General features: G+C 71.5%; 53 protein-coding genes and 2 pseudogenes (2 of these 55 only partly in view). 20 read left to right on the forward strand and 35 right to left on the reverse strand.

All coding sequences use genetic code 11. The features are described from left to right. The 8 genes from AC3CH1_RS32580 to AC3CH1_RS32615 all read right to left on the reverse strand — a co-directional run. A protein-coding gene (locus AC3CH1_RS32580) for a conjugal transfer protein (RefSeq protein WP_488466150.1) crosses the window boundary here: on the reverse strand, positions 1 to 1,047 show its 5' portion. 90 nt of this gene lie to the left of the window's left edge; the window shows 1,047 of its 1,137 coding nt (coding positions 1-1,047); its start codon is at positions 1,045 to 1,047; its stop codon lies off the left edge, out of view. Next, on the reverse strand, positions 1,044 to 1,382 hold the full coding sequence (locus AC3CH1_RS32585; RefSeq protein WP_488466151.1) for an HNH endonuclease: 339 nt from the start codon (positions 1,380 to 1,382) through the stop codon (positions 1,044 to 1,046). Before AC3CH1_RS32585 ends, AC3CH1_RS32580 begins: the two co-directional genes overlap by 4 nt. After that, positions 1,379 to 1,570, reverse strand: coding sequence for a hypothetical protein (locus tag AC3CH1_RS32590; RefSeq protein ID WP_402017879.1), 192 nt, complete (start codon positions 1,568 to 1,570; stop codon positions 1,379 to 1,381). The genes AC3CH1_RS32585 and AC3CH1_RS32590 overlap by 4 nt, the downstream gene beginning before the upstream one ends. Continuing rightward, the gene (locus tag AC3CH1_RS32595) at positions 1,567 to 1,983 is read right to left on the reverse strand and encodes a DUF6907 domain-containing protein (RefSeq protein ID WP_488466152.1); all 417 of its coding nucleotides are present in this window, start codon (positions 1,981 to 1,983) and stop codon (positions 1,567 to 1,569) included. Before AC3CH1_RS32595 ends, AC3CH1_RS32590 begins: the two co-directional genes overlap by 4 nt. Beyond that, positions 1,980 to 2,204, reverse strand: a complete 225-nt coding sequence (locus AC3CH1_RS32600; RefSeq protein WP_488466153.1) for a hypothetical protein — start codon at positions 2,202 to 2,204, stop codon at positions 1,980 to 1,982. Before AC3CH1_RS32600 ends, AC3CH1_RS32595 begins: the two co-directional genes overlap by 4 nt. Further along, positions 2,201 to 2,956 carry a DUF6907 domain-containing protein gene (locus AC3CH1_RS32605; RefSeq protein ID WP_488466154.1) on the reverse strand — a complete coding sequence of 252 codons (756 nt, stop codon included), beginning with the start codon at positions 2,954 to 2,956 and terminating at the stop codon, positions 2,201 to 2,203. Before AC3CH1_RS32605 ends, AC3CH1_RS32600 begins: the two co-directional genes overlap by 4 nt. Positions 2,957 to 3,063: 107 nt before the next feature. Then, positions 3,064 to 3,879 carry a sigma factor gene (locus AC3CH1_RS32610; RefSeq protein ID WP_488466155.1) on the reverse strand — a complete coding sequence of 272 codons (816 nt, stop codon included), beginning with the start codon at positions 3,877 to 3,879 and terminating at the stop codon, positions 3,064 to 3,066. Next, positions 3,876 to 4,361 carry a hypothetical protein gene (locus AC3CH1_RS32615; protein ID WP_488466156.1) on the reverse strand — a complete coding sequence of 162 codons (486 nt, stop codon included), beginning with the start codon at positions 4,359 to 4,361 and terminating at the stop codon, positions 3,876 to 3,878. Before AC3CH1_RS32615 ends, AC3CH1_RS32610 begins: the two co-directional genes overlap by 4 nt. A gap of 177 nt (positions 4,362 to 4,538) precedes the next feature. Between AC3CH1_RS32615 and AC3CH1_RS32620 the strand changes: the two genes are divergently transcribed. Then, the gene (locus AC3CH1_RS32620; RefSeq protein ID WP_488466157.1) at positions 4,539 to 4,778 is read left to right on the forward strand and encodes a hypothetical protein; all 240 of its coding nucleotides are present in this window, start codon (positions 4,539 to 4,541) and stop codon (positions 4,776 to 4,778) included. Positions 4,779 to 4,911: 133 nt separating this feature from the next. Beyond that, a complete protein-coding gene (locus AC3CH1_RS32625; RefSeq protein WP_488466158.1) occupies positions 4,912 to 5,193 on the forward strand; it encodes a type II toxin-antitoxin system Phd/YefM family antitoxin in 282 nt (93 codons plus the stop codon). An 83-nt stretch (positions 5,194 to 5,276) separates the two neighbouring features. Here the strand turns inward: AC3CH1_RS32625 and AC3CH1_RS32630 are convergent, their stop codons facing one another. Then, positions 5,277 to 6,260 carry an ABC transporter permease gene (locus AC3CH1_RS32630; RefSeq protein ID WP_488466159.1) on the reverse strand — a complete coding sequence of 328 codons (984 nt, stop codon included), beginning with the start codon at positions 6,258 to 6,260 and terminating at the stop codon, positions 5,277 to 5,279. A 142-nt stretch (positions 6,261 to 6,402) separates the two neighbouring features. On the opposite strand from AC3CH1_RS32630, the gene AC3CH1_RS32635 reads away from it, so the two are divergent. The 8 genes from AC3CH1_RS32635 (at position 6,403) to AC3CH1_RS32670 (ending at position 13,441) form a co-directional block, all read left to right on the forward strand. Continuing rightward, a complete protein-coding gene (locus AC3CH1_RS32635) occupies positions 6,403 to 7,023 on the forward strand; it encodes a TetR/AcrR family transcriptional regulator (protein ID WP_488466160.1) in 621 nt (206 codons plus the stop codon). Between the two features lie 138 nt (positions 7,024 to 7,161). Beyond that, entirely contained in the window at positions 7,162 to 7,464 is a 303-nt protein-coding gene (locus AC3CH1_RS32640; protein ID WP_488466161.1) for an urease subunit gamma, read from the forward strand. Between the two features lie 13 nt (positions 7,465 to 7,477). Next, positions 7,478 to 7,789, forward strand: a complete 312-nt coding sequence (locus AC3CH1_RS32645) for an urease subunit beta (RefSeq protein ID WP_488466790.1) — start codon at positions 7,478 to 7,480, stop codon at positions 7,787 to 7,789. After that, positions 7,782 to 9,503, forward strand: a complete 1,722-nt coding sequence (locus tag AC3CH1_RS32650; RefSeq protein ID WP_488466162.1) for an urease subunit alpha — start codon at positions 7,782 to 7,784, stop codon at positions 9,501 to 9,503. Before AC3CH1_RS32645 ends, AC3CH1_RS32650 begins: the two co-directional genes overlap by 8 nt. Positions 9,504 to 9,515: 12 nt before the next feature. Continuing rightward, positions 9,516 to 10,178, forward strand: a complete 663-nt coding sequence (locus AC3CH1_RS32655) for an urease accessory protein UreF (RefSeq protein WP_488466163.1) — start codon at positions 9,516 to 9,518, stop codon at positions 10,176 to 10,178. A gap of 21 nt (positions 10,179 to 10,199) precedes the next feature. Beyond that, positions 10,200 to 10,877, forward strand: a complete 678-nt coding sequence (ureG, locus tag AC3CH1_RS32660; protein ID WP_365545071.1) for an urease accessory protein UreG — start codon at positions 10,200 to 10,202, stop codon at positions 10,875 to 10,877. After that, the gene (locus tag AC3CH1_RS32665) at positions 10,874 to 11,662 is read left to right on the forward strand and encodes an urease accessory protein UreD (protein WP_488466164.1); all 789 of its coding nucleotides are present in this window, start codon (positions 10,874 to 10,876) and stop codon (positions 11,660 to 11,662) included. The genes ureG and AC3CH1_RS32665 overlap by 4 nt, the downstream gene beginning before the upstream one ends. 261 nt (positions 11,663 to 11,923) lie before the next feature. Next, positions 11,924 to 13,441 (forward strand): alpha/beta hydrolase, encoded by a 1,518-nt coding sequence (locus tag AC3CH1_RS32670; protein WP_488466791.1) that lies wholly within the window; start codon positions 11,924 to 11,926, stop codon positions 13,439 to 13,441. A gap of 24 nt (positions 13,442 to 13,465) precedes the next feature. Here AC3CH1_RS32670 and AC3CH1_RS32675 read toward each other — a convergent pair whose 3' ends face one another. The 7 genes from AC3CH1_RS32675 to AC3CH1_RS32705 all read right to left on the reverse strand — a co-directional run bounded on the left by AC3CH1_RS32675 (position 13,466) and on the right by AC3CH1_RS32705 (position 20,012). Then, positions 13,466 to 14,518: an NAD-dependent epimerase/dehydratase family protein gene (locus AC3CH1_RS32675; RefSeq protein ID WP_488466165.1), complete on the reverse strand. Its 1,053-nt coding sequence runs from the start codon at positions 14,516 to 14,518 to the stop codon at positions 13,466 to 13,468. A gap of 64 nt (positions 14,519 to 14,582) precedes the next feature. Further along, the gene (locus AC3CH1_RS32680; RefSeq protein WP_488466166.1) at positions 14,583 to 15,299 is read right to left on the reverse strand and encodes a lysophospholipid acyltransferase family protein; all 717 of its coding nucleotides are present in this window, start codon (positions 15,297 to 15,299) and stop codon (positions 14,583 to 14,585) included. Positions 15,300 to 15,504: 205 nt separating this feature from the next. Beyond that, the gene (locus AC3CH1_RS32685) at positions 15,505 to 15,663 is read right to left on the reverse strand and encodes a hypothetical protein (RefSeq protein WP_003970622.1); all 159 of its coding nucleotides are present in this window, start codon (positions 15,661 to 15,663) and stop codon (positions 15,505 to 15,507) included. A gap of 66 nt (positions 15,664 to 15,729) precedes the next feature. Then, a complete protein-coding gene (locus AC3CH1_RS32690) occupies positions 15,730 to 16,680 on the reverse strand; it encodes a cytochrome c oxidase assembly protein (protein ID WP_361880191.1) in 951 nt (316 codons plus the stop codon). A gap of 132 nt (positions 16,681 to 16,812) precedes the next feature. Then, positions 16,813 to 17,838 (reverse strand): 6-phosphofructokinase, encoded by a 1,026-nt coding sequence (locus AC3CH1_RS32695; RefSeq protein WP_488466167.1) that lies wholly within the window; start codon positions 17,836 to 17,838, stop codon positions 16,813 to 16,815. Between the two features lie 175 nt (positions 17,839 to 18,013). Further along, entirely contained in the window at positions 18,014 to 18,739 is a 726-nt protein-coding gene (locus AC3CH1_RS32700; protein ID WP_488466168.1) for a type 1 glutamine amidotransferase, read from the reverse strand. Positions 18,740 to 18,773: 34 nt separating this feature from the next. Then, entirely contained in the window at positions 18,774 to 20,012 is a 1,239-nt protein-coding gene (locus AC3CH1_RS32705; RefSeq protein WP_488466169.1) for a MurT ligase domain-containing protein, read from the reverse strand. Between the two features lie 114 nt (positions 20,013 to 20,126). Here AC3CH1_RS32705 and def point away from each other — a divergent pair, with 114 nt between their 5' ends. Next, positions 20,127 to 20,672: a peptide deformylase gene (gene def / locus AC3CH1_RS32710; RefSeq protein WP_488466170.1), complete on the forward strand. Its 546-nt coding sequence runs from the start codon at positions 20,127 to 20,129 to the stop codon at positions 20,670 to 20,672. A gap of 36 nt (positions 20,673 to 20,708) precedes the next feature. Here def and AC3CH1_RS32715 read toward each other — a convergent pair whose 3' ends face one another. After that, a complete protein-coding gene (locus AC3CH1_RS32715; RefSeq protein ID WP_488466171.1) occupies positions 20,709 to 21,371 on the reverse strand; it encodes a TetR/AcrR family transcriptional regulator in 663 nt (220 codons plus the stop codon). A gap of 187 nt (positions 21,372 to 21,558) precedes the next feature. On the opposite strand from AC3CH1_RS32715, the gene AC3CH1_RS32720 reads away from it, so the two are divergent. After that, positions 21,559 to 22,785 carry an acyl-CoA dehydrogenase family protein gene (locus tag AC3CH1_RS32720; RefSeq protein WP_488466172.1) on the forward strand — a complete coding sequence of 409 codons (1,227 nt, stop codon included), beginning with the start codon at positions 21,559 to 21,561 and terminating at the stop codon, positions 22,783 to 22,785. Positions 22,786 to 22,847: 62 nt separating this feature from the next. Here AC3CH1_RS32720 and AC3CH1_RS32725 read toward each other — a convergent pair whose 3' ends face one another. The 3 genes from AC3CH1_RS32725 to AC3CH1_RS32735 form a co-directional block, all read right to left on the reverse strand. Beyond that, positions 22,848 to 23,336, reverse strand: a complete 489-nt coding sequence (locus tag AC3CH1_RS32725) for a glutathione peroxidase (RefSeq protein ID WP_371622207.1) — start codon at positions 23,334 to 23,336, stop codon at positions 22,848 to 22,850. Between the two features lie 50 nt (positions 23,337 to 23,386). After that, positions 23,387 to 23,911 (reverse strand): GNAT family N-acetyltransferase, encoded by a 525-nt coding sequence (locus tag AC3CH1_RS32730; protein ID WP_488466173.1) that lies wholly within the window; start codon positions 23,909 to 23,911, stop codon positions 23,387 to 23,389. 188 nt (positions 23,912 to 24,099) lie between these two features. Next, complete coding sequence (locus AC3CH1_RS32735; protein ID WP_488466174.1) at positions 24,100 to 25,071, reverse strand: DUF389 domain-containing protein; 972 nt, start codon at positions 25,069 to 25,071, stop codon at positions 24,100 to 24,102. 313 nt (positions 25,072 to 25,384) lie between these two features. Between AC3CH1_RS32735 and AC3CH1_RS32740 the strand changes: the two genes are divergently transcribed. After that, a complete protein-coding gene (locus AC3CH1_RS32740; RefSeq protein WP_488466175.1) occupies positions 25,385 to 25,639 on the forward strand; it encodes a DUF6011 domain-containing protein in 255 nt (84 codons plus the stop codon). 79 nt (positions 25,640 to 25,718) lie between these two features. Here AC3CH1_RS32740 and AC3CH1_RS32745 read toward each other — a convergent pair whose 3' ends face one another. Both AC3CH1_RS32745 and AC3CH1_RS32750 read right to left on the reverse strand, forming a co-directional pair. Continuing rightward, positions 25,719 to 26,585, reverse strand: coding sequence for an acyl-CoA thioesterase (locus tag AC3CH1_RS32745; protein ID WP_488466176.1), 867 nt, complete (start codon positions 26,583 to 26,585; stop codon positions 25,719 to 25,721). 46 nt (positions 26,586 to 26,631) lie between these two features. Beyond that, positions 26,632 to 29,145, reverse strand: coding sequence for a DEAD/DEAH box helicase (locus AC3CH1_RS32750; protein WP_488466177.1), 2,514 nt, complete (start codon positions 29,143 to 29,145; stop codon positions 26,632 to 26,634). Positions 29,146 to 29,283: 138 nt separating this feature from the next. Here AC3CH1_RS32750 and AC3CH1_RS32755 point away from each other — a divergent pair, with 138 nt between their 5' ends. Both AC3CH1_RS32755 and AC3CH1_RS32760 read left to right on the forward strand, forming a co-directional pair. Further along, the gene (locus tag AC3CH1_RS32755) at positions 29,284 to 30,075 is read left to right on the forward strand and encodes a metal-dependent hydrolase (protein WP_488466178.1); all 792 of its coding nucleotides are present in this window, start codon (positions 29,284 to 29,286) and stop codon (positions 30,073 to 30,075) included. A gap of 56 nt (positions 30,076 to 30,131) precedes the next feature. After that, positions 30,132 to 31,667, forward strand: a complete 1,536-nt coding sequence (locus tag AC3CH1_RS32760; RefSeq protein WP_488466179.1) for an ATP-dependent DNA ligase — start codon at positions 30,132 to 30,134, stop codon at positions 31,665 to 31,667. 36 nt (positions 31,668 to 31,703) lie between these two features. Here the strand turns inward: AC3CH1_RS32760 and AC3CH1_RS32765 are convergent, their stop codons facing one another. After that, positions 31,704 to 33,065, reverse strand: coding sequence for an NAD(P)/FAD-dependent oxidoreductase (locus AC3CH1_RS32765; RefSeq protein ID WP_488466180.1), 1,362 nt, complete (start codon positions 33,063 to 33,065; stop codon positions 31,704 to 31,706). A gap of 558 nt (positions 33,066 to 33,623) precedes the next feature. On the opposite strand from AC3CH1_RS32765, the gene AC3CH1_RS32770 reads away from it, so the two are divergent. After that, positions 33,624 to 35,186 (forward strand): fused MFS/spermidine synthase, encoded by a 1,563-nt coding sequence (locus tag AC3CH1_RS32770; RefSeq protein WP_488466181.1) that lies wholly within the window; start codon positions 33,624 to 33,626, stop codon positions 35,184 to 35,186. A 24-nt stretch (positions 35,187 to 35,210) separates the two neighbouring features. Here AC3CH1_RS32770 and AC3CH1_RS32775 read toward each other — a convergent pair whose 3' ends face one another. From AC3CH1_RS32775 to AC3CH1_RS32795, 5 genes are all read right to left on the reverse strand, one after another. After that, positions 35,211 to 36,992 carry an ABC transporter ATP-binding protein gene (locus AC3CH1_RS32775; RefSeq protein ID WP_488466182.1) on the reverse strand — a complete coding sequence of 594 codons (1,782 nt, stop codon included), beginning with the start codon at positions 36,990 to 36,992 and terminating at the stop codon, positions 35,211 to 35,213. Further along, positions 36,989 to 38,830, reverse strand: coding sequence for an ABC transporter transmembrane domain-containing protein (locus AC3CH1_RS32780; protein WP_488466183.1), 1,842 nt, complete (start codon positions 38,828 to 38,830; stop codon positions 36,989 to 36,991). Before AC3CH1_RS32780 ends, AC3CH1_RS32775 begins: the two co-directional genes overlap by 4 nt. Positions 38,831 to 38,988: 158 nt before the next feature. Then, entirely contained in the window at positions 38,989 to 40,473 is a 1,485-nt protein-coding gene (locus AC3CH1_RS32785) for a Gfo/Idh/MocA family protein (protein ID WP_488466184.1), read from the reverse strand. Between the two features lie 262 nt (positions 40,474 to 40,735). Then, positions 40,736 to 43,681, reverse strand: coding sequence for an FAD-binding and (Fe-S)-binding domain-containing protein (locus AC3CH1_RS32790; RefSeq protein WP_488466185.1), 2,946 nt, complete (start codon positions 43,679 to 43,681; stop codon positions 40,736 to 40,738). A 34-nt stretch (positions 43,682 to 43,715) separates the two neighbouring features. Next, a complete protein-coding gene (locus tag AC3CH1_RS32795) occupies positions 43,716 to 44,222 on the reverse strand; it encodes a MarR family winged helix-turn-helix transcriptional regulator (protein ID WP_488466186.1) in 507 nt (168 codons plus the stop codon). 114 nt (positions 44,223 to 44,336) lie between these two features. Between AC3CH1_RS32795 and AC3CH1_RS32800 the strand changes: the two genes are divergently transcribed. Continuing rightward, on the forward strand, positions 44,337 to 46,166 hold the full coding sequence (locus AC3CH1_RS32800) for an ABC transporter ATP-binding protein (protein ID WP_488466187.1): 1,830 nt from the start codon (positions 44,337 to 44,339) through the stop codon (positions 46,164 to 46,166). Between the two features lie 574 nt (positions 46,167 to 46,740). Continuing rightward, entirely contained in the window at positions 46,741 to 47,601 is an 861-nt protein-coding gene (mltG, locus tag AC3CH1_RS32805) for an endolytic transglycosylase MltG (protein WP_488466188.1), read from the forward strand. 21 nt (positions 47,602 to 47,622) lie between these two features. On the opposite strand, the gene AC3CH1_RS32810 is transcribed toward mltG, so the two are convergent. From AC3CH1_RS32810 to AC3CH1_RS32835, 6 genes are all read right to left on the reverse strand, one after another. Then, positions 47,623 to 48,792, reverse strand: a complete 1,170-nt coding sequence (locus AC3CH1_RS32810; RefSeq protein WP_488466189.1) for an NAD(P)-binding domain-containing protein — start codon at positions 48,790 to 48,792, stop codon at positions 47,623 to 47,625. A gap of 64 nt (positions 48,793 to 48,856) precedes the next feature. Continuing rightward, the gene (locus tag AC3CH1_RS32815; protein WP_488466190.1) at positions 48,857 to 50,065 is read right to left on the reverse strand and encodes an LLM class flavin-dependent oxidoreductase; all 1,209 of its coding nucleotides are present in this window, start codon (positions 50,063 to 50,065) and stop codon (positions 48,857 to 48,859) included. Beyond that, positions 50,062 to 51,090: an ABC transporter substrate-binding protein gene (locus tag AC3CH1_RS32820; RefSeq protein WP_488466191.1), complete on the reverse strand. Its 1,029-nt coding sequence runs from the start codon at positions 51,088 to 51,090 to the stop codon at positions 50,062 to 50,064. The genes AC3CH1_RS32815 and AC3CH1_RS32820 overlap by 4 nt, the downstream gene beginning before the upstream one ends. Continuing rightward, positions 51,087 to 52,007 carry an ABC transporter ATP-binding protein gene (locus AC3CH1_RS32825; protein WP_488466192.1) on the reverse strand — a complete coding sequence of 307 codons (921 nt, stop codon included), beginning with the start codon at positions 52,005 to 52,007 and terminating at the stop codon, positions 51,087 to 51,089. The genes AC3CH1_RS32820 and AC3CH1_RS32825 overlap by 4 nt, the downstream gene beginning before the upstream one ends. Next, complete coding sequence (locus tag AC3CH1_RS32830; RefSeq protein WP_488466193.1) at positions 51,980 to 52,870, reverse strand: ABC transporter permease; 891 nt, start codon at positions 52,868 to 52,870, stop codon at positions 51,980 to 51,982. Before AC3CH1_RS32830 ends, AC3CH1_RS32825 begins: the two co-directional genes overlap by 28 nt. Positions 52,871 to 53,198: 328 nt before the next feature. Further along, complete coding sequence (locus tag AC3CH1_RS32835; protein WP_488466194.1) at positions 53,199 to 53,300, reverse strand: putative leader peptide; 102 nt, start codon at positions 53,298 to 53,300, stop codon at positions 53,199 to 53,201. A gap of 74 nt (positions 53,301 to 53,374) precedes the next feature. Between AC3CH1_RS32835 and AC3CH1_RS32840 the strand changes: the two genes are divergently transcribed. Next, a complete protein-coding gene (locus AC3CH1_RS32840) occupies positions 53,375 to 53,797 on the forward strand; it encodes a YjbQ family protein (RefSeq protein ID WP_488466195.1) in 423 nt (140 codons plus the stop codon). A gap of 146 nt (positions 53,798 to 53,943) precedes the next feature. After that, positions 53,944 to 54,794: pseudogene (locus tag AC3CH1_RS32845) on the forward strand (IS5 family transposase). A gap of 17 nt (positions 54,795 to 54,811) precedes the next feature. Here the strand turns inward: AC3CH1_RS32845 and AC3CH1_RS32850 are convergent. Continuing rightward, positions 54,812 to 55,678, reverse strand: a pseudogene (locus AC3CH1_RS32850) (IS5 family transposase) (it continues 46 nt past the right edge of the window).

Here is a 55,678-nt window from a genome sequence, read left to right on the forward strand (position 1 = left end):
CGTGATGCCGTTGATGCGCTTCACCCGGTCGGCCACATCCGAGGACGAGACGTCAGGGCCGAGCACGGCAGCGGCTTCGAGGATCGCCTTCGTCTTGTTCGCGTCGACACCACCCCCGACCTGCGGCGCATCATGATGCGCATCACCCGCATCGTCGTCCTGGTCGCGCTCGACGGTGACGTTCTGCGGGGCCCCGTACAGGACCAGGGCAACCTGCACGGCGTCGACGATGACCCCATAGGTGATGAGCATCGAGGCGAGCTCGGCGGGGGGCGCATCAGGGTGCGCATCATGGGCGACACGGATCGCGTCGGCCGGGTCCATCTCGGCGAAGCGGCGCCGCAGCACCTCGGTGGCCGAGTGCTTCACCGGGGCAGTCGTGACCGTCTCGGTCACGGTTGACGGCAGGGCGTACATGTCGGCGAGGGCTGCGCCGGCCCCGCGGGTCAGCTGCTCCCGCTGGACGTCGACGAGGCTGGAGCCGAGCTGGGCGTCACCGTGACCGACACGGCGGGCCAGACGCCACGACGCCCGCTCGGACCACCACTTGACCCGCTTGTCGGGGTGCTTCGCCGCACGGGCCTGGTGGTAGGCCAGGCGCTGCATCGTGGACGCGTTGCGGCGTTGGGCTTCCATGTCGGTGCCGGTGGTGTAGACGACGACCCGGCGGGCCAGGAAGCCGAGCCCTTCGGCGGCGGCGGACATGGCCAGGGGGGTCATGCCGTAGACGACGGCCTCGGTGAAGTCGTCGGCGACGACGACTCCGGTCAGCCCGGCTCCGATCGGTGCCACCCACAGGCCGAGGCGGACGGGGGTGGGGGAGGCCTGGCCGAGCATCGTGACACCGACCATGACCAGGGCGAGGACGAGGGTGACGCCTTCGCCGGCGGCGACGACACCGATGGCGGTGGCGGCCCGGTTGAACTCCTCGACGATGTTGCTGTAGGTGCCTGCCCCGCCGAAGGCGCCGACGGCGACCATCGGCAGGGCGGCGGCGGACAGGATGATCGCCTGCCCACGGGTGAGCTTGGTTCGGGTGGTGCTCATGACGGGCTTCCGTTCTGGTCGAATCCGGCGTAGTCGCCGGGCGGGTAGACGTAGGCGGTGAGGGCGGTCTTGGCCTCGACGAGGAGCAGGTGCGCCACCGTCCAGGGCAGGGCGTCGGCCTTCGCCGTGTTGCAGGGGGCGCAGGCCAGGACCAAGTTGCGGTGCCAGCCGGTGCGCCACAGGCAGTAGGGGATGTAGTGGTCGAAGGTGGGCGGGGTCTCGTCGGTGAACGGGGTGCGGCAGTAGAAGCACCACCAGCCGCACCCGGGACGGGCCGCCACCATCCGGAGGAGGAGGCGGCGCCGCTCGGGCGTCTTCGCGTTCGTGCGGGTCACCGGGTTGCCCCGGTCTGGCCGAGCGCGCGGGCGAGCATGTGGTTGAAGTGCCGGGCCCCGTACCGGTCCCCGGTGGCGTAGGCGGTGTGCAGGAGGTTCCTGACCTGGTCGGCGGGCGGGCACGGGCGGCGACTGTTCAGCAGGGCGGTGTTCTCGGTGGGCCGGCGAACCGGGCGGCTGCTGCTCACCGGCCTTCACCTGCCGGGAGGTGCATCAGCTGGTCGGCCATGGTGTCGATGTGGTCGGCGTGGGCGCGGAGGGCGGTGGCGACCTGGCGGGCCCCGGCCGGGCTGAGCTCCAGGAACCCGTCATCGGTCTGGATACCGAGGAACACGGCGTCGCGGTCGCTGTAGGGCCATTGGACGAGGGAGACCTCGACGAGGCTGGTCGGCCCGTGCTCGGGGGTGTCGGCCAGCGCCCAGACGGGTTCGCTGCGGTGGGTGATCTCCGCCTTCGCCGGCGGGACCCGGTAGCCGTGCTCGACGAAGCACCACGTGGGGCAGGCGAACCGCACGGTCCCGGCGTCCAGCGTCAGCACGCTGATCGTGCCGTCCGCGTTGCGGCGGGGCTCGGGGGCCACGGTGGGCCGGTCGGCGCTCATGCCTGGCCCTCCGCTTCGAGAGCGGCCAGCAGGGTCCGCAGCCGGATGTCGAGGGCGACGGCGGCCCGCAGCATCGCGGTCTCGTCGTAGATGTTCGCGGTGGCCTGCTGGGCGAGCAGGGTGCGCGCCATGCTCACCGCGCTGGCCACCGAGACCACGTACTCGTTGGCGTCCAACTCCGGGTCATGCAGCGCCCGGTACGCCGTCACGTTGGCGCTCATCGGGCGGCCTTCGCAGCCTGCGCCTCGACGACCGCGACCAGGGACTGACGGACCGCGGTCTCACGGTCGGTCTGCGTCAGCGACCGGTCCATGTAGAACGCCGGCTGGTCCCCGCCCCGGTCGAGCCACACGAGCGTGTTGTGGGGCATCCCGCCGACCTCGAACACCTTCAGCCCGAACGCCTTCAGCAGCACCGCCACCGGCAACGTGTTCACGTCGTCGACGGTCAGGTTCTCCGGGAGCAGGCCCTGGCGGCGGTGGTACTCGGCCCGCGCCTCGACGAGACGGGCGTTGAGCTCCCGCAGGGACTGCAGGTGGGCTTCCGTGCGGCGGATCTCCGCCTCGACGTCCTCCGGGGTGGAGTAGCCCAGCGACTCGCCCATGCTGGCCTCCGGACGGAGCGCCATGTACGGGACTTCGGAGCCGCTGCCGTCCGTGCTGAACGGCCACTGCATGATCTGGGCGGCAAGGATCGAGACGCGGCTGCCCTCGATCGTGGTGGTGCGCAGCTCGATCTCCTCGCCCTGGTGGACGAGGTCTTCGGCGTACAAGCCCTGGATGTCGTCGGCGTGGTCGAGGACGCACCAGGTGGGGCACGTCTCGACGAGGACGCCGCCGGTACGAAGGGCGTAGGTGATGGGCTGCGGCTCGACGACCGGGGCGACCGGGGTCGGCTCGGCGGCCGGCGGCGTCACGATGCCGCCGGACGGCTTGAACGTGGCAGGGATGCTCGTGCGGGCGGTGTTGCGCATGGCTGGTCTCCTCAAAGCGTGTGAGGGGCCCCGGCCGGACGGGCGACGACACGTCCGGCCGGGGCAGTCCCGAAACCGCGGGACACGGAGGGTGGCGCAGGGAGCTGTTAGACCGAGGCGAGCTGGCGGCCGGACCGGACGGAGTAGCAACCGCCCGCCACCTCGACCGGCTGGTTGGCGTACTGCCAGGCCGTGGGGTCGGTCGCCGCCTCGGCGGTGTTCCGCTTGACCCGGTAGTGGTCGATGACCGTGTGCCGGGCGATCGTCCGCAGCCACGCCCTCACCTGGGCGTCGGTGGTGGCCCGGCACTTCGGCCACGCCTTCCACGCCCGGATGAACGCCTCGGCCGTCAGATCCTCCGCCAGGGCGAAGTTCCGGTCGCGGACCTCGGCAAGGACCACCCCGGTCACAAAGCCCTGCTGCGCCGCGTACATGGCACCGAACGCCTGCTTACGCTGCTCGGCACGCTCGGCGCTCCGCAGCTTCGCGTCCCTGGCCCACGTGCGGCGGCATGTGCGGCATTGCCGGGCACCCGTCTTGCTGACCAGAGTGTTCGCCTCGTTGAACGGGTGGCCGTGCTTGCAGTGCGTTCGCCTCGCCAGCGTGCCGCCGTAGCTGCGCCCCGACTTGCTCGCCTCGGCGCTGGTCATCACGAACAGGTGGCCGGGGTTGATGCACCGGCGGTGCAGGCACGTCACCCCGCCCTTGCACGACAGGTCGACCTGGTGGCAGGTCCGGCCGACGGTGTACCCCTCGGGGATCGGGCCGACGAACTGCTCGTGGGCGATCCGCTGGGCGTTCACGGCGCGGCCGTTGATCACGAGCCGGGCGTAACCGTTGCTGTTCGTTTTCCCAGTCCAGATCACGCAACCGGCCGGGCCGGGGGTGGTCTTGGTCAGGAGCCGATCGGCGAGGGTCTTCACAGGGCCACCGCGAGACCGGCGGAGGCGCCGACCAGGACCGGGGCGGACGTGGGGACGGCGGCGGGAACCTCGGCGAGGCGCTCGACCTTGAGGGACGGGGCCGACGACTTCATCGGGACCGGGCCGAGCCCGTTCGCCTTGAAGATGGCCCGGATCTTGTCGAGGTCGGCGGTCTGCCGGTTCGACACGGTGCGGGACACCAGCCACGACCCGTACCGGCCGGCGGGGAGACGGTCCAGGATCTTCTTCGCGGCCCGCTTGCCACGGTCACCGGCGCGGGCCTGCTGGGCGGCCTTGTCGAAGGCGGCGGCAGCGGCCTCGATGTCGGCGACCGGGGGCACCTCGTCGGCCTCGTACAGGCCGGCCGGGTCCAGGGCGACGGGGGTGGGGGCCTCGGCCATGAGGGAGGCGGGGGAGACGACCGACCGGACCGCGTCCGAGACGATGGTGACCAGGCGGGAAGGGATGAGAGACTTCAACACAGCGGTACTCCTGTTCAGGCAGGTGTGTCCGTCAGGCCCTCGTTCGGTGTCCAACCACCGGCGGGGGCCGTTTGCGTTGGCGTTTCTGCCAACACCTGAACAGTAGGGAACATCGTGTTCCCTTGTCAACGTCTCCGACCTAGGAAGTAGCCCACCTGTCGAGTAACGTCATGTTCCATGACCCTTCTCGATGAAACACTGCACGTCATGGACAAGAGATCGCTTGGGCACCTGGCCGGCAGGTTCAGGGAGTCGGAGACCCGGACCGAGATCCTGCGGCAGGAGTTGGCCGAAGCCATCAGGCAGGCCGCCGCCGACGGGGTCCTTCAGAAGGACATCTGCGAGGTGACCGGGTACACCCGGCAGCAGGTTCGCCGCATCACGAATGCGGAAGAGAGCCCCGCCCAAGGACCCTGAAGGAGCGGGCGCCTCGTCTCACGGGCGTCTCACACTCTGTACGCACGAAGAAGCCCAGCCCCGTTCGGAGCTGGGCTTTTCCGCTGTCGCACGGACTCTATGGGCCATAAATACGCCCCGTAAGCTGGGGACTATGGCCTACGAGATTCCGGTGACGCAAGCACGGGCGGAGCTCGCCGAACTGATCAACCGCGTTGTCTACGGCGGTGAACGCGTGGTGGTGACGCGGCACGGCAAGCCGCTCATCGCTCTGGTTTCCGCCGCTGACCTGCAACGACTCGAAACCGATGAAGCGGCTGCCGAGGAGCAGGTGATCAGCTCGGTCTCCTCGATCGGCTCCGCGCCATCCGCTCAGGGCGAACGGCGCAGGTTCGGCATCGCCGCGGAGCACCGCCCCCACGACGGGGACGCCTGAGGCCGCGATTCCCCAGGACAGCACGGAGCCGGGCGCCCCTCCAGTGAAGAGGGGCGCCCGGCTCGGCGACGCGGATTGGGGGCTCAGCCGGTCAGGGCAGGCTCCCGGACGGGTGCGGCCGGCTCGGCCGTCGTGGGCGTCCGGCGGGCGAACAGCACCGCCGCCAGGCCGAACAGCGACCACAGTGAGAGTGTCAGCGCGGCGCCGCCGGCAGCGCTTCCTTCGAAGAAGGCGACCGAGCGGAGCAGCGAACCGCCCGCGCCCGGCGGAAGCCACTGGCCGATCACGCCGACCGGCTCGGGCAGCAGCTCCGGTGCGCTGGTGACGCCGGAGAAGGGGTTGCCCAGCAGGACCATCAGCAGCGCCCCGAGCCCGATGCCGCGCGGCCCGAACAGGGAGGCGAGTCCCGCCACGGCCGAACCGATGGCCAGCACGGTGAGCGCGACCGCTCCCGCCTCCGTCCACCAGTCGCCCGTGACCACGCCGAGCCAGCTGTGCGCCACGGCCGTGGCGGCGAGGCCCACCAGTGCGGCCGACCCGACCAGGGTCACCGCGGCCCGTGCCCCGCGCAGCCCCATCAGGGTGACGACGGCTCCGGCCGCCATGCCCGCCAGGGCCAGCGGCAGGACGCTCGCGCCGAGTGCGCTGCCGCGCGGGTCCCCGGGCGGCGCGGCGACCACATCGGTGACCCGGACCGGGGTGTCCTCGGGGACGGACGCCGTCACGGCCTCGCGCAGCAGCTGGGAGACGACGGGGCTCGCCGCCGAGGCGGTGAGCAGGTGCGGCCCCTGAGGGGCGACGACGACGGCTCCGTATACGGTCCGGTCCTCGATCGCGGTGCGGGCGGCGGCCTCGTCGTCGAAGCGGTGAACGTCGAACGCGCCGTCGCGCTGCTCGAAGCGCTGTTCCAGCTGCTGGGCCGCCGATGCCGGGCCCGCTATCCCGACCGGGAGGTCGCGCGGTGCGATCCGGGCGGCGGGCCAGGCGAAGGCCCAGAGGGCGAGCGTCACCACCAGGGGGATCAGCAGGATCACCGCCACCGCGCGGCGGTTGGGTGCGGTGGGCATGAGGGGCCTCGATTCGTGCGGCAGCGGAGTATCTGCATCTGCGTCTACATCTGAGAGAAGGATCGTTCGTTTTACGTCCTGTCACACTGTCGGCACACCCTGCGGGATTGTCAAGAAGGAACGTTCGTTTTAGCTTGGTCCCATGGCTCGCGTATCCCAGGAACACCTCGACGCCCGTCGCCGCCAAATCCTCGACGGCGCGGCGCGCTGCTTCGCCCGCAACGGATTCCACGGCACGTCCATGCAGGACGTCCTCAAGGAGGTGGGACTGTCCGCCGGGGCGGTCTACCGCTACTTCCCCGGCAAGGAGGACATCATCGCGGCCATCACGAAGGAGACCTTCGCCGCCATCCGCGGCGCCTTCGAGGAGGCCTCCCGTATGACCCCGCCGCCCACCCCGGACGTGCTGCTCGGCCGGGTGCTCGGCGGGGTGCTCGCGGGGGAGGTGTACCGGCTGGAGCGCCGGGCCTTCGCCGCGCTCGTCGTCCAGCTCTGGTCCGAGACCCTGCGCGACGAACGGCTCGCCGCACTCGTCGACGACGGCTACGCGACCATGCGCGTCGCCTGGGCGAAGCTCGTCGACGCCTACCGTTCCGCAGGGATCCTGGCGAGCGACGCGCTCGGCGACGATGTGGCGCGCACGATGATCGCGACGGCGCAGGGCTTCATCGTGCAGGAGGCGCTCTTCGGGGACGTACGCCCCCAGGTGCTGGAGAACGGGTTGCGCGGGCTGATGTCCATGAACCCGCAAAAGATCAGTTAACGCAATGGAAAAACTTCCGCCCTAACGTGCAATGCCTGGTCGCGAGACCACCGTTCCCCGTTCAACGAGATGTTGAACGGGGATAGGGTCCCGCTGCGTCCGGAGCCGGAGCCGGACGGAAGACGATGAGGTGGAAGCGTGCAACTGACCCCGCACGAGCAGGAACGTCTGCTCATCCATGTGGCCGCGGACGTGGCCGAGAAGCGCCGGGCACGCGGGCTGCTGCTCAATCACCCCGAGGCCGTCGCCCTGATCACCGCCCATCTGCTGGAAGGCGCCCGGGACGGCCGCACCGTCGCCGAACTCATGGCGTCCGGACGCAAGGTGCTCACCCGCGACGAGGTCATGGAAGGCATCCCCGAGATGCTCCACGACGTCCAGGTCGAGGCCACCTTCCCGGACGGCACGAAGCTCGTCACCGTCCATGACCCGATCGTCTGACGGGGCCGCGCCGATGATTCCCGGAGAGATCCTGTACGGGGACGGGGACATCCCCCTCAACGCGGGGCGTACGGTCACCCGCCTCACCGTCCTCAACGCCGCCGACCGTCCCGTCCAGGTCGGCTCCCACTACCACTTCGCCGAGGCCAACCCCGGACTGCGCTTCGACCGCGCCGCCGCCCACGGGCTGCGGCTGAACATCGCCGCCGGCACGGCGGTCCGCTTCGAACCCGGCATCCCCGCCGACGTCGAACTCGTCCCCCTCGCCGGCCGCCGCGTCGTCCCCGGCCTGCGCGGCGAAACCGGAGGTGCCCTCGATGCCTGACCTCAAGAGAACCGTGTACGCCGACCTGTTCGGGCCCACCACCGGCGACCGCATCCGGCTCGCCGACACCGACCTGCTCGTCGAGATCGAGGAGGACCGCTCGGGCGGCCCCGGACACGCGGGCGACGAGGCGGTGTTCGGCGGCGGCAAGGTGATCCGGGAGTCGATGGGCCAGGCCCGCACCACCCGCGCCGAGGGCGCGCCCGACACCGTCATCACCGGGGCCGTCGTCATCGACCACTGGGGCATCGTCAAGGCCGACATCGGCATCCGGGACGGCCGGATCACCGGCATCGGCAAGGCCGGGAACCCGGACACCATGGACGGCGTCCACCCCGACCTGGTGATCGGCCCGGAGACCGAGATCATCGCGGGCAACGGGAAGCTGCTCACGGCCGGAGCCGCCGACGCCCACGTCCACTTCATCTCGCCCACCCTCGTCGACCAGGCACTCTCCAGCGGCATCACCACCCTCGTCGGCGGCGGCACCGGCCCCGCCGAGGGCACCAAGGCCACCACCATCACCCCGGGACCCTGGCACCTGGCCCGGATGTTCGAGGCGCTGGAGACCTTCCCGGTCAACATCGGGCTGCTCGGCAAGGGCAACACGATGTCGCAGGAGGCCATGGACTCCCAACTGCGCGGCGGCGCACTGGGATTCAAGATCCACGAGGACTGGGGCGCGACGCCCGCCGTCATCGACGCCTGCCTCACGGTCTGCGAGCGGACGGGCGCGCAGCTCGCCATCCACACGGACACCCTCAACGAGGCCGGGTTCGTCGCCGACACCCTCGCCGCCATCGCCGGCCGGACGATCCACGCCTACCACACCGAGGGGGCCGGGGGCGGACACGCACCCGACATCATCAGCGTGGTCTCCGAGCCCTACGTCCTGCCCAGCTCGACCAACCCCACCCGGCCGCACACCGCCAACACGATCGAGGAACACCTCGACATGCTGATGGTCTGCCACCACCTGAACCCCGCCGTCCCCGAGGACCTGGCCTTCGCGGAGTCCCGGATCCGGCCCTCCACCATCGCGGCCGAGGACATCCTGCACGACCTCGGCGCCATCTCGATCATCTCCTCGGACTCCCAGGCCATGGGGCGGATCGGCGAGGTGATCCTGCGGACCTGGCAGACCGCCCACGTCATGAAGAAGCGGCGCGGAGCCCTGCCCGGTGACGGGCGGGCCGACAACCACCGGGTCCGTCGCTATGTCGCCAAATACACCATCAACCCGGCCGTCGCGCAGGGACTGGACCGGGAGATCGGCTCCGTGGAGACCGGCAAACTCGCCGACCTCGTCCTCTGGGACCCGGCCTTCTTCGGCGTGAAACCCCGGACCGTCATCAAGGGCGGTCAGATCGCGTACGCGCAGATGGGGGACGCCAACGCCTCCATCCCGACGCCGCAACCGGTGCTGCCCCGGCCGATGTTCGGCGCCCTGGGGCGAGCGGCCGCCCAGGGCTCGTTCAACTTCGTCTCCGCCGCCGCGATCGAGGACGGGCTGCCCGAACGCCTCGCCCTCCACAAGCGGTTCGTGCCGATCACCAGCACCCGGAGGGTCACCAAGGCGGACATGCGGGAGAACGACGCCCTGCCCCGGGTCCACGTCGACCCCGACAGCTTCGCCGTCACGATCGACGGTGACCCGGTCGAGCCCGCACCGGCGGCGGAACTGCCCATGGCCCAGCGCTACTTCCTCTTCTGATCGGGCCCGGCCATGTCACGCGCAGCGCTCCTCGTCCTCGCCGACGGCCGGTTCCCCGCCGGAGGACACGCCCACTCCGGTGGCGCCGAACCGGCCGTCGCCGAGGGCCGCGTCCACGACGCCGACTCCCTCGCCGACTTCTGCCGGGGCCGGCTGCACACCACGGGTCTCACCGCCGCCGCCCTCGCCGCGGCGGCGGCCCACGGCCTCGACCCGCTCACCCTGGACGAGGCCGCCGACGCCCGTACACCCTCGCCCGCCCTGCGGGCCACCGCGCGCAAACTGGGCCGGCAGATGATGCGGGCCGCCCGCGCCACCTGGCCGAGCCCCGAACTGGACGCGCTCGCGGCGGCCCGACCGCGCGGCGCCCACCAGCCGATCGTCCTCGGGCTCACCGCACGGTCGGCGGGTCTCGACCCCGTGGACGCCGCCCACTGTGTCGCGTACGAGACCGTCAGCGGCCCCGCCACCGCCGTCGTCCGGCTCCTCTCCCTCGACCCCTTCCACGCCACCGCCGTACTCGCCCGGCTCGCCCCCGAGCTGGACCGGGTCGCCGCACAGGCCGCCGAGGCCGCCCGGCAGGGCATCGACGCCCTGCCCGCCGCCTCGTCGCCGCTCCTCGACATCACCGCCGAGGCGCACGCCGCCTGGCCGGTCCGCCTCTTCGCCTCATAACCCGCACCCACAGGAGCACCCATGCACCTCGGCCACTCCCACGACGGCCCCGCCGCCGTCAGCGCCGACGCCACCCGTCCCGACGGCGCCCGGCGCGCCCTGCGCATCGGCCTCGGCGGCCCCGTCGGCTCCGGCAAGACGGCCACCGTCGCCGCCCTCTGCCGGGAACTGCGCGACCGGCTGTCCATCGCCGTCGTCACCAACGACATCTACACCCAGGAGGACGCCGCCTTCCTGCTGCGCAACGCGGTCCTGCCGCCCGAGCGGATCCAGGCCGTCGAGACCGGCGCCTGCCCGCACACCGCGATCCGCGACGACATCTCCGCCAACCTCGAAGCGGTCGAGGACCTGGAGGACGCGGTCGGCCCGCTCGACCTGATCCTCGTCGAGTCAGGCGGCGACAACCTCACCGCCACGTTCTCCAAGGGACTGGTCGACGCGCAGATCTTCGTCATCGACGTCGCGGGCGGCGACGACATCCCGCGCAAGGGCGGCCCCGGCGTCACCACCGCGGACCTGCTGGTCGTCAACAAGACCGACCTCGCCCCCTACGTCGGCTCCGACCTGGAGCAGATGGCCCTCGACGCCAAGAAGCAGCGCGGCGAACTCCCGGTCGTCTTCACCTCGCTGACCTCGGCCGAAGGCGTCGGGCCGGTCGCCGACTGGGTGCGGGCACAGCTCGCCGCCTGGGCCGCGTGAGCGTCCGCGCGACGGCCCGGCTCCGGGCCGAGCCCGACGGGCGGGGCGGGACCGCCCTGCCCGTCCTGGTCAGCGGCGGCCCGCTCGCCCTGCGCCGCACCCGCTCGCCGCAGGCCGCCTACGCCCGGGTCACCGTCGTCGGCGCGATGAGCGCCCCGCTCAACGGCGACCGGCTGGCGATCGAGGCGGACATCGCGGACGGGGCGCGCCTCACCGTGGACGCGGCGGCGGCCACCGTGGCCCTCCCGGGCCCACGGACGGACACTGGCCCGTCCACGTACGGGATGGACCTGACCGTGGGGGAGGGGGCCGTGCTGCACTGGCTCCCCGAACAACTCGTCTCCGCCCGCGGCAGCGACCTGCACCAGACCACCCGGGTCCGACTCGCCCCCACCGCCCGCCTGTTGCTGCGCGAGGAGCAGATCCTCGGCCGGCACGGCGAGCCCACCGGCGCGCTCATTACCCGGCTCACCGTCCACCGCGCGGGCCGCCCGCTCCTGGACCAGCAACTGGCCTACGGGCCCGGCGCCCCCGGCGGCTGGGACGGCCCGGCAGTACTCGGCGGCCACCGGGCCGTCGGCCAACTGCTCCTCGCCGACCCCGCCTTCGAGGACGCCCCGCTCCCCGCGCGCCTCCTCGGGCCCACCGCCGCCCTCACCCCGCTCGCCGGCCCCGCCGTCCTGGTGACCGCCGTGGCCGCCGACGCCCGCCTGCTGCGCGAGATCCTGGACGAGGTGATGCGCGAGCTGCTGGACGGCCTGAAGGCGGACCACGACACGATCTGAAGGGGGACCACGACACGGGCTGAAGGCCCCCGGCCGACGGAGTCCGCTCAGCGAACCTTCTTCACCGGTTATGGGTTCGGTAAAGAAACAGGTGTACGCCCTGGCCCCGGGTGCCCCACAGGCGAAAGGATCCCCGCGACGTACCGATGACCACGCCGCCTCCGGCGGCGGATCGGATGAAGGGGGAGGTTCCACGTGAGACGTACCAAGGTGCTCGGTTCTGCCGGGGCTCTCGTCGCGGGCACGCTCATAGCGGCGGCGATGGCCGCACCCGCCGCCAATGCCGACGGCAGCCGGCACGGCCGGGGCGACGCGGAGGCGCGCGGGGTCGCCGTCGCGGCGCACCGGGCGGCGAACGCCGGGATCGACTGGAAGGACTGCCCGGAGGACTGGGGTCTGACCGCCCCCATCCAGTGCGGCTGGGTGACCGTGCCGCTCGACTACGCCAGGCCGAACGGCAAGAAGATCAAGCTCGCCGTCGACCGGCACGTCAGCACCGGCACGAAGAGCGAACGCCAGGGCGCACTGCTCTACAACCCGGGCGGACCCGGCGGTTCGGGACTGCGCTTCCCCGCCCGGATCACCGCGAAGAACCCGCTCTGGACGAAGACGGCGAAGGCGTACGACTTCGTCGGCTTCGACCCGCGCGGCGTCGGCCACTCGGCCCCCATCTCCTGCGCCGACCCGCAGGAGTTCGTCAAGGCCCCCAAGGCCGACCCGGTCCCCGACAGCGAGGCCGACAAGCGCGCCCAGCGCAAGCTGGCCCGCGAGTACGCCGAAGGATGCGGCGAGCGCAACGGCGCGATGCTGCCGCACATGACGACGCCCAACACCGCACGCGACCTGGACGTCATCCGGGCCGCGCTCGGCGAGAAGAAGCTCAACTTCCTCGGCGTCTCCTACGGCACCTACCTGGGCGCCGTCTACGGCACGCTCTTCCCGACCCACGTCCGGCGCATGGTCGTCGACAGTGTGGTCGACCCGTCGCGGAAGAACATCTGGTACCGGGCGAACCTCAACCAGGACATCGCCTTCCAGACGCGCTGGGACGACTGGAAGGCCTGGGTCGCGAGGCACGACTCCGTCTACGGCATCGGCGACACCCCGCAGAAGGTCGAGAAGGCCTGGCTGAAGCTGCGGGCCGCCGCCAAGAAGGAGCCCATCGGGGGCGTCGTCGGGCCCGCCGAGCTCATCGGCTTCTTCCAGGGCGCGCCGTACTACGACTCCGCCTGGGCTCCCACCGCCAAGACCTGGAGTGCCTACCGGGCCGGTGACACCCAGGCCCTGGTCGACGCCGCCGCCCCCGACATGAGCGACCTCGCGGGCAACGCCGCCGCCGAGAACGGCAACGCGGTCTACAACGCCGTCGAATGCGCCGACGCCGAGTGGCCCACCGACTGGCGCACCTGGGACCGGGACAACACCCGGCTGCACGAGAAGTACCCGTTCATGACGTGGGCCAACGCCTGGATGAACCTGCCCTGCGCCACCTGGCCGGCCAAGCAGCAGACCCCGCTGGACGTGAGGACCGGCAAGGGGCTGCCGCCGGTCCTCATCGTGCAGTCCACCCGTGACGCCGCCACCCCCTACCAAGGCGCTGTCGAGCTGCACAAGCGGTTCAAGGGCTCACGGCTCATCACCGAGAAGGACGCCGGATCCCACGGCGTCACCGGACTGGTCAACCCCTGCGTCAACGAGCGGGTGGACACCTACCTGCTCACCGGGAAGACCGACCGGCGCGATGTGACGTGTGCCCCGCACGCCGCGCCGAAGCCGTAGAACAGGGCGTGGGACCGGGGCCGCTCAGCGGCGGCCCCGGTCGTGCGCCTCCAGCCAGGCGTCCTCCGCCGCGTAGTCGAAGAGCCATGCACCGTAGTTGGCGAGCATCTTCGGGAACGCCTCGCGCCAGTCGCGCTCCGCCAGCTGCCCGGCGAGCCACTCGACCGTCTCCGGCAGCGACTCCACGTACCCGGTCACCGGGCGGTAGCCGAGCTGTTCCTCGGCCGCCGTCATGTCGTAGACCACGGGGTGGGCGCCGCTCCACGGTGTCACCCCGACGTGCCCCTCCGGGGCAGGGCCGTCGATCAGCACCGTCTCCGTCTCCCGCCCGAGCACGTCGTCGATGGCCGACGCGATCTCCGCGACCGTGGGAGCCTCGGGGTCCCCGGCGTTCAGCACGCGCGATCCCGGCTGCCCGGCGGCCAGCCGGATCAGCTCCGCCGCGTTGGACACATGGACCGGATGGAAGCGGCTCTCCCCGCCGTGCACGAACACCCGGCGCCGGCGCCCGTCGAGCAGCCGCTTCACCACGTACAGCTCGCGCGGTGTGCGGCAGTACGGGCCGTGGACCGCGCCCGCGCGCAGCAGCGTCACCGGCAACTCCTCGCCCGCCGCCAGCGACTCCCGCTCCAGCAGGATCTTCCGCGTCGCGTACGAGGCGTCACCCGGTGCCACCGTGCGCCAGGTCTCCGGCAGCGGCACCGGGAAGCGGGGGAAACCGTCGACCGAAGCCTGCGTGTCGAAGCTGCGGCCCCGGTCGTCCTCGTACACCGCCCCGCTGGAGATCACCACGGCGGACCCGATCCGGCCGGCCAGCCCCGTCAGCTGCCGGGCGTGCGTGCCGTCGAACGCCACCATGTCGACCAGTACGTCGCAGCTCTCGCCCAGCGCCTTCTCCAGCGCCCCCTCCTCGTCACGGTCGAGCGCCACCGCCCGGACCCCGGCGTCCCATCCCTCGTCCCGGCCGCCACCCCGCGAGGCCGCGGTGACCTCCCAGCCGTCCCCGGTCAGCGCCCGCACCGCGGCCCGCCCGATCTGGCCCGTCGCTCCCAGCACCCATGCGTGTCCCTTGGTCATGGATCCGACGCTAGGGGAGCCGACCCGCCGGGGCGAGAGCGCTCTGCCGGTGGCGTATTCGCGCTCAGCGTCGCAGCTTGGGGAACTTCCTCGGCGGCGTGGCCTCCTGCTCGGCTGCCTTCACCTTGGCCGCGTACTCGTCCACGTACTCCTGGCCGGAGAGTACGAGGATCGCGTACATGATCTCGTCCGTCACGGCCCGGATCGCGGCCTTCTGGTTCTCCATGCCCGCGTAGCGGGAGAAGTCCAGCGGTTCGCCGAAGCGGATCGCGACCCGTTTGATCTTCGGCATGACCTGGCCGGGCGGCTGGATCTCGAAGGTGCCGACCATGGCGCAGGGAATCACCGGCACCTGCGCGGTGATCGCCATCACCGCCACCCCGACCTTGCCCTTGTAGAGCCGGCCGTCGTGCGAGCGGGTGCCCTCCGGGTAGATCCCCAGCAGCTCGCCCTTGCTCAGCACGCCGAGCCCCTCACGGATGGCAGCCTGCCCGGCGTCCTTGCCGGACCGGTCCACCGGGATCTGGCCCGCGCTGCGGAAGAAGGCCGCGGTGAGCCGGCCCTTGATGCCCGGGCCCGTGAAGTACTCGGCCTTCGCCAGGAAGGTGATGCGGCGCTTGATGATGGCCGGCATCAGGAAATGGTCGGAGAAGGAGAGGTGGTTGCCCGCGACGATCGCCGCGCCGTCCTCGGGAAGGTGCTCCAGACCCTCGATCCGGGGCCGGAACAGCAGCCGCAGTACGGGCCCCAGCACGACATATTTCAGGACGTAATAGAACACCTTGCGGGTGCACCTCGCTCTGCCGGGTCGGCGTCAGGGCTGTACTGCCGGGTTCAGGGCTGCGTACTACCAGGTCACGGTGGTGCCGTGACCAAAGCGTAGGCCCCGGCACCACCGTGCGACCGTAGCGAACCGGTCTCCCGGCTCGTACCCGCCTCGGGGCCCGTCAGGCATGCTCACCCGCTGCTGAGGCCGTCCCGCGGGCTCAGGTGTCCTGCGTGGCCAGCATGCCGAGGGTGCACAGACCCAGCACGACCCAGCCGAACCAGAGCCAGCCACTGCTGCCCAGCGCCACCGTGTACGCGGTCACCGCGATCAGGGCCCCGCCGGTCATGTATCCCATGGTCTTCGTCGATCCGGACATGCGCGCACGCTCCTCGTCGGCCGCGCGGCCGTTGTCCCCATGGTCACCCCGTATGCGCCCTCCGCGCTACTGTCCGCGCGCCTGCAAAGACGCGAGATAGGCGTTGTACGCCGCCAGCTCCTTGTCACCGTCGCGGTCCGCCGCCCGGTCGGTGCGCCGCGCGGTGCGCTGCTCGGAGCGGTACCACTGGAAGACCAGCGCGATCAGCACCAGCACGGAGGGGATCTCGCTGAACGCCCACGCGATGCCGCCCGCCCAGTTCTGGTCGCTCAGGGCGTCGATGCCGAGCGAGGCCGGCGGGTTCTCGTACGTCTTGACCATCGGCGTGGACGCCATCATCAGCGCGATCCCGAAGAACGCGTGGAACGGCATCCCGGCGAACAGCTCCAGCATCCGCATCAGATAGCCGGGCCGGTGCGGCCCCGGGTCCACGCCCATGATCGGCCAGAAGAAGACCAGGCCGACCGCGAGGAAGTGCACCATCATCCCGATGTGGCCCGGCTTCGAACTCATCAGGAAGTCGAAGATCGGCGTGAAGTACAGCGCGTAGAGGCTCGCGATGAACAGCGGGATCGTGAACACCGGATGCGAGATGATCTTCATGTACCGGCTGTGCAGCAGCTTCAGCAGCAGCTCGCGCGGCCCGGTCCGCCCCCGCCCGGCCGGCGGCAGCGCGCGCAGTGCCAGCGTCACCGGGGCGCCCAGCAGCAGCAGGATCGGCGACAGCATGCTGATCACCATGTGCTGCACCATGTGCACGCTGAACATGACCATGCCGTAGTCGTTGAGCTTGGTGCACATCACCAGCGCGATGCTCAGCACGCCCACGGTGAAGAACACGATACGGTTCACCGGCCAGCCGTCCCCGCGCCGACGCAGCCGCACCACGCCGTACCCGTACAGGGCGAGCGCCAGGACGCAGCCGGTCAGGAAGAACGGGTCGACGGAGAGCTCCAGCCCCCGCCCCAGCGTGAACGGCGGCAGATCCATGTTCATGCCGTGCCCGCTGTGATCCATCTGTTCACTCCCGATGGGGACACGTCCCCGTTTCGTGCCGGTTGTCCGGTCCAGAGTAGAACTGCCCCCGGTCGCGTTCGCGGCCGGGGGCAGTTCTGGGACGACGTGTCCTGACGTGGCGGACGAGGTGTTCTAGAGCACGCACTCCGCCTCGGCGTACCGCTCGGCGGGGACCGTCTTCAGCGTCTCGACGGCCTCGCCCAGCGGGACCATCACGATGTCGGTGCCGCGCAGCGCGGTCAGCATTCCGAACTCGTCCCGGTGCGCCGCCTCCACCGCGTGCCAGCCGAACCGGGTCGCCAGGACCCGGTCGTACGCGGTGGGCGTGCCGCCGCGCTGGACGTGGCCGAGGATGACCGGGCGGGCCTCCTTGCCGAGCCGCTGCTCCAGCTCCCCGGAGAGCTGGGTGGCCACCCCGGCGAACCGCTCGTGACCGTAGATGTCCTTGACGCCCTGCTCGAACTGCATGGAGCCCTCGCGGGGCTTGGCGCCCTCGGCGACCACCACGATGGCGAACTTCTTGCCCGCCGAGAAGCGCTTGCCGACCAGCTCGGTCAGCTCGTCGATGTCGAAGGGGCGCTCGGGCACCACGATGGCGTGGGCGCCGGCGGCCATGCCCGAGTGCAGGGCGATCCAGCCGGTGTGACGCCCCATGACCTCGACGATCAGCACCCGCTGGTGCGACTCGGCGGTGGTCTTCAGCCGGTCCAGGGCCTCGGTGGCGACGCCGACGGCGGTGTCGAAGCCGAAGGTGACGTCGGTGGAGGCGATGTCGTTGTCGATGGTCTTGGGGACGCCGACGATCGGGAGACCGGCCTCGGAGAGGAGGTTCGCGGCCTTGAGGGTGCCCTCGCCGCCGATCGGGATGATGGCGTCCAGGCCGAGGTCCGCGACATGGCCGCGGGCGCGCTCCACGCCGTCGCGCAGATGCGCGGGCTGGACCCGGGAGGAACCGAGGATCGTGCCGCCGCGGGCCAGGATGCCGCCCACCGCGTCAAGGTCGAGCTTGCGGTAGTCGCACTCCAGCAGGCCCTTCCAGCCGTCGTGGAAGCCGATGACCTCGTCGCCGTGGTCCACCACCGCGCGGTGCACGATGGAACGGATGACGGCGTTGAGGCCGGGGCAGTCGCCGCCGGAGGTGAGTACGCCAATGCGCATGGCCCGGAAACCTTTGCAACGTTAAGTCGACGACCGGACCACGTCGTCCGGTTGGATCCCCGCCACCCTACCGGCGCAGGGTGGCGGGATCGAACCGGCCGTCCGCCTGCTGGACTCCGCTCAACCGAGCGGAAAACACCTCAGGCGGACACCGCTCAGGCGAGCGGAAAACACCTCAGGCGGGCTGGGTCGCCGAGGCGATCCGCTCGGCGCGCAGCGCCTCGTACCAGCGGTCGTCGGTGGGCGGCAGCGCGTTCACGTCGAGGGCCAGCTTCAGCAGCAGATCGGCGATCAGCGGGTTGCGGGCCATCACGGGGCCGTGCATGTACGTCCCGAAGACCGTGTCGTTGTACGCGCCCTCCGTGCCGTCCCCGGTGCCGTTGCCCCGGCCGAACTGCACCCGGGCCAGCGGACGTGCCGTCGGGCCGAGATGGGTGACGCCCTGGTGGTTCTCGAACCCGGTCAGCGGCGGCAGTCCGAGGTGCGGGTCGATGTCCGCCAGCACGTCGCCGACGCACCGCGCGCCCTCGCCGCGCGTGGAGACCACGTCGAGCAGCCCGAGACCGGCCTCGCGCTCGCCGAGGTCGTTGACGAACTCGTGCCCGAGGATCTGGTAGCCCGCGCAGACCGAGAAGATGATCGCGCCGTTGGACGCGGCCCGGCTCAGCCCGCCGTCGCGGCGCAGCCGCTCGGCCGCCAGGCGCTGCGGGCGGTCCTCACCGCCGCCGATCAGATAGATGTCGCCGGACGTCGGCACCGGCTGGTCGCTGCGCACGTCGACGCGCTGCACGTCCAGACCGCGCTGCCGGGCCCGCCGCTCCACGACCAGGGCGTTGCCCTGGTCGCCGTAGGTGCTGAGCAGGTCGGGGTAGACCCAGACCAGACGCAGACCGTTGTTCATGCTTCGTCCTCTCCGGAGGTGGCCGGGGCCGGGGTCAGTTGCCGACACGACGGCGCAGATCCTGGAAGGCGGTGTAGTTGGCGATGACCTCGATGCGGCCGGGCGGTGCGTGACTCACGGCCTCGTCGAGCGTCTCGCAGACCCGGAAGTCGAGACCGGCCACTTCGAGGCGGACCGCGAGGTCCAGCTTCCGGTCGCCGAGCACGAAGATCGGGTGACCCGCCAGCTGCGTGTAGTCCACGTCCCACAGCCAGGAGGTGTCCGTGCCGTCCGCGCCGCGCGCGTTCACCGAGAGGATCACCGGCGTCGGCGGCGGGTCGATCAGCGAGAAGGTCTCCAGCCAGCCGGCCGGGTTCTTCGCCAGCAGCAGACGCAGCTCACGGTTCTGGAAGGTGACGACGTCATAGCGTCCGGCCACCGCCTGCACCTGGTACATCCGCTCCAGCGCGACCTGCGGCGGCACGCCGAAGACGGCGGCGACGGCGGCGGAACTGGTGGCGTTCGCCTTGTTCGCCCGGCCGGGCAGCTGGAGGTGGATCGGCCACGCCGAACCGTGCGGGTCCAGGACGTAGTCGCCGCTCAAAGCCCAGCTCGGGGCGGGGCGGCGGAAGCCGCACTGCCCGCAGAACCAGTCGTCGCCCGGGCGCTGCATCACACCGCCGCAGGACGGGCAGGACCACGCGTCGTCCTTCCACGCCTGGCCGGCCGCCACCCACACCACGTTGGCCGAGGAGGAGGCCGCCCAGACGACCAGCGGGTCGTCCGCGTTCGCGATGACCACGGCCTTCGAGCCGGAGAGGCCCTCGCGCCAGTGCTCGGCCATCATCCGGGTCTCCGCCGCGCGGTCCAGCTGGTCGCGCGAGAGGTTGAGCAGGGCGATCGCCTTGGGCGTGGTGTCGCGCGCGACACCCGCCAGATACTTCTCGTCGACCTCGATCACACCGAACTTCGCGTCCGAGCCGCCGGCCAGCGCCGACGTGATGCCAGCGGGCATGTTCGCGCCGAGCGCGTTCGACACGACGGGCCCAGCGGCCCGCAGCGCCTCGGCGATCAGCCGTGTGGTGGTCGTCTTGCCGTTCGTCGCCGACACGAGGATCACGTCCAGGTGCTGCGCCAGCCGCCCCAGCAGGTCGGGGTCGAGTTTGAGCGCCACCCGGCCGCCGATCACCGATCCGCTGCCCCGCCCCGCGGCGCGTGACACCGCCGCCGCGGCCTTGCCCGCCGTCACGGCCAGTTTGGCCCGCGGCGACAACGGCTCCGTGTTGCCTGCCATCGTCCTAGATCCTCCTTGCATCGGTCCGCGCCCAGCCTATCGATGTCCGGCGCGGCGACCGCACCGCGGCACCACGGGAACTCCCCGGCCCCGGCGGAACGTAACCTTGCCGCCATGCGAAACCGCCCGATCCCCGGCAGCTCCGGACTGGTCCGTGAGATGAGTCTGCTCGGCGACCCGTTGCTCCACCGCGCCTGCGAGGACGTCACGGACTTCGGCCCGTCGCTGGCGCGGCTGGTCGAGGACATGTTCGCGACGATGTACGCCGCGCAGGGTGTCGGGCTCGCCGCCAATCAGGTCGGCGTCCCGCTCAGGGTGTTCGTCTACGACTGCCCGGACGACGACGATGTCCGCCATCTGGGACACGTGGTCAATCCCGAACTGGTCGAGGCGGACGGACTCACCGTACGCGGACCGGAGGGCTGTCTGTCACTTCCCGGTCTGGAAGCGGGCACGGATCGCTTCGACCATGCGGTCGTCGAGGGCCTCACGATGACGGGCGAGCCGGTCCGGATCGCCGGGACGGGATGGTTCGCCCGGTGCCTCCAGCACGAGTGCGACCACCTGGAGGGCACGGTCTACACCGACCGGTTGACCGGGCTGCGGCGCACCCGGGCGCTGCGCGCGGCGCGCCGCGCACCCTGGGCGCGCGGGGTCTGAGCGCGCCGGGCTCCCGGGCCCGGCATCCAAAGCGGGTCAGAACCCCGGGCCGCCCTGGAGGTCGCCCGCCTCCGCGAGCCTGCCCCACAGCAGATCGGCGAGGCTGCTCACCAGCCGTTCGCGGGAGCAGGGGCGGTCGCCGAGCCACCAGTCGCCCGCCGCGTGCATCATGCCGACGATCCCGTGCCCCCAGATGCGGGCCATCTGCTCGCTGTCCGGGCCCAGGTCGACGCGCTCGGCGATCACCTGGCCCAGCTCCTCGCCGAGGCGGCGCAGCAGCGGGGCGGAGTGCCGGCCGACGTCGAAGCCCTGCTCGGGGGAGGGGGCGGGGTCGGCGGCGGCACCGTCGGCGGGATGCATCAGGAAGCGGTAGACCTGAGGGCGGGCCTCGATCGCGGCGAGATAGGTGTCGAGCGTCGCCTCCACCCGCTCACGCCGGTCGGCGGGCGCGTCCAGGGCAGCCCGCAGGGCGCTGAGCAGCGCGTCGGTGTGGCGCTTGGCGAGGGCGCGGTAGAGGCCGCCCTTGTCCCCGAAGTGGCGGTAGAGGATGGGTTTGGTGATCCCGGCCTCGGCGGCGATGGCGTTCATCGAGGCCTGCGGTCCGTCCCTGAGCACCACCCGGTCCGCCGCTTCCAGCAACTCGCGGCGACGGCGCTCGGCCGCGGTCCGCTGTCGCTCGGCGCTTCGTGCGGTCTCCATGTCGTCTCTTCTCCCACCCCTGGCCACGCGATGCCGTCGCATCGCCTCTGCACGCCCGCGCAACGTAACACTCCGCCGGGCGGGCGCCCGATCGGCTCCGTGGCGGTTGACAGTACCTACTTGCCGGTAACAGACTGTGGTTACCGGAAGTAACACATAGTTTTCGCCGCAGTGCCTGGAGGGGAACATGGCCGAGTTCACGCTCGATCTCAACGACGACCAGAAGCAGGTCAAGGAGTGGCTCCACGGCTTCGCGGCGGATGTCATCCGCCCCGCCGCCTCGGAGTGGGACGAGCGTGAGGAAACGCCCTGGCCCGTCATCCAGGAAGCGGCCAAGATCGGCATCTACTCCCTGGACTTCTACGCCCAGCAGTTCTTCGACCCTACGGGTCTGGGCATCCCCATGGCCATGGAAGAGCTCTTCTGGGGCGACGCGGGCATCGCCCTGTCGATCGTCGGTACGGGCCTGGCGGCCGTCGGCGTCCTCGCCAACGGCACCGAGGAGCAGATCGGCACCTGGATCCCGCAGATGTACGGCGACGCCGACGACGTGAAGGTCGCCGCCTTCTGCTCGTCCGAGCCCGACGCCGGATCGGACGTCGCCTCGATGCGCACCCGGGCCGTCTACGACGGGGCCAAGGACGAGTGGGTCCTCAACGGCACCAAGACCTGGGCGACCAACGGCGGCATAGCCAACGTGCATGTGGTCGTCGCCGTCGTCGACCCCGACATCGGCTCCAAGGGCCACGCCTCCTTCATCGTGCCGCCGAACACCCCCGGCCTCTCCCAGGGCCAGAAGTTCAAGAAGCACGGCATCCGCGCCTCGCACACCGCGGAGGTGGTCCTGGAGGACGTCCGCGTCCCCGGACACTGCCTGCTCGGCGGCAAGGAGAAGCTCGACGAGCGTCTCGCCCGCGCCCGGGAACGCGCCAAGTCCGGCGGCGAGCGTGTCAAGAACGCGGCGATGGCCACCTTCGAGGCGTCCCGCCCGGCCGTCGGCGCGATGGCCGTGGGCACCGCCCGCGCCGCCTACGAGGTCGCCCTCGACTACGCGAAGACCCGCAGCCAGTTCGGCCGCCCGATCATCGACAACCAGGGCATCGCCTTCCAGCTCGCCGACATGCGCACCCGGATCGACGCCGCCAGGCTGCTGGTCTGGCGCGCCTCCTGGATGGCCACCACCGGCAAGCCGTTCACCTCGGCCGAGGGCTCCATGTCCAAGCTGTACGCCAGCGAGACCGCCCGGGACGTCACCGCGCAGGCGATCCAGATCCTCGGCGGCAACGGCTTCACCCGCGAGTACCCGGTCGAGCGCATGCACCGCGACGCGGCCATCTACACCATCTTCGAGGGCACCAGCGAGATCCAGCGCCTGGTGATCGCCCGCACCCTGTCGGGCATGCCGATCCGCTGACGGCGACAGGAAGAGGGGGCGGTCCGGGACACGCGTACCGGACCGCCCCCCTTCCGGCGTACTCAGCCGGGCAGCTGCGCCTCGATCGCCGCCACGACCTCCGTGGCCTCGGGCTCGGAGCGCGGCCGGAGCCGGGCGACCGGCTCACCGGCCGGCGAGATGAGGAACTTCTCGAAGTTCCACTGGACGTCCCCGGCCTCTCCGTCCGCGTCCGCCAGCTTCGTCAGCTCCACGTACAGCGGGTGCCGGTCCGCGCCGTTGACGTCGATCTTCTCCAACAGCGGGAAGGTGACCCCGTACGTCGTCGAGCAGAAGCTCTGGATCTCCTCCGCGCTCCCCGGCTCCTGCCCGGCGAACTGGTTGCACGGGACACCGAGCACGGTCAGGCCCCGGTCCCCGTAGTTCTGCTGCAACCGCTCCAGGCCCTCGTACTGCGGGGTGAGCCCGCACTTGGAGGCCACGTTCACCAAGAGGACGGCCCGGCCGCTGTACGCGCCCAGCGTGGTCGGCTCGCCCGCGAGGGTGCGCAGCGGAATGTCGTGCAGCGTCATGAAACTCTCCCTGATCATTGCGTGGTGGTGCCCATGGTGCCGCCCACCGCTCACGGAGCGGCGAGCTCCTTGTAGTAGAAAGTGGTCGGCTTGAGGCTGCCCGCCGGATCCGCCGCGTATCCCGGTACGCTCCCGACCTTCGTCCAGCCCGCCTTGCAGTAGACCTGCTCGGCCAGGCTGCCGCTCTCGGTGTCCAGGACCAGCAGCGTGATGCCCTCGGTCGCCGCGTACGCCTCGACCGCGGCCAGCAGCGCCCCGCCGAGCCCCTGGCCGCGCGCGGAGGGCCGGACCATCAGCTTGGCGACCTCCGCGCGGTGCCGGGCGTTCGGCAGCGGAGCACGGACCAGGGCGATCGTCCCCGAGACCCGCCCGCCCTCGCGGGCGATCCAGGTGCCGATCCGCCCCGCCTCCACGTCGGCGGCCCGCTCACGCCACCAGGCGGCGGCCGTCTCCCGGTCCAACGGGGCGAGGAAGCCCACCGAGGACCCCTCGGCGACGGTCTCGGCCAGCAGGCCGGCCAGCTCGTCGGCGTACGTGACCAGCTCGGGGGCGGACACGTGGACGATCTCGGTCATGCGCGGGGGTCCTTTCAACAGGGCAGGGTCGCAAGGAACCGTACGGCCCGCGGCGGAGGCTCTTTCCTCCAGGGTGCACGGGTGCTCCACCCCGGCGGCGTCATTCCGCACGGTGCCGCCCATCCCCTACCCGGATGCGCCGCCCGACACCGGGCGCGCGTGCGGTGACCCGCCTCTCCACCAGTCCGTCAGGCCTCTTCGGCGAGCCGGCGGGCACGGTCACTGTCACGCCGGAGTCCGACCCGTCGCCAGATCGCCCGCTGGGCCTTGAGCGTGGCCGTGCCCACCACGATCAGCACCAGGATGTTCACCACGAGCTGGATGGCGGAGCCCCGCACGTCGGACCAGCTGGTGAACGCCGTGGAGACGGCGATGTCCGCCGCGGCCGGGATCGTCGTCACGGAGATGAACACGCCGAGCAGAGCGCTGGTCCTGGCCTCGGTGAGCGACACGATCCCGACGATCCCGGCCAGGGTCGCGACGGCGACCGAGAAGAAGTTCGGCGTGTTGATGAGATTGGAGACGGGGCGCAACCCCCGGTCGAAGGCCTCCGACTGCATCCCGAAACCGCGGATGAGGAGGGCGAAGAGGAACGTGACGACGATGGTGAGGAGGAAACCGGTCCCCATGGCGGTCAGCCCACCGCGCACCATGGCCCGACGGCCCCGGTCGATCCCCAGCGCCACGCTGACGATGGCGCCGTACTCCGGCCCGACGACCATCGCCGCCACGATCAGGATCTGCGAATTGGTGACGATGCCGACCGAACCGATCAGCCCGGCGACGACCAGATAGAGGAAGAAGCTCGGCGGGTACCGCCCCCCGGACCTGATGCGCGCCTCGACCTGCTCCCAGACCGGAGCCCGGCTCAGCGGCCCCAGCTCGCGCTGCCCCCCTTCGGTGGCGGCGCCGGAGAAGGCCATGTCGACGGGTTCGATGACGAGGGACCCACGCTGGTCCAGCCGGACGGCGCGCAAGCGGTGCAGCACGTCGTTCGCCGCCCCCGTCAGCACGTCGCAGGCGATGGAGTCGCCGTCGGGACGGCGTGCGGCGTCGCGCTGCACGATGAGATTGAGCACGCAGGGGTCACCCGAGAGCAGGCCGACGACCTCGTCCGTCAGGTCCGGCGGGCTCACCGCTCGGATGTGGATCATGTCCATCCCGGTACCTCCGCGGCTCCCGGCCCCCTCACACGGCGTGCCACCAGGCCGATCGCCCCGGGGCTCACTCCAGTAACGCGGCCCCGCCCCCGTTCGGCAAACGGGGCGCTGTCCCGGCCCCGGCGCCGGGACGTGTGCCGCACCCCGGGCGGCAGTGCCGGAGGCAGGTGCCGGGACCGGTACCCGCCGATCGCCGACCACGGGCGACCGATGACAACGCCGCAGGTGCGCGTGGACGACCCCGCGAGCCCGGCATGATCCACACCAGAGGCCCTCGCGGGCGGCCGCGACGCCGTACTGGCAGGATCGACGTGTGGAGATTCCCGACGCCCTTCCCGAACCGCTCCCCGGTGCCGCCGGAGCCGTCGCCGGGGACCCCGCCCCCGAAGGCGAGCAGCACCGGGGCCGCCGTCTCGTCCGCTGCCGCCTCTGCGGCCGGCCCCTCACCGGGACCGACTCGCGGCGGGCCGGCCTCGGACCGTCCTGCGACGCCAAGCTGCACCCGGCGCCGCCGGACATCCGCACCCGCCGCCACGAGGTCGACCAGGACCCGCTGCCCGGCATCTGACACGGGCCCTGCTAGACCCTGTCGTCAAACTCCCGTCTGCCCCGCCCTCCGGGCGACGACGGGAGTCCGACGACATCACCTAGAGCCGCCTGAACAACCCCTCCTGCACCACCGACACCAGCAGCTGACCCGAACGGTCGTAGATCCGGCCCCGCGCCAGCCCCCGGCCGCCCGTGGCGATCGGCGACTCCTGGTCGTACAGGAACCACTCGTCCGCCCGGAACGGCCGGTGGAACCACATCGCGTGGTCCAGCGAGGCCATGTCGAAGCCGCGCGGACCCCACAGCGGTTCCACCGGGATGCGGACCGCGTCCAGCAACGTCATGTCGCTCGCGTACGTCAGCGCGCAGGTGTGCACCAGCGGGTCGTCGCCCAACGGGCCCACCGCCCGCATCCACACCGCGCTCCGCGGATCCGCGTCCTCGACCTCGTCCCTCGTCCAGCGCAGCCGGTCGACGTAGCGGATGTCGAAGGGCTGCCGCCGGGCCATCCGCTCCAGCGCCTCCGGCAGCACGCCCAGGTGCTCGCGCACCTCCTCGGCCACCGTCGGCAGCTCCTCCGGGTCCGGGACGATCCGGGCCGGCGGCAGCTGGTGCTCGAAGCCCGCCTCCTCGGGGCGGTGGAACGACGCCGTCAGGTTGAAGATCGTCCGGCCCTCCTGGACCGCCGTCACCCGCCGGGTGGTGAACGACCGGCCGTCCCGCACCCGCTCCACCTGGTACACGATCGGCACTCCGGGACGGCCCGGCCGCAGGAAATAGGCGTGCAGCGAGTGCACCGGCCGCTCCCCGTCGGTGGTACGGCCCGCCGCCACCAGCGCCTGGCCCGCGACCTGCCCGCCGAAGACCCGTTGCAGGGACTCCTCGGGGCTCCGGCCCCGGAAGATGTTGACCTCGATCCGCTCCAGGTCGAGAAGATCGACCAGGCGCTCGGCCGGGTTCGTCATGCCGTACCTCTCCACTTCGGTGTCCGCCGGGTCGACCGGGGGCTCATCACAGCTGGCCGACCTCGGTGACCCGGACGACCGCCCGGCCCTCCTCGTCGGACGCCGCGAGATCCACCTCGGCCTTGATGCCCCAGTCGTGATCGCCCGCCGGGTCGGCGAACGCCTGCCAGACCCGCCACAGCCCGTGCGCCGGGTCCTCCTCGATCTTCAGCAGCTTCGGACCGCGCGCGTCAGGACCGGTCCCGATCTCCTCGTGCGCGTTCCAGTACGCGTCCATCGCCTCGCCCCAGGCGTCCTCGTCCCACCCGGCGTCGCCGTCCAGCTCGCCCAGGTCCCGGACCCGGTCCAGCGCGGCCAGCTCCACTCGGCGGAACATCGCGTTGCGCACCAGCACCCGGAAGGCGCGGGGGTTGGCCGTGACCGGCTTGACCTCGTCCGCCTTCTCCTGGGCCTGCTCGGCGGTCTCCACCTCGGGGTTGGCCAGCTGCTCCCACTCGTCCAGCAGACTGGAGTCCACCTGACGCACCATCTCGCCGAGCCAGGAGATCAGGTCCTGGAGGTCCTCCGACTTCACGTCGTCCGGGATCGTGTGCTCCAGCGCCTTGTACGCGCTCGCCAGATACCGCAGCACGATGCCCTCGGTCCGGGCCAGCTCGTAGTGCGAGGTGAACTCCGTGAAGGTCATGGCGCGCTCGTACATGTCCCGGATCACCGACTTCGGCGACACCGGATGGTCGTTCACCCACGGGTGGCTCGTGCGGTACACGTCGTAGGCGTGCCACAGCAGCTCGCTCAGCGGCTTCGGGTACGTGACGTCCTGGAGCCGCTCCATCCGCTCCTCGTACTCGACCCCGTCCGCCTTCATCTGCCCCACGGCCTCGCCGCGCGCCTTGTTCTGCTGGGCGGCCAGGATCTGGCGCGGATCGTCCAGCGTCGACTCGACGACCGAGACCATGTCCAGGGCGTACGAAGGGGATTCGGCGTCCAGCAGGTCGAACGCGGCCAGCGCGAACGTCGAGAGCGGCTGGTTCAGCGCGAAGTCCTGCTGGAGATCGACCGTCAGCCGGACGATCCGGCCCTCGGCGTCCGGCGTCTCCAACCGCTCCACCACCCCGCCGTCCAGCAGCGAGCGGTAGATGGCGATGGCCCGCCGGATGTGCCGCAGCTGCGCCCGGCGCGGCTCGTGGTTGTCCTCCAGCAGATGCCGCATCGCCGCGAAGGCGTTGCCCGGGCGCGCGATCACCGCGAGCAGCATCGTGTGGGTCACCCGGAAGCGGGAGCTCAGCGGCTCGGGGTCGGAGGTGATCAGCTTGTCGAAGGTGGTCTCCGACCAGGCGACGAAGCCCTCCGGGGCCTTCTTGCGCACCACCTTGCGCTTCTTCTTCGGGTCGTCGCCCGCCTTCTTGACGGCCTTCTCGTTCTCGATGACGTGCTCGGGGGCCTGTGCCACGACGAAACCGGCCGTGTCGAACCCGGCCCGACCGGCCCGTCCCGCGATCTGGTGGAACTCCCGCGCGCGCAGGGTCCGCACCCGGGTGCCGTCGTACTTGGTGAGGGCCGTGAACAGCACCGTGCGGATGGGCACGTTGACGCCGACGCCGAGCGTGTCCGTCCCGCAGATCACCTTCAGCAGACCCGCCTGGGCCAGCTTCTCCACCAGGCGGCGGTACTTCGGCAGCATCCCCGCGTGGTGCACCCCGATGCCATGGCGTACGTAACGAGAGAGGTTCTGGCCGAACTTGGTGGTGAAGCGGAAGCCGCCGATCATGTCGGCGATCTTCTCCTTCTCCTCCTTCGTGCACATGTTGATGCTCATCAGCGACTGTGCCCGCTCGACGGCCGCCGCCTGCGTGAAGTGCACGATGTAGACCGGCGACTGCCGGGTGTCCAGCAGCTCGGTCAGCGTCTCGGTGATCGGCGTGAAGCGGTACTCGTAGCTGAGCGGCACCGGACGGGTCGCGGAACGCACCACGGAGGTGGGCCGGCCGGTACGCCGGGTCAGGTCCTTCTCGAACATCGCGACGTCGCCGAGCGTCGCCGACATCAGCACGAACTGGGCCTGCGGAAGCTCCAGCAGCGGGATCTGCCACGCCCAGCCCCGGTCCGGCTCCGCGTAGAAGTGGAACTCGTCCATCACGACCTGGCCGATGTCGGCGTACTTGCCGTCGCGCAGCGCGATGGAGGCCAGCACCTCGGCCGTACAGCAGATCACCGGGGCGTCCGCGTTGACCGAGGCGTCGCCGGTGAGCATGCCGACGTTCTCGGTGCCGAAGAGCTTGCACAGGTCGAAGAACTTCTCCGACACCAGCGCCTTGATCGGCGCCGTGTAGAAGGTGACCTTGTCCTGCGCCAGGGCCGTGAAGTGCGCGGCCGCCGCCACCAGGCTCTTGCCCGAGCCGGTCGGGGTGGAAAGGATCACGTTCGCCCCGGAGACCACCTCGATCAGCGCCTCCTCCTGAGCCGGATAAAGGGTGATGCCCTGGGTCTCGGTCCATGACGAGAAGGCCTCGAAGAGGGCGTCCGGGTCGGGTGTCTTGGGCAGCTGGTCGATGAGGGTCACGCCCCCATCTTGCCTGTCTTCGGCCCGGATGAGGGAACCGGCGGACGGCTCGAAGATCACTGACGATACGCTGCGGTCTCAACCTGCCTGCGCCCTAACGGTGATGGGCGTACGAAGCACTGGGGGCGGGAAAAGACCATGATGGGACCGGCACACTCCCTGTCAGGGGCAGCGGCCTGGCTCGGGGTGGGCGCGGCGGCCGCCGCCGCGGGCCACACGATGCCCTGGCCCGTCCTCGTCGTCGGGGCGCTGATCTGCGCGGGAGCCGCGCTCGCCCCCGACCTCGACCACAAGTCCGCGACCATCTCGCGCGCCTTCGGCCCGCTCTCCAAGGGACTCTGCGAGATAGCCGACAAGCTCTCGTACGCCGTCTACAAGGCCACCAAGAGCAAGGCCGACCCCCGTCGCACCGGCGGGCACCGCACCCTCACCCACACCTGGTTCTTCGCCGTCCTGATGGGCGGCGGCTGCTCCTTCGCCGCGATCAGCGGCGGCCGCTGGGCGGTCCTCGCGATCCTCTTCGTCCACCTGGTGCTCGCTGTCGAGGGCCTGCTCTGGCGGGCCGCCCGGGTCTCCAGCGACGTCCTCGTCTGGCTGCTCGGCGCCACCAGCGCCTGGATCCTCGCCGGAGTGCTGGACCAGCCGGGCAACGGGGCCGGCTGGCTCTTCGACGCCCCCGGCCAGGAGTACATGTGGCTCGGCCTGCCCATCGTGCTCGGCGCCCTGGTCCACGACGTCGGGGACGCGCTGACCGTCTCGGGGTGCCCGATCCTGTGGCCTCTCCCGATCGCCGGGAAGCGCTGGTACCCGCTCGGCCCTCCGAAGTTCATGCGGTTCCGGGCCGGCAGCTGGGTGGAGATCAAGGTACTGATGCCGGCCTTCATGGTCCTCGGGGGAGTGGGCGGGGCCGCCGCCCTCAACTTCATATGACCGATCGCCGCGCGCGCGGGCGGGCGACGCGCTCCGCCCCGTAGCACCATGGCCTCATGCTGCTCGCCGAACTCGCCCAGGTCTCCCTGGAGGTCGCCGCCACCTCCGCCCGGTCCCGCAAGACGGCGCTCCTCGCCGGCCTCTTCCGGGACGCCGCACCCGAGGACGTCCCCGTCGTCATCCCGTACCTCGCCGGACGGCTGCCCCAGGGCCGCATCGGCGTCGGTTGGCGGAGCCTCGGGGACCCGGTGGAACCGGCCACCGAGCCGACCCTGACCGTCACCGGCGTCGACGCCGAGCTGACCGCCCTCGCCGCCACCTCCGGCCCCGGCTCCCAGGCCCTGCGCCAAGGGCGCCTGCGCGCCCTGTTCGCCGCCGCCACCGCCGACGAGCAGCGCTTCCTGCGGGCCCTGCTCACCGGCGAGGTACGCCAGGGAGCCCTGGACGCCGTCGCCGCCGACGCCCTGGCCCACGCGGCCGGAGCACCGCCCGCCGACGTCCGGCGGGCCGTGATGCTCGCCGGGTCCCTCCAGGAGGTCGCCAAGGTCCTCCTCGCCGACGGACCCGGAGCGCTCGCCGGCTTCCGCCTCACCGTCGGGCGGCCCGTCCAGCCGATGCTCGCCCGGAGCGCCGCCTCGGTGGGCGAGGCCCTCGACAAGCTGGGCCCGTGCGCGGTCGAGGAGAAGCTCGACGGGATCCGCGTGCAGGTCCACCGGGACGGCGACCGGATCCGCGCGTACACCCGGACCCTCGACGACATCACCGACCGGCTGCCCGAACTGGTCACCGCCGTCGCCGCGCTCGACGCGCGCCGCTTCGTCCTCGACGGCGAGCTGATCGCCCTGGGGGAGGACGGCAGGCCCCGGCCGTTCCAGGAGACCGCCTCCCGGGTGGGCTCACGGCGGGACGTGGCCGGGGCCGCGGCGCACGTGCCCATCGTTCCCGTCTTCTTCGACGCCCTCCTCGTCGACGACGAGGACCTGCTCGACCGGCCCTTCGCCGACCGCCACGCGGCCCTGGCCCGGCTGCTCCCCGAGAGCCTGCGGGTCCGGCGTACCCTCGTCGCCGATGCGGACGACCCCGAGGCCCGCGCGGCGGCCGACGCGTTCCTGGCGGACACCCTGGAGCGCGGTCACGAGGGCGTCGTCGTCAAGGACCTGGCCGCCGTCTACAGCGCGGGCCGCCGGGGCGCGTCCTGGCTGAAGGTGAAGCCCGTGCACACCCTGGACCTGGTGGTCCTGGCCGTGGAGTGGGGCAGCGGCCGACGCACCGGCAAGCTCTCCAACCTGCACCTGGGCGCCCGCCGGCCCGACGGCACATTCGCGATGCTCGGCAAGACCTTCAAGGGCCTCACGGACGCACTGCTGGAGTGGCAGACCGAGCGGCTGGGGGAACTGGCGACCGACGACGACGGCCATGTCGTCACCGTGCGCCCGGAACTCGTCGTGGAGATCGCCTACGACGGACTCCAGCGCTCCACCCGCTACCCCGCCGGGGTCGCCCTCCGGTTCGCCCGCGTCCTGCGCTACCGGGAGGACAAGAGCGCAGAGGAGGCGGACACCGTTGAGACGGTCCTGTCCCGGCAGCCGTGAGCGCGCCCGTGCGAACCGGGCGCGCTCGTCGGCCGCTCAGTGCTTGATGACCGTCGCCGCCGTGTGCTCCTTGATCTGCTCCGGCGTCAGGTAGACGTCCGTGTACTCGAAGTCCCGCAGCGTCGCCGGCTTGCGGGACTGGAACCCGGTCCGTACGAAGTCGTCACCGGCGACCGCGTTCAGCATCCAGTTCGTCATCACCCGGGTCTTGGCGACGTTCGTCCGCAGCGCCGACCAGTGGTAGCCGCGCGCCACCGCCTGCGCGGGCAGCCCGCGCAGCTCGATGCCCAGCGGCTTGGACACGGCGTCCTTGCCGCCGAGGTCCACGACGAGCCCCAGGTCCTTGTGCACGTAGTCCCGGAGCGGCTGATGACGCAGCGAGGCGATCAGGTTGTCCGCCAGGACCCTGCCCTGCCGCATCGCGTGCTGCGCGGTGGGCGGGCAGACCGCCCCGTCGCCCTTCGCGAGGTCGGGCACCGCGGCCGCGTCGCCGAGCGAGAACACCCCGTCCACGCCCGGCAGGTTCAGCTGCGGGGTCACCGCGAGCCGGCCGCGTACGGTCTCCGCGCCCAGCGTGGCGATCAGCGGGCTGGCGGCCACTCCGGCGGTCCAGATCAGGGTCCGGCAGGGCAGCACCCGGCCGTCGGTGAACGTGACCTCCTCCGGCCCCGCCTTCGCGATCGAGACCCCCAGCGACACCTCGATGTTCCGCTTGCGGAGCACCTCCAGGGCGGCCTGCCCCAGCTTGTCGCCCAGCTCCGGCATCAGCTTGGGCGCGATGTCGATCAGATGCCACTTGATCAGCCGCGGGTCCAGCCGCGGGTAGTGCCGGACCGCGCTGGTGGTCAGGCGTTGGAGGCAGGCGGCCGTCTCGGTGCCCGCGTAGCCGCCGCCGACCACCACGAACTGGAGCCGGGAAGCCCGCTCGGCCTCGTCGTGACTGGCGTCCGCCAGATCCAGCTGGGCGATGACGTGGTCCCGGACGTACGCGGCCTCGGCCAGCGTCTTCATCCCCCGGGCGTTGTCCAGCAGCCCGGGGATGTCGAAGGTCCGGGTGACGCTGCCCGCCGCCAGCACGATGTAGTCGTACGGCTCGTTGACGATCTCGTCCGTGATCTTCCGGATCACGCAGACCTTCGCCTGCGTGTCCACGCCGATCGCCCCGCCCGGCACGATCCGGGTCCGGTGCCGGCGGCTGCGGCGCAGCGACACCGCGACGGACTGGGGTGTGAGCACCCCGGAGGCCACCTGGGGGAGCAGTGGCAGATACAGCTGGTAGGAGAACGGTGTGACGAGCGTGATCTGGGCGTCTTCCGGAGCGAGCCTGCGCTCCAGGCGGCGTACGCACTCGACGCCTGCGAAGCCGGCGCCGACGACGAGAATCCTGGGTGGTGCCACGGTCTGCGTCCCTTCTCGGGCTTGCGTGGTTCTGCGCTCGCCTGCCCCGTTTACCGGGTGATTCACCTCTCATCCTTAACCGGATGCCCCCGCGTCCGCCTCCTGACAGGGGTGAACGGGGCCCGCTCACAGGGGCGGGGCGACCGCCGGCTCCCACAGCCAGTGGGCGGCCTCGGCACCCCCCGGCACGGTCGGCCCCTTGCGGTACGGGGGGCATCCGCCCCCAGGAGGCGGCCCGGCCGAGCGGCGCCGGCCGTTGGGGCAACGCGCTGGTCGGGCATCCGTTCTCCAGCCTGCGGGTGCCCGCCCTCGCGGCCCGTGAGCTGCGGTCCCGAGGTGCTGCCCCGGCTCCGGGACGCCTATCTGGAGCCGTGGACCGGCGGAGGCGTCACGACGGCCGGGCTGCGGCGTCCGGTGCGCCTGGCATGGCGGTCCCGGTGCGTGCGCACCGCGATTTTCCGGGAACGCCCGTTCCCGTCCCGCACGACCGGTGGCCCGCTCTTTCCGCCCCCTGGAGCAGGGGGAGTTCGGCAGCCGCACCCGTGCGAGGATGCTGCGGTGACCACCTCGCCCCCCTCGCCCGTGGCCGACGACTCCCCTTCGGTGGACGCCCCGCCCCACGATCACGGGCTGGGCCCCCGCGCCGCCGCGGTCCTCGTGTTCGGATCATCCGCCGCGGTGCTGGTGGTCGAGATCGTCGCCCTGCGGCTGCTGGCCCCGTACCTCGGCCTCACCCTGGAAACCAGCACGATGGTGATCGGCATCGCCCTCACCGCCATCGCGCTGGGCTCCTGGCTGGGCGGGCGCGTCGCGGACCAGGTCGACCCGCTCCGGCTCATCGCCCCGGCGCTCGGGGTGTCGGGCGTGGTCGTCGCGTTCACCCCGCTCCTGCTGCGCACCACGGCCCAGTGGTCGCCGGCGCTGCTCCTGCTGGTCGCATCGGCGACCCTCCTGGTGCCCGGCGCACTGCTCTCCGCGGTGACCCCGTTCGTGACGAAGCTGCGGCTCACCAGCCTCGCCGAGACCGGGACGGTCGTCGGGCGGCTGTCGGGCGTGGGCACCTTCGGCGCCATCGTCGGCACCGTCCTCACCGGGTTCGTCCTGGTCTCGCGGCTGCCCGTCAGCTCCATCCTGATCGGCCTCGGCACCCTGCTGGTGCTCGGCGCCGCACTGGTCGGATGGCGGGCCCGCCGTTGGCGGCGCGCCTCGGCCGTCGCGCTCGCCACCGTCGTCGTGGGCTCCCTCGCCACCGCGTTCGCCCCCGGCGGCTGTGACGCGGAGACCCGCTACCACTGCGCACAGGTCGTCATGGACCCCGACCGGGCCGGCGGCCGCACCCTCGTCCTCGACGGCCTGAGCCACTCCTACGTCGACGTCGAGGACCCGACGTACCTGAAGTTCGCCTACGTGCGCGCCATCGCGTCGGTGGTCGACACCGCCTTCCCCGCGGGGGAGCCGCTGACCGCCCACCACATCGGGGGCGGCGGCCTCACCTTCCCCCGCTACCTCGCGGCATCACGCCCCGGGACCCGCAGCACCGTCTCCGAGATCGACGGCGGAGTCGTGCGCATCGACCGTGACCGGTTCGGCCTGGGGTCGTCGACCGCCACCGGCATCGACGTGACCGTGGAGGACGGCCGACTGGGCCTGCGCAGGCTGGACGCGGGCAGCCACGACCTGGTGGTGGGCGACGCCTTCGGGGGCGTCAGCGTGCCGTGGCACCTCACGACGTCACAGGCGCTGGGAGACGTCCGCCGGGCGCTCGACGAGGACGGCCTGTACGTCGCCAACCTCATCGACCACGGCGAGCTGGCCTTCGCCCGCGCCGAGGCCGCCACCCTCGCCGCGACCTTCGAGCACGTCGCGCTCCTCGGGAAGCCCGCGGACATCGGGCTGGACCCGACCGCGTCCACCGTGGGCGGCAATCTGCTGGTGGTCGCCTCCGGCCGGCCGGTCGACGCCCCCACGATCCAGGAAGCCCTGGACGCCAGGGACGTCGGCTGGAAGATCACCACCGGCGACGACCTCGCCGCCTGGACCGGGGACGCCCGGGTCCTCACCGACGACCACGCGCCCGTCGACCAGCTCCTCCAGCCCGACCGCACGCGGACGGCCCGGTGACCCCCGGGCCGTCCGCCGGGCGGCTCACCCGTGCCAGGACCGCCACAGGGACGCGTACGCGCCGTCCGCCGCCACCAGCTCGTCGTGGCTGCCCAGCTCGCTGATCCGGCCGTCCTCCACGACCGCGATCACATCCGCGTCGTGCGCGGTGTGCAGCCGGTGCGCGATCGCCACCACCGTGCGGCCCTCCAGCACCCGGGCCAGCGAACGCTCCAGATGGCGGGCGGCCCGCGGGTCCAGCAGCGAGGTCGCCTCGTCCAGCACCAGCGTGTGCGGATCGGCCAGCACGAGCCGGGCCAGCGCGATCTGCTGGGCCTGCGCCGGGGTCAGCCCGAACCCGCCCGAGCCGACCTCGGTGTCCAGCCCCTTCTCCAGGGCCTTCGCCCAGCCGTCCGCGTCGACCGCGGCCAGCGACGCCCACAGCTCCGCGTCCTTCGCCCCGTCGCGGGCCAGCAGGAGGTTGTCCCGGAGCGAGCCGACGAAGACGTGGTGCTCCTGGTTGACCAGGGCCACATGCTCGCGGACCCGCTCCGCCGTCATGCGCGACAGCTCCGCCCCGCCGAGCGTCACCTCCCCGGTGCGCGGCGCGTAGATCCCCGCCAGCAGCCGGCCCAGTGTGGACTTGCCCGCGCCGGAGGGGCCGACCAGGGCGAGCCGGGTGCCCGGAGCCACGTCGAGCGACACCTTGTGCAGGACGTCGACGCCCTCCCGGTACCCGAAGCGGACGTCGTCCGCCCGCACGTCCCGGCCGTCCGGACCGACCCCGGCGTCGCCCGCGTCGGGCTCGATCTCCCGGACGCCGACCAGCCGGGCCAGCGACACCTGCGCCACCTGGAGCTCGTCGTACCAGCGCAGGATCAGACCGATCGGGTCGACCATCATCTGGGCCAGCAGCGCTCCCGTCGTCAGCTGCCCGACCGTGATCCAGCCCTCCAGCACGAACCAGCCGCCGAGCAGCAGGACCGCGCCGAGGATCGTCACGTACGTCGCGTTGATGACGGGGAACAGCACCGAACGAAGGAACAGCGTGTACCGCTCCCAGGCCGTCCACTCAGTGATCCGCCGGTCCGACAGCGCCACCCGGCGGTCGCCGAGGCGGTGCGCCTCCACGGTCCGCCCGGCGTCGACGGTCTCCGCGAGCATCGCGGCGACGGCGGCGTAACCGGCGGCCTCCGAGCGGTACGCCGAGGGGGCGCGACGGAAGTACCAGCGGCAGCCCACGATCAGCACCGGCAGCGCGACCAGCACGGCCAGCGCCAGCGGGGGAGCGGTCACCGCCATCGCACCGATCAGCAGACCGGCCCAGACGACGCCGATCGCCAACTGCGGCACGGCCTCACGCATCGCGTTGGCCAGCCGGTCGATGTCCGTGGTGATCCGGGACAGCAGATCGCCCGTCCCGGCCCGCTCCAGCACCCCGGGCGGCAGCCGGACGGACCGTACGAGGAAGTCCTCGCGCAGATCGGCGAGCATCTCCTCGCCCAGCATCGCCCCGCGCAGCCGCATGCTGCGCGTGAACAGGACCTGGATGACCAGCGCGACCGCGAAGATCGCGGCGGTGCGCTCCAGGTGCAGGTCGGTGACGCCGCTGGACAGGTCCTCCACCAGCCCGCCCAGCAGATACGGTCCGGTGATCGACGCGATCACCGCCACCGCGTTGACCGTGATCAGGACGGCGAACGCCCTGCGGTGCCGGCGCAGCAGACTCCGTACGTAACTCCGTACGGTCGTCGGCGTGCCCACGGGCAGCGTCGTCGCCGACTCCGGGGCCGCGGGGTCGTACGCCGGGGGTGCGACGCCGATCATGCCCTCTCCTCGATTTCCTGGATGCTCTTCATGGCGGGGACTTCGCCGACGCCGTTCGGCGCGCTCGCGGCGGCCGCCTCGTCGTCGGTCTCCCGGGTGACGACCGCCCGGTAGCGGGGTTCGGTGCGCAGCAGGTCGCGGTGGGTTCCCACGGCGACCACCGTGCCCTCGTGGACGAGCACCACCCGGTCGGCGGCGTCGAGCAGCAGCGGGGACGAGGCGAACGCCACCGTCGTGCGGCCCCGGCGCAGCTTCGCGATCCCGGCGGCGACCCGCGCCTCGGTGTGCGAGTCGACCGCGGAGGTCGGCTCGTCCAGCACCAGCGCCTCCGGGTCGGTGACCAGCGACCGGGCCAGCGCGAGGCGCTGACGCTGACCGCCGGACAGGGACCGGCCGCGCTCGGTGATCCGGGTCCGCATCGGGTCCCCGTCGTTGTCGGGGGAGGCCTGTGCCAGGGCGCTCAGCACATCACCGCACTGTGCAGCCTCCAACGCCGCCTGGGCGGTGACCAGGCCCGATGCGGGAAGGTCCAGCAGCTCCTGGAGCGTGCCGGACAGCAGCACCGGGTCCTTGTCCTGCACCAGCACCGCGGCCCGTGCGGCGTCCAGCGGGATCTCGTCCAGGGCGACCGCGCCGAGCAGGACCGACGGAGTCCTCGCCGAGGCCTCCCCGTCCTCCTCACCGGTCTCCGCGTGCCCGCCGAGCCGTTCGGCCAGCCGGCCCGCCTCGTCCGGGTCGCCGCAGACGACGGCGGTGAACTGCCCCCGGGGGGCCATCAGGCCGGTCGACGGGTCGTACAGGTCACCGGAGGGCGTCACACCCTCGACGGTGGCCTCCCGCGCGCTGCGGCGCAGCGACAGCACGCGCACCGCACGCTGTGCGGACGGCCGTGAGAAGGAGTACGCCATCGCGATCTCCTCGAAGTGGCGCAGCGGGAACAGCATCAGGGTGGCGGCGCTGTAGACGGTGACGAGCTGGCCGACGTCGATGCGGCCGTCCCGGGCCAGCGTCGCCCCGTACCAGACCAGGGAGATCAGCAGGATCCCCGGCAGCAGCACCTGCACCGCCGAGATCAGCGCCCACATCCGGGCCGAGCGCACCGCGGCCCGGCGGACCTCCTGGGAGGCGCGGCGGTAGCGGCCCAGGAACAGCTCCTCGCCGCCGATGCCGCGCAGCACGCGCAGGCCGGCGACCGTGTCCGAGGCCAGCTCGGTGGCCTTGCCGGCCTTCTCGCGCTGCTCGTCGGCGCGCCGGGTGGCGCGCGGCAGCAACGGCAGCACGGCCAGGGCGAGCACCGGCATCGCGAGCGCCACCATCAGACCGAGGGACGGGAGGTAGAACGCCAGCCCCACACAGATCACCACGAGGGCGGTGGCGGCGGCCGCGAAGCGGGAGAGCGCCTCGACGAACCAGCCGATCTTCTCCACGTCGCCGGTCGAGACGGCGACGACCTCACCGGCCGCGACGCGCCGTGTCAGCGCCGAGCCCAGCTCGGCGGTCTTGCGGGCGAGCAGTTGCTGGACCCGGGCGGCGGCGGTGATCCAGTTGGTCACGGCGGTCCGGTGGAGCATGGTGTCGCCGACGGCGATCAGGACGCCGAGGGCGATGATGAGACCGCCGGCCAGGGCGAGCCGCCCCCCTGAGCGGTCGATGACGGCCTGGACGGCGAGTCCCACGGTGACCGGGAGACCGGCGATGCCCAACTGGTGCAGCAGCCCCCAGGAGAGGGCCTTCAGCTGCCCAGCGAGCTGGTTGCGCCCGAGCCAGTAGAGGAATCGAGGGCCTGAACGGACATCGGGGTCGCCGGGATCCGAATACGGAAGGTCGCGAATCTGCATGACGTCCCAGGGCTTGTGAAACGGAGATCCGGACGGACCTCGAAGAACGGGGTGACGTGCAAGGTTCCCTGTTCGTCCCGGTCCGGGGCAACCGGTTTTCCGGCCCTCTCCGCAGCCCTGCGGGGTCCCGGCCGACTTGGCCCGGGACCCCGGGGGCGTCACTCCGCGGGCTTCTCGGAGTCCATGCCGGACCGGGCCTTCTTCCACTCGCCCCGGGTGAAGTCCGGGATCGGCAGCGGCGCGCCCTTGGCCTTGATGGAGAGATGGCTCAGCGGCACGGGGGCCGTCCAGACCGCGGCGTCGTACACGTCGAAGTCGGGGACCAGGCCGAGCCGCATGCACTGCATCAGCCGGAAGACCATCATGTAGTCCATGCCGCCGTGCCCGCCCGGCGGGTTCGCGTGCTCCTTCCAGAGCCAGTGGTCCCACTCGGCGTACTTCTTGAAGTCGTCCCACTGGTGGTTCGTGTTCGTGGGCTCCAGGTAGACGCGCTCCGGGTAGTCCTCGAAAACGCCCCGCGTACCGCCGAGGCTGTTGATCCGGGAGTACGGGTGGGGGCTCGACACGTCGTGCTCCAGCCGGATCACCCGGCCCTTGGCCGTCTGCACGAGGCTGATCGTCCGGTCGGCCCCGATGTACGACTCCTTCCAGCTGGGGTCGCCGGCCGGCATGTGCTCCTTCCGGTACTCGGCGAGCGACAGGGCCGGGGTGCCGATGCTCGTGATGCTCACGGCCCGGTCGCCCCGGTTGACGTCCATGTAGTTGGCGACCGGACCGAACCCGTGGTTGGGGTAGAGGTCACCGCGCAGCCGGGTGTGCCACAGCCGGCGCCAGGGGCCCTCGTAGTAGTCGGGGTCGAACATCAGCTCGCGCAGATCGTGGTTGTAGGCGCCCGCCCCGTGCAGCAGATCGCCGAAGAGACCCGCGTGCGCCATGCGCAGCACCCGCATCTCGTTCTTGCCGTAGCAGCAGTTCTCCAGCTGCATGCAGTGGCGCCGGGTGCGCTCGGAGAGGTCCACCAGCTGCCAGAGCTCTTCCAGCCGCATGGCGATCGGGCACTCCACGCCGACGTGCTTGCCGTTCAACATCGCCGCCTTCGCCATCGGGAAGTGGAGTTCCCAGGGCGTCGCCACATAGACGAAGTCGAGGTCCCCGCGCTTGCAGAGGTTCTCGTAGTCGTCCTCGCCCTTGGCGTAGACGGTGGGCGCGGGCTGACCGGCGGCGGTCACCTTGGCCGCGGCCCTCTCCGCCTTGTCACGGACCGGGTCGCAGACCGCCTTCACCTGGACGCCCGGTACGGCGAGGAACAGGTCGATCATGCTGCCGCCCCGGTTGCCGAGACCCACGATGCCGACCCGGATCGTGGAGCGCCCCTCGAAGCGGACGCCCGCCATGGTGCGGCCCTGCCGGGCGGGAGCGGCGGCGGCCGCTTCCGCGGCGGACAGGGCTTGCGGGGCGGTCGCCTCGGTGGCCGACGCGCTCCCCGTGCCCAGTGCGCCGAGGCCGAGTCCGGCGCCGGCCACACCCGCCGTGGTCCACAGCACCGAACGGCGGCTGGGATCCTGCCGCGCCGCCTCGTCGGCCGCGCCGCCGTGCGGGGGCATGTCCTGCGGTTCCGGTGCGGGCCGGGCGTCGTCGTTCATCGAGCCTCCAGGTGGGGTTGGGGGTTCAGACGGTGCGCGAGCGCGACCGGTCCCCGTACGGATGACGAGCGCGGGGACCGGGTCTCGGTAAGGACCCTGGAGGGTGAGGCTGATGGTGCGCAAGAGAAGTATGTGGACTCTCGTCCTCAAACCATGGACTTTCTTCACGGCACGCCGAAGCCCCGACTGGTGCAACCAATCGGGGCCCGGAAACGCTCACATGTGCACGTCGGGAGGGGTGTTGGGGCCCGACGTCGGATGCTCAGCGGAGAGTCGGCCGGGTGGCGTGCTCCAGCTCGATCAGTGCCGACCGGTAGGGCTTTCCGGTGGCCCGTTCCATGCCGATCTCGCACATCCTGTTCGCCGACAGATAGGTGTCGTAGGCGCGGAGGCCGACCTCGGCCGCCTCCTTGGCCGTCGCCGAGTCGGTCAACTCCTTGTGCAGCATCCCCCGGTCGCCCGCGAACGCGCAGCACCCCACGTCGTCCGGCACCACGACCTCGTCCGCGCAGGCCTCGGCCAGTGCGCGCAACTGGCCCACGTCACCCAGGTGTTCCATGGAACAGGTCGGATGTACGACAGCCGACCCGACGGTGCGGAACACCGTCAGCTCCGGCAGCAGTTCCTCGGCCGCCCACACCAGCGAGTCCACGACGGTCAGTTCACGGTGCAGCGCCCGGTTGTCCTCGCTGAGGTAGGGCACCACCTCCTCGGCGATGCCGAGCGTGCACGAGGACGCGTCCACGACCAGCGGCAGCTTTCCGCCCGCCGTCCAGCCCCAGGCGGCCTCCACGATGCGGTTCGCCATGATCCTGTTGCCCGCGTCGTACCCCTTGGAGTGCCAGATCGTCGCGCAGCACGTCCCCGCGACGTCCTCGGGGATCCACACCGGCTTCCCGGCCCGCCCCGACACGGCGACCACCGCCTCGGCCAGGGAGAGGCCCGGGCGGCCGTCCGGGCCGGCGAAGATGCGGTTGACGCAGGCCGGGTAGTAGACCGCGCTCGCCCCGACCCGGTCCGTACGCGGCAGCCGTCGGGCCGCCGCCCCGGGGATCTGGGGCAGCCACTCCGGTACGAGATCGGGGTGGACGGCCTTGCGGGCGAGCCGCGTCACGGCCCCGAGCGGACCGTCGCCCACCCGGTCGCCGACCGCGTCGGCCACCGCCACGGCCAGCCGCGCCGAGGCCTCCACCACGCGGAAGTTCTTCGCGGTCAGCGCGGCGATCCGCTCCTCGCGCGGCGTGTGCCTGCGGTGCCGGAAGCCCTTCATCATCGCCCCGGTGTCGATGCCGACCGGACAGGCGAGCTTGCAGGTGGAGTCCCCGGCGCAGGTGTCCACGGCGTCGTACCCATAGGCGTCCAGGAGACCGGCCTCGACCGGCGAGCCATCGGTCTGACGCATCATCTCCCGGCGCAGCACGATTCGTTGGCGCGGAGTGGTCGTCAGATCCTCGCTGGGGCAGGTCGGTTCGCAGAAGCCGCACTCGATGCACGGATCGGCGACCGCCTCCACCTTCGGAATGGTCTTCAGACCCCGCAGATGGGCCCGCGGATCCCGGTCCAGGACGATGCGGGGAGCGAGCACCCCGGCGGGATCGATGACCCGCTTCGTCCGCCACATCAATTCCGTGGCGCGCGGCCCCCACTCCCGCTCCAGGAAGGGCGCGATATTGCGTCCGGTGGCGTGCTCCGCCTTGAGCGACCCGTCGAAACGGTCCACCATCAGCGCGCAGAACTCCTGCATGAAAGCGTCGTACCGCTCGACGTCGGCGGGCTTCGCCGCGTCGAACGCGAGGAGGAAGTGCAGATTGCCGTGCGCGGCGTGACCGGCCACGGCGGCGTCGAAGCCGTGGCGCGACTGGAGCTCCAGCAGCGCCTCGCAGGCATCGGCCAGCCGCGCGGGAGGCACCGCGAAGTCCTCCGTGATCAGGGTGGTGCCCGAGGGCCGGGACCCGCCGACCGCCGTGACGAATGCCTTGCGCGCCTTCCAGTACCCGGCGATCGTCCCGGCGTCCCGGGTGAAGGCGTTCGTCACCGACACCGCCGGGACGACCAGGTCCAGGTCGGCGACGACGGCGTCGGCCGCCCGCTCGAACGCCTCCTGGCCCGCCTCGTCGGCCGCCCGGAACTCCACCAGCAGCGCGGTCGTGGTCCGGGGCAGGGCGGCCCAGTCCGCCGGAACGCCCGGCACGCTGACGGAGGCGCGCAGGGTGTTGCCGTCCATCAGCTCCACCGCGATGGCCCCCGCCTCGTTGAACCGGGGCACGGCGGCCGCGGCGGCGGTGAGGGAGGGGAAGAACAGCAGGGCGCTGGAGATCCGCCGGTCGAGCGGCAGGGTGTCGAAGACGACCTCGGAGATGAAGCCGAACGTGCCCTCGGAGCCGACCATCAGTCCGCGCAGGATCTCCACCGGCGTGGCCCCGTCGAGGAAGGCGTCCAGGCGATAGCCGTTGGTGTTCTTGATCGTGTACTTGGCGCGGATGCGGGCGGTCAGCTCCTCGTCCGCCTCGATCTCCGCCTTCAGCTCCATCAGCCCCGCGCACAGCTCCGGTTCGGCGTGGGCCAGCTCCTCGTCGGCGGCCGGGTCGGCGGTGTCGACGACGGTGCCGCTCGGCAGGACGAACGTGAGCGAGGCGAGCGTCCGGTAGGAGTTGCGGGTGGTGCCCGCGGTCATGCCCGAGGCGTTGTTGGCGACGACCCCGCCGACGGTGCAGGCGATGGCGCTGGCCGGGTCGGGGCCCAGCAGCCTGCCGTGCCGGGCGAGGGCGATGTTGGCCCGCATCACGGTCGTCCCCGGCCCGATCCGGGCCCGCGCCCCGTCGTCCAGCACCTCGACGCCGGTCCAGTGGCGGCGTACGTCGACGAGGATGTCCTCGCCCTGCGCCTGGCCGTTGAGGCTGGTGCCCGCGGCCCGGAAAACCACGTTCCGGTCCTTGCCGTGGGCGTACGAAAGGATCGCGGAGACGTCGTCGAGGTCCTCGGGGACCAGCACGACCCGAGGGAGGAAGCGGTAGGGGCTGGCGTCGGAGGCGTACCGCACGAGGTCGGAGATCTTCCATAGCACCTTGTCGGCGCCTAGCAGGGCCGTCAGTTCGCCGCGCAGCGGCTCCGGGGTGCCGCCCGCACTGCGGTCGGTGACCCGGTCGGGGGCGGGTTCCCGTGCGGTTCCGGGGCGCAGGGCTTCCGGGTCGGGCTCCAGCAGCGGCATGTCGGCTATCTCCTCAGCGGTTGGGGCGCGGTGTTCAGCAGTGGCGTTCCGGCATGCCGTCGACCAGGGCGGACAGCAGACCGCCGAGGACCTCGCGCTGATCGGCGGTCAGTGGGGCCAGGATCTCCTCCGCGGCGGCCCGGCGCGCGCTGCGCAGGGACCGCAGCGTGGCGCGCCCCTCGTCCGTGATCTCGACGCGGACCACCCGGCGGCTGTCGGGATCCGGTGCGCGGCGCACGCGGCCGCTCGCCTCCAGGGCGTCGACCAGCGTCGTCACGGCGCGCGGAACGACGTCCAGGCGCCGGGCGAGATCCGCCATCCGGGGGGCCGCCTCGTAGCCCGCGACCGTCCGCAGCAACCGGAACTGGGCCGGAGTGATGTCGATCGGCTCCAGCTGGCGGCTCTGGATGCGGTGCAGCCGGCGGGTCAGCCGCAGCAACTGCTCGGCGAGCATGCCGTCGGTGTCGGGAGAGCCAGTGGAGCCGGTTGAGCGGGAGGAGCGGGAGGAGCCGGGCGGACCGGGGGAATCGGGGGCGTCCATACGGGAACAATATCAGGACCTCGTTCATTGTGAGTATAGGTAACAATGAGCTAAGCTCTCCATGTGCGAGGGCCGGGTTCGCCCGGTCATGCCTCACGCCCGACGAAGGAGCCCATGAAGCCCGACGAGCCCACGTGGGCGCCCCCACCCGATGCCCACACCGCCCCCGCTGCCACCACCGATCGGCCGCCCGCCGAGGTGCGGCGCATCCTCCGCCTCTTCCACCCCTACCGCGGCCGGCTGGCCGTCGTCGGCCTGCTGGTCGGCGCGTCCTCCCTGGTGTCGGTCGCCTCCCCGTTCCTGCTGCGCGAGATCCTGGACACCGCGATCCCGCAGGGGCGCACGGGCCTGTTGACCCTGCTGGCGCTCGGCATGATCCTCACCGCCGTGATGACCGGCGTCTTCGGCGTCCTCCAGACCCTGATCTCGACCACCGTCGGTCAGCGCGTCATGCATGACCTGCGCACCGCCGTCTACACCCAGCTCCAGCGGATGCCGCTCGCCTTCTTCACCCGCACCCGGACGGGCGAGGTTCAGTCCCGCATCGCCAACGACATCGGCGGTATGCAGGCGACGGTCACCTCCACCGCGACCTCGCTGGTCTCCAACCTCACGGCCGTCATCGCGACCGTCGTCGCCATGCTCGCCCTCGACTGGCGGCTCACCGTCGTCTCGCTGCTCCTGCTGCCGGTCTTCGTCGCGATCAGCCGGCGTGTCGGCCGGGAGCGGAAGAGGATCACCAGCCAGCGCCAGAAACAGATGGCCGCGATGGCCGCCACGGTCACCGAGTCCCTCTCGGTCAGCGGCATCCTCCTCGGCCGCACGATGGGCCGCTCCGACTCGCTCACCCGGGGCTTCGCCGAGGAGTCCGAGCGCCTGGTCGACCTCGAAGTGCGCTCCAGCATGGCCGGCCGCTGGCGGATGTCGACGATCGGCATCGTGATGGCCGCCATGCCCGCCGTCATCTACTGGGCGGCAGGTCTCACCTTCGCGTCCGGAGCCGCCGCCGTCTCCATCGGCACGCTGGTCGCCTTCGTCACGCTCCAGCAGGGGCTGTTCCGCCCGGCGGTCAGCCTGCTCTCGACCGGTGTGCAGATGCAGACCTCCCTCGCCCTCTTCCAGCGCATCTTCGAGTACCTCGACCTCACGGTGGACATCACCGAACCGGAGCAGCCGGTCCGCCTGGAGAAGATCTGCGGCGAGATCGCCTTCGAGGACGTCGACTTCAGCTACGACGAGAAGAACGGCCCGACGCTGACCGGCATCGACGTCACCGTCCCCGCCGGCGGCAGTCTCGCGGTCGTCGGATCCACCGGTTCCGGCAAGTCCACTCTGAGCTACCTCGTGCCCCGGCTGTACGACGTCACCGGCGGCCGGGTCACGATCGACGGGGTCGACGTCCGCGATCTGGACTTCGACACCCTCGCCCGAGCGGTCGGCGTCGTCTCCCAGGAGACCTACCTCTTCCACGCCTCGGTCGCCGACAACCTCCGCTTCGCCAAGCCGGACGCCACCGAGGCGGAGATCGAGGCCGCGGCCCGTGCGGCGCAGATCCACGACCACATCGCCTCCCTGCCCGACGGTTATGACACCCTGGTCGGTGAGCGCGGCTACCGCTTCTCGGGCGGTGAGAAGCAGCGCCTCGCCATCGCCCGCACGATCCTGCGCGACCCGCCGGTGCTGATCCTCGACGAGGCGACCAGCGCGCTCGACACCCGTACGGAACAGGCTGTGCAGCAAGCGATCGACGCCCTCTCCGCCGGACGGACCACGCTCACCATCGCGCACCGCCTCTCCACCGTCCGCGACGCGGACCAGATCGTCGTCCTGGAGAACGGCCGGGTCGCCGAGCGAGGTACGCACGAGGAACTGCTCGACCGCGACGGCCGCTACGCCGCCCTGATCCGCCGAGACACCCAGCCGGCCCCGGTTCCGGTTTCCTGACCGCCCGGACCACGCCCAAGGGGACGCGGATTCCCGGACCACCCGCTCACCCGGGTCCGCCGGGCGCTCGACACCCTCGAACGACGGCGGTGACCGTGGATCCCGGGTTCACCGCACTGCCGCCCTTCACCGGGCCGGCGGCGGCGAACGGTTGAGTCGGACGGCGCCGCACACACGGCGGCGCCGCCGCTCCCGTGGGACGGGGAGCGGCGGCGCCGGGCGGAGCAATGGTCAGACGAGCCAACCCACGAAGTGGACGACGCCGGCAAGCAGGTTGGTCAGGAAGTTCATCTGGTCTTTCTCCTTGTACGTGGTGCATCTGTGGGACTGCGCAGTAGCGGCCTGCAGCCCGTTGACTGCGCTCTGCAATCATCACGCCCCGGACGGGTGAACGGCAACGAATCCTCTGACGATCACACGTTCCAGCGAACACCCGATCCCCTGTTCGTGTGTTCTGTATGTCGTGCGTTCTGTTCGCCGTGTTCAGGTCGCCCGGTACGGCGTTCGTGTCGCCGGAGCCGACGCCGTGGCCGAGCTACCGGCCGTGGCTCGTGCCCCGGGTTAACGTGCCCGCATGGTGAACGAGTCCCCGGACGCCCGGCCCCGTCGCAGACTCCGCCCGACCCGCCGCGGAAAGGTCGTCCTGGCCGCCGTCGCCGTGCTCGTCGCGTCGGCCGCCGTCCTGATCCCGCTGTCCCTGACCGGACCGGGCGAGGGCGGGCCCGAGAAGGCGCGCCCGCAGGGCACCCTGATGATCCCCGAGGGCCGTCGCGCCTCGCAGGTGTACGAGGCCGTCGACCAGGCGCTCGACCTGAAGCCCGGCAGCACGCGGAAGGCCGCGACGACGGTGGACCTCGCTCTGCCGGCCCAGGCAGAGGGCAACCCCGAGGGATACCTCTTCCCGGCCACCTATCCGCTCGACGCCGCGACCGAGCCCGCAGGCCTGCTGCGTTACATGGCGGACACCGCCCGCAAGCACTTCGGAGCGGACCACGTCACGGCGGGAGCCCAGCGCAACAACGTCTCCGTCTACGACACGATCACGATCGCCAGCATCGTCCAGGCCGAGGCCGACACCGCGTCCGACATGGGCAAGGTGGCTCGGGTCGTCTACAACCGGCTGCTCAAGGACATGCCGTTGCAGATGGACTCCACCATCAACTACGCCCTGAAGCGCTCCACCCTGGACACGACGACCGCCGACACCCAGCTGGACAGCCCGTACAACAGTTACCGGGCCAAGGGGCTGCCGCCGACGCCCATCGGCAACCCGGGGGAGGAGGCGCTGCGCGCGGCCGTCAGCCCCACGCCCGGACCCTGGCTGTACTTCGTCACGGTCGGGCCCGGCGACACCCGGTTCACCGACAGCTACGACGAACAGCAGCGGAACGTCGAGGAGTTCAACCGCACCCGCGCGTCCGCCGCCACGAGCTGACGGCCTCCGCCCGCGGAGCGCTCAGCCCCCGGAGACCGGGACGGCGACGACCGCCCCGGCGTCCCGGCCCGTCCGCTCGCCGTCGGACTCCCGGTCCGGCCGCTCCTCGCCGCTCTCCTCGCCCGTCTCCTTCAGCAGCCGCATGACCGACCGGACCGCCGCCCGGCCCGCCCGGTTCGCGCCGATGGTGCTGGCGGAGGGACCGTACCCGACGAGATGGACGCGCCCGTCGCGTACGGCACGGGTGTCCTCGGCCCGGATGCCGCCGCCCGGCTCGCGCAGCTTCAGCGGTGCCAGGTGGTCCACGGCGGGCCGGAACCCGGTGGCCCACAGGATCACATCGGCCTCGACGACCCGACCGTCGTCCCAGGCCACGCCGCTCGGCGTGATCCGGTCGAACATCGGCAGCCGGTCCAGCACCCCCTGCTCCCGGGCCCGCCGCACCGCATCGGTCATCGGCAGCCCGGTCACGCTGACCACGCTCCGCGGCGGCAGCCCCTTGCGCACCCGATCCTCCACCATCGCCACGGCCGCCCGCCCCCACTCCTCGGTGAACGGCCCCTCACGGAAGACCGGTTCGCTCCGGGTCACCCAGAAGGTGTCGGCCGCGTGCTCGGCGATCTCCATCAGATGCTGCGTACCGGAGGCGCCGCCCCCGACGACGATGACGCGCTGCCCCGCGAACTCCTCGGGCCCCGGGTAGTTCGCCGTGTGCAACTGCCGCCCCCGGAACGTCTCCTGGCCCGCGTAGCGCGGCCAGAAGGGCCGGTCCCAGGTGCCGGTCGCGTTGATCAGGGCCCGCGGGGCGTATGCCCCCTCGGACGTCTCCACCAGCAGCCGCCCGCGGCTCCCCTCCCGTACGGCCCTCACCTCCACCGGGCGGTGGACCCGCAGGCCGAAGCGCTCCTCGTACGCGGCGAAATACGCGCCGATCACCTCCGACGAGGGCCGGTCGGGATCGGCTCCGGTCAGTTCCATGCCCGGCAGCGCGTGCATCCCGTGGACCTTGCCGTACGTCAGCGAGGGCCAGCGGAACTGCCACGCGCCGCCCGGCCGGGGCGCGTGGTCCAGCACGACGAAGCCGACGTCCGGTTCCAGTCCGACGCGGCGCAGGTGGTGGGCGGCGGACAGCCCCGCCTGACCCGCGCCGATCACGACCACGTCCAGCTCGCGCACCCCAGAATTGTTCACGCTTCTACTAACTCGTCGGGGACCCGGGATCTTCCCGGACCCCCGACGAGCAGCACCGCGAGGCTCAGCGCCCCCCGGCGACCAGCAGGGGCGCTCCACCCGAAGCCGTGGCGGGCCGGGACCCGGTGCCGTTCGCACCCAACAGCGGGGACGCTGGCACGGTCGACAGCAGTCCGCGCCGAGCCAGCTCGGGGGTGACCCCCTCGCCGAACCAGTACGCCTCCTCCAGATGCGGATACCCGGAGAGAACGAAGTGCTCCACGCCCAGTGCGTGGTACTCCTCGATCCGGTCCGCGACCTCCGCATGGCTGCCCACCAGCGCGGTCCCGGCCCCGCCGCGTACCAGACCGACCCCCGCCCAGAGATTCGGGGCGATCTCCAGCTTGTCCCGCGAACCGCCGTGCAGCGCCAGCATCCGCTGCTGCCCGACCGACTCACTCTTCCCCAGCGCCTGCTGCGCCGCCGCGATCGTCTCCGGATCGAGGTCGCCCAGCAGCCGGTCGGCGGTGGCCCACGCCTCGACCGAGGAATCCCGCGAAATGGTGTGCAGCCGGATGCCGAACCGGACCGTGCGACCCTGCGCCTCCGCCAGGCCGCGAATCCAGTCGATCTTCTCCTTCACCGCGGCCGGCGGCTCGCCCCAGGTCAGGTAGACGTCGGCGTGGGCTGCGGCCACCGGCCCCGCGGCGGACGAGGACCCGCCGAAGAAGATCTCCGGCAGCGGGTCCGGCGGCAGCGCGGTCAGCCCGCCCTCCACCTGGTAGTGCGCGCCGTCGAAGTCGTACGGCTGCCCAGTCCAGACGCCCCGCACGACCGACAGGAACTCCGCGGTCCGCGCATAGCGCCGGTCGTGGTCCAGGTGGTCCCCGAACCGCCGCTGTTCCGCGGAATCGCCCCCGGTCACCACGTTGAGCAGCAGCCGCCCCCGGGTGATCCGCTGATACGTGGAGGCCATCTGGGCGGCGAGCACCGGGGAGATGACCCCCGGCCGGAACGCCACGAGGAACTTCAGCCGCTCGGTGTGCTGAGCGAGCGCCACCGTGGTCAGCCAGGCGTCCTCGCACCAGGTGCCCGTGGGCGTCAGCACGGCCTCGAAGCCCAACTGCTCGGCCGCCTTGGCGATCTGGACCAGATACTCGATGTCCGGGGCCCGCACCCCGCTCACCGGGGTGGTCCGGTCGCGTGTGATGCCGCCGTCGGTGTAGGCGTGCCGGTCGACGAGCGTCCGGCCGTCGCCCCCGGTGGGCAGGAACCAGTGCAGATGGACGTTCACGATGAGGCCTTTCCGTAGGAGCGCGGCGCGGTGGAGGAAGCGGGGAGGTCGCGGTTGAACCGGGTGTCGACGTAGCCCTCGAAGTCGAAGCGCCGGGGAATCAGCTTCAGCTCGGCGAAGGTGTCGGCGATCTCCTGCTCGGAGGCGATGGCCGCGGCGTCGATCGCGACCGGGACACGAGTGCCGTAACTGAGCTTCACGGCGTCCAACGCCACCTGGTAGGGCAGCCCGGTCTCCTTCGCCCAGACCTTCGCCCACTCCTCGGGGTGCTCGAAGACCCACTTCTGGGCCCGCTCCAGCCGGACGAGCAGGTCGCCGATGGCCTGCGACTTCTTCCCGTCCTTGAGCGACACGGGCGAAGCGACCTGAAAACCGAGGCCGTTGACGACGCCTTCGCCGGTGGTGAGGACCCGGGCGTCCGCCGTGCGCAGGACCTGCGAGGTGTACGGGTCCCAGATCGCCCAGGCGTCGACCTTGCCCCGGCTGAACGCGGCGAGCGCGTCGGCGGGCTGGAGGTAGTTCAGCTTCACGTCCTCGATCCCGAGGCCGGCCTTCCTGAGCGAGGCGACCAGCTGGAAGTGGGCCGAACTGCCCTGTGCCACGGCGATGGACGCGCCCTTGAGCTGGGTCGGCTTCTTCAGCGGTGAGTCCTCGGGCACCACGATGACCTCACCGGCCGACGAGCCGTGCGTGGCGCCGACGACGGCGATGTTGGAGTCGGCCCCCGCGGCGAAGACGGGCGGCGTGTTGCCGACGCCCCCGATGTCCACCGCACCGGCGCTCACGGCCTCCAGGAGAGGCGGTCCCGAGGTGAAGGTGGACCACTTGACGCGGTAGCCGAGGTCGTCGAGCTCTCCGGAGGCCCGCAGGATCGCCTCGTAACCACCCTTCTGATCGCCGACGTTGAGCGTGACGCTGCCCGTGCCGTCCGTGCTGCCGCCCGAGTTCGCGGAGGAGGAACCGCCGCACGCGGACAGGAGCAGGGCGAGCGGGAGGAGCAGGGCAGGCAGGGCACGGCGTTTCATGAGGCCTCTCCGTGGCGGGGGTGTGCGGATGCTGGGGCCGGGTTCTTCGTCGGTCCGGAACGGGACGGGGCGGCGGCAACGGACGGCTTCGCACGGGCGGCGGCGTCCGGCTCACCGCGGGCAGGGCCCTCCCCTTCGACGCCGCCAACGCTCTCCACGCCCAGTTCGGTCAGCAGGCGGGAGCGCAGGTCGGCGAACCCGGGGGAGCCGACCCCGCGGGGCCGGTCCAGGGCGACAGGCGTGTCGTACGCGATCCGCCCGTCCCGCATCACCAGCGCCCGGTCGGCCAGCAGCAGGGCCTCGTCCACGTCATGGGTGACCAGCAGGACGGCGCAGCCGCGCCGCTGCCAGAGCTCCGCGACGAGCTGCTGGGCCTTGATCCGGGTCAGGGCGTCCAGTGCGCCGAAGGGCTCGTCGAGCAGCAGCAGATCGGGCTCGCGCACCAGGGCTCTGGCCAGCGAAGCGCGCTGCGCCTCACCGCCGGACAGCGTCCTGGGCCACGCCCCGGCCCGCTCCGCCAGGCCGACCTCCGCCAACGCGCGCTCGGCGAGACCGCGTTCGGGCTTGCCGGGCAGCCCGAGCAGTACGTTGCGCCAGACCTTCTTCCAGGGCATCAACCGTGGGGCCTGGAACGCGACCGCACGCCGGCGCGGCACCAGGACGGTGCCCGAGATCTCCCGGTCGAGCCCGGCGAGCACCCGCAGCAGCGTCGACTTGCCGCAGCCGCTGCGCCCGAGCAGAGCGGTGAACTCGCCTGCCCTCAGGGTGAGATCGAGGTCATCGATGACCGGACGCCCGTCGAAGGCCCGGGTGAGCCCTTCGACCCGCACGGCGGCCTCCGGAGCGCCGTCCGGCGCGGCGACCGGCGGGCCGGGGGCAAGGTCGTCTTTCACTGGCCGGTGAAGGTCGGTCGCCATTGCAGCAGCAGCCTTTCGAGGATCCGGACGATGACGTCGGCGGTGAGGCCGAGGAAGGCGTACACGACGAGGCAGACGACGATCACGTCGGTCCGGAAGAACTCGCGGGCCTGGTTCATCAGGAACCCGATCCCGGCATCGGCGTTGATCGACTCACCGAAGACGAGCGCGAGCCAGGCCGTCGCCAGCGAGTAGCGCAGCCCGGTCATGGCCCCGGGCAGCGCACCCGGCAGCACCACATGCCGTACCAGCCCCCACCGTCCGAGCCCCAACGACTGGCCTGCTTCGATGAGTTGGGCGTCAACGCCACGGATTCCCGCGTATACGTTGAGATACAGATGAAAGGCCACCCCGAGCGCGATGAGGGCCACCTTCGGCGCCTCGCCGATCCCGAGCCAGATGATGAACAGCGGGATCAGCCCCACCCAGGGCACCGTGCGCAGCATCTGCACGGTCGCGTCGACCAGGTCCTCCCCGAGCCGTGACAGTCCCGACACGAGCGCGAGCACCGTCCCGACGACCCCGCCGAGCAGGAGTCCCACGACGACCCGCTGGAGCGAGACGCCCATCGCGGCGGGCAGTGTCCCGTCTGCCACCAGATCGGCGCCCGCCCGGGCGATGGTCCCGGGCGAGGCGAGCACATCGGGCTCCAGCACCCCGGTGGCGCTGGACACCTGCCACACCGCGAGCAGCAGTAACGGCCCCACCGCCCGCCGCACCCACCGCGGAGCGGCCCGCAGCCGCGACCGCCGGACGGACGCCGGAACGACCGCCTCCAGATCGGGCGGCGTACGGCTCGGCGCGGAGGATTTCTCCGGGGCAACGGACAGGCCGGGGGGTGGTGGCGCATGGCTGACGGTCATGAGGGCTCCACGGAAGGGCGCACGGATGCGGGGCGGGAGTTCGAGGAGAGGAAGGGGAGGGGGAGCGACACGAAGAAGTGAGGAGAAAGGGCGGCCACGGCCGCGGGCATGCCGGGACACCCCGTACCCAAGCGCCACGACCGACCGGGAGGGTCGTCGGTGGCGGCGGACGGCAGGAGTAACCACGGCGCGCTCAGCGGTCGCGCGGCGGCACGGAGCCGGGGGCGACTACGTGCCTAGGCGACCGACACGACTACGGAAGGGCGAACGACGGAGTACCGCAGGCACAGCAGTGCGGTGGGAAATGCTCCGGAAATCGCTGGGAACGTCAGCAGCCGCGACAACACGCGGCGGAAGCCACTCGCAGCAGGTCGATGTGACCGCGCGAAGTGAGCAGAGCTGATCGGAACATGACGCTGAACGTAGCCATCCGGTCGGAGCACGGTCAATGGTGTCTCGGAGCGTGGACGTGTCATCTCACGCCTGTGGGGCGAAGATGGAGGCATGTCCTCCTCCTTCACCACCACGGTCCTGAACATCACCACGGGCGCGACCGAAAGCGTCACGGACCTGACGCGCGCCTGCGAAGAGTTCCTCACCCGCACCGCGCCCGGCCGCGACGGCCTGCTCAACGTCTTCGTCCCCCACGCCACGGCCGGTGTCGCCGTCCTGGAGACCGGCGCGGGCAGCGACGACGACCTGCTGGCCACGCTCCACCACCTGCTCCCCGCCGACGACCGCCGGCAACACCGCCACGGCAGCCCGGGCCACGGCCGCGACCACGTGCTCCCCGCCCTGGTCCCGCCCCACGCCACGCTGCCGGTGATCGGCGGCAGGCTGGAGCTGGGCACCTGGCAGTCGGTCTGCCTGGTGGACACGAACGTCGATAACGCGGACCGTCAGGTTCGGTTGAGCTTTCTGGGCTGATCAAGATCACTCCCAGGGGGCGTGCCGTCGATTCTCCGTATCAGGCGTGCGCGAACGGAGAGAATTTTGCGTGGCACGGACCCATCCGCGATCGAGCGCCCCTAGGGCCTGTCTTCAAAGGTTGTTGATGGGGCATCATGTGGCGCATGGTGCGGCGACATGAGCTCTCGGACGAAGAGTGGGACGTTCTGTCGGGGCTGCTTCCGCGAACGGGCGCGGGGCGGCCCCGGCGAGACGATCGGGTGGTTCTGAACGGGATCGTGTGGAAGCTTCGGACCGGTTCGGCCTGGCGTGATGTGCCGGGGAGATACGGGTCCTGGCGGACGTTGTACACACGTTTCCGCAGATGGGCGCTCGATGGCACGTTCACGCGGATGCTTGAAGCCGTTCAGGCTCAGAGGGACGCGGCTGGAGACGTCGACTGGCTGGTATCGGTGGACTCCACGATCACCCGCGCTCATCAGCACGCGGCCGGCGCCCGTAAAAAGGGGCAAGCCCTGCAGAAGCGGCACACGCTCACGCCCTCGGACGATCCCGTGGCGGACTGACGACCAAGATTCACCTCGCCTGCGACGGCCGCGGCCGTCCGCTCGGCTTTGTCGTCACGGGCGGCAACATCAACGACTGCACGCAGTTCGAGCAGATCCTCGCGCAGATCAGGGTTCGCCGTCCAGGCCCGGGCCGACCGCGCAACCAGCCCGATCACCTCCTGGGCGACAAGGGATACAGCAGCCGAGGTATACGCAACTACCTGCGGAGACGTCGTATTCCGCACACGATCCCGGAACGCTCGGACCAGCAGGCGAACCGCCGCCGTCGTGGCAGCAACGGCGGCAGGCCGCCCGCTTTCGGCAAGGAGCGCTACAAGCAGCGCAACGTCGTCGAACGCTGCTTCAACGCGTTGAAGCAGTACCGGGCCATCGCCACCCGCTACGACAAAACCCGAGAATCCTACGAAGCGGCACTCACCATCGCGTCACTCCTGATGTGGATATGACCCTTTGAAGACAGACCCTAGGGCGTGTCTGACAAATGATCACCTGGTCGATTCACGAAGCCAGAGAATCAGCGAGACACAGGATGACTCCGGCGCGGTAGCGTGTGGCGAGCTTGTCGAACCTGGTGGCGATCGCACGGAACTGCTTGAGACGGGAGAAGCATCGCTCGACCACGTTGCGGTCTCGGTAGACCTCTTTATCGAAGACGGGTGGGCGGCCGCCGAGGTTGCCGCGTCGACGGCGGTTGGCGATCTGGTCGCGGCGTTCGGGAATCGTGGCAGTGATGCCCCGACGCCGCAGCAGGTGGCGGATCGCCCGGCTGGACTAGGCCTTGTCGCCCAGCACCCGCGTCGGCGTCGTGCGCGGGCGGCCCGTGACGATGCGTGGGATGCAGATCTCGTCAAGGGCCTGGGTGATCGCGGTGGCGTCGTTGACATTGCCGGGCGTGAGCACGATCGACAATGGCAGGCCCCGGCCGTCGACAGCGAGGTGGACCTTGGTGGTCAGCCCGCCTCGGGAGCGACCAAGGGCCTGGCGTGCCTGTGAGCGGCCCGGATCTTCCAGATTGTCCCGGCCTGCTGCCCCCTTTTGCGTGCGCCGGCGGCGTGCTGCTGGGCCCGGTTGATCGTGGAATCGAGGGCGACTGTCCATTCCACCCGGTCCATCGCGTCGTCGCGGACCTGGACGTGCTCCAACAGTCTTGCCCAGGTGCCGTCCGCCTCCCAGCGGGCGAACCGCTCGTAAACGGTCTGCCACGGCCCGTACCGCTGGGGCAGGTCGCGCCAAGGAGCCCCAGTCCGCAGCCGCCACAACACACCATTGACCACCTGCCGGTGATCACGCCATGGACGGCCACGTCCGTCCGCCTGCGGCAGCAGGGGCT

The organism is Streptomyces sp. MGP-P1, assembly GCF_057766565.1.

What these genes read in the sequence shown, in the direction of transcription:
- AC3CH1_RS32700 (WP_488466168.1), bottom strand. Translation starts at nt 18,739, where the DNA reads ATGAACAACGGTCTGCGTCTGGTCTGGGTCTACCCCGACCTGCTCAGC.
- AC3CH1_RS32655 (WP_488466163.1), top strand. Translation starts at nt 9,516, where the DNA reads ATGTCACGCGCAGCGCTCCTCGTCCTCGCCGACGGCCGGTTCCCCGCC.
- AC3CH1_RS32745 (WP_488466176.1), bottom strand. Translation starts at nt 26,585, where the DNA reads ATGACGAACCCGGCCGAGCGCCTGGTCGATCTTCTCGACCTGGAGCGG.
- AC3CH1_RS32705 (WP_488466169.1), bottom strand. Translation starts at nt 20,012, where the DNA reads ATGGCAGGCAACACGGAGCCGTTGTCGCCGCGGGCCAAACTGGCCGTG.
- AC3CH1_RS32675 (WP_488466165.1), bottom strand. Translation starts at nt 14,518, where the DNA reads ATGACCAAGGGACACGCATGGGTGCTGGGAGCGACGGGCCAGATCGGG.
- AC3CH1_RS32635 (WP_488466160.1), top strand. Translation starts at nt 6,403, where the DNA reads ATGGCTCGCGTATCCCAGGAACACCTCGACGCCCGTCGCCGCCAAATC.
- AC3CH1_RS32695 (WP_488466167.1), bottom strand. Translation starts at nt 17,838, where the DNA reads ATGCGCATTGGCGTACTCACCTCCGGCGGCGACTGCCCCGGCCTCAAC.
- AC3CH1_RS32800 (WP_488466187.1), top strand. Translation starts at nt 44,337, where the DNA reads ATGAAGCCCGACGAGCCCACGTGGGCGCCCCCACCCGATGCCCACACC.
- AC3CH1_RS32625 (WP_488466158.1), top strand. Translation starts at nt 4,912, where the DNA reads ATGGCCTACGAGATTCCGGTGACGCAAGCACGGGCGGAGCTCGCCGAA.
- AC3CH1_RS32690 (WP_361880191.1), bottom strand. Translation starts at nt 16,680, where the DNA reads ATGGATCACAGCGGGCACGGCATGAACATGGATCTGCCGCCGTTCACG.
- AC3CH1_RS32685 (WP_003970622.1), bottom strand. Translation starts at nt 15,663, where the DNA reads ATGTCCGGATCGACGAAGACCATGGGATACATGACCGGCGGGGCCCTG.
- AC3CH1_RS32600 (WP_488466153.1), bottom strand. Translation starts at nt 2,204, where the DNA reads ATGAGCGCCAACGTGACGGCGTACCGGGCGCTGCATGACCCGGAGTTG.
- AC3CH1_RS32795 (WP_488466186.1), bottom strand. Translation starts at nt 44,222, where the DNA reads ATGGACGCCCCCGATTCCCCCGGTCCGCCCGGCTCCTCCCGCTCCTCC.
- AC3CH1_RS32650 (WP_488466162.1), top strand. Translation starts at nt 7,782, where the DNA reads ATGCCTGACCTCAAGAGAACCGTGTACGCCGACCTGTTCGGGCCCACC.
- AC3CH1_RS32715 (WP_488466171.1), bottom strand. Translation starts at nt 21,371, where the DNA reads ATGGAGACCGCACGAAGCGCCGAGCGACAGCGGACCGCGGCCGAGCGC.
- AC3CH1_RS32605 (WP_488466154.1), bottom strand. Translation starts at nt 2,956, where the DNA reads ATGCGCAACACCGCCCGCACGAGCATCCCTGCCACGTTCAAGCCGTCC.
- AC3CH1_RS32760 (WP_488466179.1), top strand. Translation starts at nt 30,132, where the DNA reads ATGCTGCTCGCCGAACTCGCCCAGGTCTCCCTGGAGGTCGCCGCCACC.
- AC3CH1_RS32755 (WP_488466178.1), top strand. Translation starts at nt 29,284, where the DNA reads ATGATGGGACCGGCACACTCCCTGTCAGGGGCAGCGGCCTGGCTCGGG.
- AC3CH1_RS32830 (WP_488466193.1), bottom strand. Translation starts at nt 52,870, where the DNA reads ATGACCGTCAGCCATGCGCCACCACCCCCCGGCCTGTCCGTTGCCCCG.
- AC3CH1_RS32820 (WP_488466191.1), bottom strand. Translation starts at nt 51,090, where the DNA reads ATGAAACGCCGTGCCCTGCCTGCCCTGCTCCTCCCGCTCGCCCTGCTC.
- AC3CH1_RS32620 (WP_488466157.1), top strand. Translation starts at nt 4,539, where the DNA reads ATGACCCTTCTCGATGAAACACTGCACGTCATGGACAAGAGATCGCTT.
- mltG (WP_488466188.1), top strand. Translation starts at nt 46,741, where the DNA reads ATGGTGAACGAGTCCCCGGACGCCCGGCCCCGTCGCAGACTCCGCCCG.
- AC3CH1_RS32735 (WP_488466174.1), bottom strand. Translation starts at nt 25,071, where the DNA reads ATGGACATGATCCACATCCGAGCGGTGAGCCCGCCGGACCTGACGGAC.
- AC3CH1_RS32790 (WP_488466185.1), bottom strand. Translation starts at nt 43,681, where the DNA reads ATGCCGCTGCTGGAGCCCGACCCGGAAGCCCTGCGCCCCGGAACCGCA.
- def (WP_488466170.1), top strand. Translation starts at nt 20,127, where the DNA reads ATGCGAAACCGCCCGATCCCCGGCAGCTCCGGACTGGTCCGTGAGATG.
- AC3CH1_RS32825 (WP_488466192.1), bottom strand. Translation starts at nt 52,007, where the DNA reads ATGGCGACCGACCTTCACCGGCCAGTGAAAGACGACCTTGCCCCCGGC.
- AC3CH1_RS32725 (WP_371622207.1), bottom strand. Translation starts at nt 23,336, where the DNA reads ATGACGCTGCACGACATTCCGCTGCGCACCCTCGCGGGCGAGCCGACC.
- AC3CH1_RS32645 (WP_488466790.1), top strand. Translation starts at nt 7,478, where the DNA reads ATGATTCCCGGAGAGATCCTGTACGGGGACGGGGACATCCCCCTCAAC.
- AC3CH1_RS32730 (WP_488466173.1), bottom strand. Translation starts at nt 23,911, where the DNA reads ATGACCGAGATCGTCCACGTGTCCGCCCCCGAGCTGGTCACGTACGCC.
- AC3CH1_RS32835 (WP_488466194.1), bottom strand. Translation starts at nt 53,300, where the DNA reads ATGGCTACGTTCAGCGTCATGTTCCGATCAGCTCTGCTCACTTCGCGC.
- AC3CH1_RS32720 (WP_488466172.1), top strand. Translation starts at nt 21,559, where the DNA reads ATGGCCGAGTTCACGCTCGATCTCAACGACGACCAGAAGCAGGTCAAG.
- AC3CH1_RS32595 (WP_488466152.1), bottom strand. Translation starts at nt 1,983, where the DNA reads ATGAGCGCCGACCGGCCCACCGTGGCCCCCGAGCCCCGCCGCAACGCG.
- AC3CH1_RS32670 (WP_488466791.1), top strand. Translation starts at nt 11,924, where the DNA reads ATGGCCGCACCCGCCGCCAATGCCGACGGCAGCCGGCACGGCCGGGGC.
- AC3CH1_RS32840 (WP_488466195.1), top strand. Translation starts at nt 53,375, where the DNA reads ATGTCCTCCTCCTTCACCACCACGGTCCTGAACATCACCACGGGCGCG.
- AC3CH1_RS32780 (WP_488466183.1), bottom strand. Translation starts at nt 38,830, where the DNA reads ATGCAGATTCGCGACCTTCCGTATTCGGATCCCGGCGACCCCGATGTC.
- AC3CH1_RS32630 (WP_488466159.1), bottom strand. Translation starts at nt 6,260, where the DNA reads ATGCCCACCGCACCCAACCGCCGCGCGGTGGCGGTGATCCTGCTGATC.
- AC3CH1_RS32775 (WP_488466182.1), bottom strand. Translation starts at nt 36,992, where the DNA reads ATGATCGGCGTCGCACCCCCGGCGTACGACCCCGCGGCCCCGGAGTCG.
- AC3CH1_RS32785 (WP_488466184.1), bottom strand. Translation starts at nt 40,473, where the DNA reads ATGAACGACGACGCCCGGCCCGCACCGGAACCGCAGGACATGCCCCCG.
- ureG (WP_365545071.1), top strand. Translation starts at nt 10,200, where the DNA reads ATGCACCTCGGCCACTCCCACGACGGCCCCGCCGCCGTCAGCGCCGAC.